Origin of the sequence: Achromobacter sp. UMC46 (assembly GCF_014170335.1) — a bacterium.
Lineage (GTDB): Bacteria > Pseudomonadota > Gammaproteobacteria > Burkholderiales > Burkholderiaceae_B > Achromobacter.
The window spans coordinates 1-55685 of record NZ_LZZS01000005.1 but is presented as its reverse complement, the minus strand read 5'-3'; the positions used below and the strand labels follow the sequence as shown (position 1 = coordinate 55685).

The window sequence follows — 55685 nt, the reverse complement described above, 5'->3', positions numbered from 1 at the left end:
GCCGGTTGGCTGCCCGGGCTGCTGGCCCGCTTCAGCCAGGCGCATCCGGGCATCGTGCTGGACTTGCGCGACGCGTTGCTGGATCCCTGCCTGGATATGGTGCAAAGCGGGCAGGTCGATTTCGCCGTGGCGTCCCGCCGCCCGGACATGACCGACCTGGATAGCGAGTTCCTGCATGCGGATCGCTACTTCCTGGTGTGCCGGGCGGATCATCCGCTTGCCGCGCAAAGCCGGGTCCGCCTGCGCGACGTCGTGCGGCATCCTGTCATTCAACTTGCGCGCGGCAGCAGTGTGCGTAAACATCTGGACGAGGCGCTGGGCGCCGACGCGCCGCTGCCGGTGTTCGAAGTCGAACACCTGGCCACCGTGACCGGACTGGTGCGGGCGGGCCTGGGCGTCTCGGTCGTGCCCGCCATGACGCTTTTTCATTTCCGCAGCGAAGACCTGCGCGTGGTGCCGCTTGCGGGGCGCGCGCTGACGCGCCCGCTTTATCTGGTGCAACGCAAAGGCCGCAGCCTGTCCGTCGCCGCCCAGGCGCTCTACGCGCTTCTGATCGCGCATCGGGGCGATATCGGCGGGGCAGGCCATCAGGCAGACTCGTAAAACCCGGAAAGGGACATCCCTGCGTCATCGGGTCACTTTCGCAAAAGTCTATTGCTGTTTAAACTCCGATAGTTGTAGCTTCTATCCGTCACCTGAAGGATTCCGCCCATGAGCAAGCAAATCATCCATACCGACGCTGCGCCCGCCGCCGTTGGCCCTTACTCGCAAGCGGTTGCCGTTAGCGGCACCAAGACTGTCTACCTCTCGGGCCAGATCGGCCTGGAGCCGGGCACCGGCGATCTGGTCTCCGAAAACTTCGACGCGCAGGTGCGCCAGGCTTTCGCCAACATGCAGGCCGTGATCACCGCCGCCGGCGGCACGCTGGACAACGTCGTCAAGCTGACGCTGTTCCTGACCGACCTGGGCAAATTCACCGCCGCCAACTCCATCATGGCCGAAATCATCCCGCAGCCGTTCCCGGCGCGTTCGACCATCGGCGTGGCGAGTCTGCCCAAGGGCGCACAGTTCGAAGTCGAAGCCATTCTGGTCCTGTAAGGCACACCCGGACTTTCGATCCCAGGGGTTCGTTCCTTCATGCCGGCCGCGGCCGTGGCTTCCAAGCGACCCGGCGCCGATACCAAAGGCGCCGGGAAACCGATGACGGATACAGAGCGCAAGCTCCGTAACCTGGGTCTGGTGCTGCCCGAGGACTTCGTGCTGCACTTGCCGTTGCGCTACGAGGACGAAACCCGAGTCATTCCGATCAGTTCCCTGCGCCCTGGCTTCTCGGGCCAGGTCGAAGGCGAGATCACCAAATCCGAGGTGCTGTACCGGCCCCGGCGCCAACTCACCGCCACGCTGGCGGATGAAACCGGCGAACTCCAATTGCGCTGGCTGAACTTCTATCCCAGCCAGCAAAAGCAGATCACGGTAGGCAAGCGCCTGCGCGCCCGTGGCGAAGTCCGGGGCGGGCTGTTCGGCCGTCAGATGGTGCATCCCCGCATGACCAGCGCGGACGCGCCGCTGCCTACCGCGTTGACCCCGGTCTACCCCACCACGGAAGGGCTGCCGCAGTTGCCCCTGCGCCGCGCCATCGCGCAGGCGCTGGACCGCGCCGACCTGTCCGACACCTTGCCGGACGAGGCCCGCCAGCGCTACGACCTGCCGCCCTTCGAACCCGCCATCCGCGCCTTGCATACCCCGGCCCAAGGGGAATCCGAGCAGGCCTTGCTGGATCGCGTGCATCCTGCCTGGCGCCGCATCAAGTTCGACGAGCTATTGGCGCAGCAGTTGTCGCTTGCCGCCGCCCGCGCCGCGCGCCGCGTCAAGGAATCCGAGGCGCTGCCGGTGCGCACCGAGCCCGGCGGGCTGGTCGCCAAGCTATATGCCAATCTGCCGTTCACATTGACGGGCGCGCAAGAACGGGTGGTACAGGAGATTTCGGCTGACCTGGCCAAGCCGTATCCGATGCATCGCCTGCTTCAGGGCGACGTCGGCAGCGGCAAGACCGTCGTCGCCGCGATTGCCGCGGCGCAGGCGATCGCCGGCGGCACGCAGGTCGCGTTGATGGCGCCCACCGAAATCCTGGCTGAACAGCATTTCCGCAAACTGGTGTCGTGGCTGCAACCGCTGGGCATCAACGTGGCCTGGCTTAGCGGCAGTCTGACCGCCAAGGCGCGCCGCGAGGCTGCTGCGGCGGCGGCGGACGGCAGCGTGCAACTGGTGGTCGGCACGCAGGCGCTGATCCAGGACCATGTCGAATTCCATCGGCTGGGCTTGTCCATCGTCGACGAGCAGCACCGCTTTGGCGTCGGCCAGCGCCTGGCCCTGACGAAGAAGGGCGAGACCGTGCGGGGCCGCTTCGTGCCGCATCAGCTGAACATGAGCGCCACGCCCATCCCCCGCACGCTGGCCATGACGTTCTTCGCCGACCTGGACGTGTCCGTCATCGACGAATTGCCGCCCGGGCGCACGCCCGTGCTGACCAAGCTGGTCTCCGACGCGCGGCGCGAAGAGGTCATTGCGCACGTTGCGCAAGCCGTGCGCGGCGGCCAGCAGGCCTATTGGGTCTGTCCGTTGGTGGAAGAAAGCGAAGCGCTGGAATTGCAGACGGCGGTCGATACCTTTGAGGGCATGCGGGTCGATCTGCCCGACCTGCGCATCGGCCTGGTGCATGGCCGTTTGCCCCAGGCCGATAAGGCCGCCGTCATGCAGGCCTTCCGCGAAGGCGAGGTGGACCTGCTGGTGGCCACCACCGTCATTGAAGTCGGCGTCGACGTGCCCAACGCATCGCTGATGGTCATCGAACATGCCGAACGCTTCGGCCTGGCCCAGTTGCACCAGTTGCGCGGCCGGGTAGGGCGGGGCACCGCCGAATCCGTCTGCGTGCTGCTGTATCAAACGCCGATATCCCAAATCGCGCGTGAACGGCTGCGTGCCATGTTCGAGACGTCCGACGGGTTTGAAATCGCCCGCCGCGACCTCGAACAGCGCGGGCCGGGCGAATTCCTGGGCACGCGCCAGTCCGGCATGGCGCTGCTGCGCTTCGCCGACCTGGAGACCGATGCGGCAATCGCGGAAGATGCGCGCGATGCCGCGGTATGGCTGCGCGCCGAGCATCCCGCCGCCGTCGAGGCGCATCTGGCGCGCTGGATGCGCGGCCGCGAAGACTTCCTGCGGACGTGACCCCATGCCGACCATTCTTAACCTGAATCTCTCAAGCGCCGGCCGCAAGGCTTGCGCGCAACCCCTGGGGGCGTAGTCCACCATGACTCTCACCGAACTCAAGTACATCGTCGCCGTCGCGCGCGAACGGCATTTTGGCCGGGCGGCCGAGGCCTGTTTCGTCAGCCAGCCGACGCTGTCCGTCGCGATACGCAAGCTGGAAGACGAGCTGGGCGTGACGCTGTTCGAACGCGGCGGCACCGAGGTGGGCGTCACGCCGATCGGCCAGCGCATCGTCGCGCAGGCGCAGAAAGTGCTGGAAGAAAGCGCCAGCATCAAGGAAATCGCGCGACAAGGACACGACCCGTTGGCCGGCCCCTTGCGTGTCGGCGTCATCCACACGATCGGCCCGTACCTGCTGCCCAAGCTGGTGCCCGTGCAGATCGGCCGCACGCCGCAGATGCCGCTATTGCTGCAGGAAAACTTCACCGTAAGGCTGGTGGAACTGCTGCGCCAGGGCGAAATCGACTGCGCCATCATGGCCTTGCCGCTGCCCGAAGCCGGCCTGGTCATGCAGCCCCTCTACGACGAACCGTTCATCGTGGCGGTGCCCAACGACCATGAACTTGCCCAGCGCAAGTCCATCGACGCCCAGGACCTGAAGCAGCAGACCATGTTGCTCTTGGGCAGCGGCCACTGTTTCCGCGACCAGGTACTGGAAGTGTGCCCCGAGCTGTCCCGCTTCTCGGCGGCCAGCGACGGCATCCAGCGCACCTTCGAAGGTTCGTCGCTGGAAACCATCCGCCACATGGTGGCGGCGGGCATCGGCGTCACCGTGCTGCCAGTCACGGCCGTGCCCGAGCACCCGCCCAGCAACAGCCTGCTGACCTACCTGCCGTTCGACGGCCACGTGCCCGAGCGCCGCGTGGTCCTGGCCTGGCGTCGCAGCTTTCCCCGCCTGGCCGCGATCGAAGCCTTGGCGCAGGCCGTCTACGACTGTGGTTTGCCCGGCGTGAAGATGCTGGCCGACGAAGCCGCTGCCATCCAGGACTGAATTTTCCGTGCCTGGCGCGGCGCTTGCGCGAACGAGTCTTGAGCCGCGTCAAATCCACGCGGCGCAGGCAGGGAAATCGCGGTTGCGCCGCGTCAATTCATCGTGTTTGCAGTGGTATCCTTAAATCGTACTTATCCAACAGGAGCTAGCAATGGCCAAGTCCACCAAGAAGACCCCGAGCGTTCCGCGCATCAACATCGGCATTTCGGACAAGGACCGCGCCGCCGTCGCCGGTGAGTTGTCCAAGCTGCTGGCCGACTCGTACACGCTGTACCTGATGACGCACAACTTCCATTGGAACGTCACGGGGCCCATGTTCAACACGCTGCACCTGATGTTCATGACCCAGTACACGGAAGAGTGGAACGCGCTGGACAGCATCGCCGAGCGCATGCGCGCCCTGGGCCACTACGCGCCGGGCACCTACCGCGAGTATTCCAAGCTGTCGTCCATCGCAGAACCCGAGTCCGTGCCGGAAGCGCTGGAAATGGTCCGCCTGCTGGTCAGCGCCAACGAATCGGTCGCCAAGACCGCCCGCGCGGCCTTCGAAAAGGCCGATGCCGCCAACGACCAGCCCACGGCTGACCTGTTGACGCAGCGCCTGGATGTGCACGAAAAGAACGCGTGGATGCTGCGCAGCTTGCTGCAGTAGAGCTCCATCGCTGCGGCGCGGACATGGCGCTGAAAGCGCCGCCCGCCGCATCCTGCGATTACCGCCACCGCATTCATTGGGATTGCCGTCGAGACGGCATCCCTGGCGGTCACGGCAAACCGCAGACCGGCACGGGTGGAATCCGCTTGGCAGGAGTCGGAATGCGCCAGGAGGCGCGACGGCGCAGCGCGCCGAATATCTTCAGGCCTTGGGGCCAGTCGTCCAGGCCGCTGTCTGCATTGATGTGTCCGGCGCCGGAAAGCACGACGACCCGGCTGCCCCAATCCTGCGCGAAGGCACGGGCGCGTTCCAGGCGGCAATACGGGTCGTTGTCGCTGGCGATCACCACGCTTTGAAACGGCAGGGGTTGACGCGGGATGGGGGCGAAACCGCGCAGGCAGGCCGGCGCGTCGGCGCGTTCCACATCGGCCGGCGCCACCAGCAGGGCGCCCGCGACCTTCGCACGCAAGGGAACCGGCAGCGCGGCGCTGACCAGACAGCCCAGGCTATGGGCAATCAGCAGCACCGGACTGCGTGCCTGATCGATTTCGGCCACAAGCGTGGATATCCATTCAGGGGCAACGGGGTTTTCCCAGTCGCGCTGCTGGATGCGCACCGCGTGGGGCAGCAGGGTTGCCCAGCGGGATTGCCAGTGGTCCGGTCCGGAGTTTTTCCATCCGGGGACGATGATCGGTTGGAGTCTCATGGCGGCCATCATGCCGCGATGCCCTAGTAACTCAAACGAATAAATCGTCTTTTGCATATACGGCGGCGGGTATAAGGCGCGGCCCCTGAGCGATGCGGCACCCGGATGCCTGGAAGACGCCGGAAGTCGGGCCGGATGGGCTCCGGATACAGGGTTTTTTCAGTGTATGCTTGCCGTGCAAATGCAAAGTAACGGGGCGTGACCACATCGGTTTCCGGCGTCCGCCCGGTTCAAAAACCAACGATTACAAGCGATTAGAGGAGTCCACTCATGAAGCCAGTATTTCGTCTGACCCCGGTCATCGCGGCGCTGGGAGTCGCCGCTGGCCTGACGTTTGCGGCGGGTGCGCAAGCGCAAACCATCAAGATCGGCGTTGTCGGCCCCACCACCGGTGCCGTCACGCAGTATGGCGATATGGTCCGTGAAGGCGTCGACACGGCTGTCGAGCGCATCAACGCCGCTGGCGGCGTGAATGGCAAGAAGCTCGAAACCGTCGTGATCGACGACGGATGCGAACCCAAGCAGGGTCCGGTAGCCGCCAACCGCGTCGTCAACAGCAAGATTGGATTCGTGGTGGGCCACGTGTGCTCGGGCGCGACCATCGCGGCCGCGGACATCTACAACAACGAAGGCGTGGTCATGGTGACGCCGTCGGCCACGGCGCCCGCGTTGACGGACGGCAAGAACTACGAGTTCATCTTCCGCACGATCGGCCGCGACGACCAGCAAGGTCCCGCCGCCGCCAAGTTCGTCCTTGAGAAGATCAAGCCGAAGAAGGCCGCCGTGCTGCACGACAAGCAGTCGTATGGCCAGGGCATCGCCACGGCAGTCAAGAACGACCTGGAGAAGGGCGGCGTGCCGGTCGCGGTGTTCGAAGGCATCAACGCCGGCGACAGCGACTATTCGGCGGTGATCACCAAGTTGAAGGCCCAAGGCGTCGATTTCGTCTACTACGGCGGCTATCACCCGGAAATGGGCCTGCTGCTGCGCCAGGCGGCCGAGCAAGGCGTGAAGGCCAAGTGGATGGGCCCGGAAGGCGCGGGCAACCCGGACATCAACGCCATCGCCGGCGACGCCGTCGAAGGCATGTTGCTGACCCTGCCGGCCGACTTCACCCAGAACGCGGCCAACGCGGACATCGTCAAAGCGTTCGAAGCCAAGAAGCGCAATGCCGGCGGCGCCTTCCAGATGACGGCCTACACGGCCACCCAGGTCATCGCGGACGGCATCAAGGGCGCGGGCTCGGACGACCCGACCAAGGTCGCCAAATACCTGCATGCCAATTCCTTCGATACGCCAATCGGCAAGGTGTCCTGGAACAAGCAGGGCGACCTGACGAACTTCTCGTTCGACGTGTTCACGTGGCACAAGGATGGTTCCAAGACCGTTTATAAGTGATGCCACGGCGGGCCCAGGGTCGATCACCCTGTCGCCCGCGGCATCGGATGCGGACTTGTCCGCATGACCACCGGGCCGGAAGCCACAGACTTCCGGCCCGGTTTTTGCATTTGAGCGCCGCCCGCCGGGAACCGGACCGCCACCGCGGTGTCGAACGGCCGGCTCCCCGCACGCGAAGGCGTTGCGGCCCCTAGACCTACTCTTGTCCGCACATTATGACCAAGGCCTTGCTAGTCGAAGACGATCCGAAGCTGTCGCGCCTGATCGCGCAGTTCCTGGAACAACACGGGTTCAACGTCGCCCAGGCCTACCGTGGCGACCACGCCGTGGAGGCGTTCCGCCGCCATGATCCAGCGATCACCATCCTGGACCTGATGCTGCCGGGCCGGGATGGCCTGCAAGTCTGCCGCGACCTGCGCGCGTTCTCTTCCGCGCCCATCCTGATGCTGACCGCGCGCGAGGACGACCTGGACCAGATCCTGGGGTTGGAATCCGGCGCCGACGACTACGTCATCAAACCGGTCGAGCCCCGCGTGCTGCTGGCGCGGATCCGGGCGTTGATGCGGCGCCACAACCAATTGGACGAACCGCCGGAGCACCTGGAGTTCGGGCCGCTCATGATCGACCGGCGCACGCGCGCCGTGGTCCACGCGGGCGTCGAGGTCGACCTGACGACGATGGAATTCGAAATGCTGTGGGCGTTGGCCAGCCAGGCCGGCCAGGTGCTCACCCGCGACGACCTGCTCAACGCCGTGCGCGGCATCGAGTTCAACGGGCTGGACCGCAGCGTGGACGTCTGCGTCAGCAAACTGCGCCGCAAGCTGGATGACGATCCTCGCGATCCGGCGCGCATCAAGACCGTGTGGGGCAAGGGCTATCTGTTCTCGCCCAAGGCACACGAGGGTGGTGATGCTTAAGTTCGTCCTGCGGCTTTTCGTGGTGCTGGCGATTGGTTTCATCATTTCCAACGAAGTGGTCGACCGGACCGCCAATTACTTCTTCGAGCCGGTCAATGTGGCCTATACGCGCGAGGCGGTGCGCGGGCAGTTGCACAGCCTGACGCAGGAGCTGTCCCGGGTGCCGCCCGAGGCGCGGCAGGAGTATGTGCGCGACAAGCTGGCGCCGCACTACGGATTGACGCTGCGGTTGATGGACCCGGCGGAGTACAACGGCGCCGACTTCGCGCTGACCGATGAAGAGCGGCGGATGATCGACACCGGCGGCTTCTTCATGCGCGACAAGCTGAACACCTTCGTCATCGGCATTCCAGGCGAAGGCGCGCAGTGGCTGCATGTCAGGCTGCCTGCCGAGCCGCCGATCGGCCCCTGGGTGATCGCCGCGATCTATTCCGCCCTGGGCTTGCTGCTGTGCGCGTTCATGCTGGTGTGGGCGTTGCCCATCTGGCGCGACCTGGAGGCGCTGAAGACCGCGGCGCAGCGCATGGGGCAGGGCGACCTGCAGGCGCGGACGCGGCTGTCGCGGCACTCCAGCATCCGAAATCTGGGCGACACCTTCAACCAGATGTCCGACCGCATCGGTGCACTGATCAGCAATCAGCGCGACCTGACCAACGCCGTGTCGCACGAACTGCGTACGCCGATCGCCCGCCTGTCTTTCGAGTTGGACATGATTGACCGCGAGGGCGACGCAGAGGCCCGCAAGCGCCTGGTCGAAGAGATGAAGAGCGACGTGGCGGAATTGGACAGCATGGCGTCCGAGCTGTTGATGTACGCCCGCCTGGAGCATAAGAGCGACGACGTCGCGCTGGGCGCGCAAGATGCGCGCGGGTGGCTGGATTCCGTGGTGCAGCACGCCGCCTACGAGGCCGGGGTGTCCGGCGTGCGTTGCGTCGTGTCGGAATGCGGCGTGGAGCAGGTGCGGCTGCATCAACGCTACATGACGCGGGCGCTGTTGAACCTGCTGCAGAACGCCATCCGCCATGCGGGCAGGCGCGTGCAGGTCGGACTGACCAGCCCGGCACCGCAGGAGTACGTGCTGACGGTGGACGACGACGGCCCGGGCGTTCCGCCCGCCGACCGTGAACGCATCTTCGAACCCTTCATCCGCCTGGATGAAAGTCGCGACCGCGGCACAGGGGGCACCGGCCTGGGGCTGGCCATCGTCAGCCGGGTCGCGCGATGGCACAACGGCACGGCGTTGGCCACCGACAGCCCCTTGGGCGGCGCGCGTTTCGTGGTCAGCTGGAAGGCCGGCTGAGGCCTGGCGCGCGCAGGCGTAAAGAAACTTCACAAAGCGCGCGCCGAATCTTCACAAACTCCATACAAAGCGGGAAAGATCCGGCTCCAGGCCATGGATAGCATGACGGCATTGTCCTTGAAGAAGGTTTGCCGCAAGCCATGTTCTCCCTTAGCCGCCTGGTTGCCATCGGGTCGTTGCTGGTCGCCGCAGGCGGCTGCCAGCATCTGCCGCCTGCCGCGCCGCCGGCCATCGCCAAGGGCGACTACGACGCGGTCCTGGACTACCTGGAGCAACGCATCCCTTACGACATGGGCAAGCACAAGGTGCCTGGCCTGTCGATCGCCATCGTGGACGACCAGCGCGTCGTCTGGAGCACGGGCTTTGGCTACGCGGACCCCGTCCGGCATCGGAACGCGACCAGCGACACGCTGTACCGGGTAGGGGCGATCAGCAAGATCGTCACGGCGGCGGGCGTATACCGCGCGGCGGACGACGGCAGCCTGACGCTCGATGCCCCCGCAGGCCAGACCTTGCCTGACTGGCAGGTCCAGCCTCGGCACAACGCCATGCAGTGGCTGGGAGCGGACCCCTACACCGCCCGCAACCTGCTGACGTTGCATCCGGCCACGCTGGAAGACACGATGGGCCGCGCCCGTGCCGACATGGCCTACGCCCTGCTGGGCGACATGGTGGCGCACGCCGCCCGCGAGCCGCTGGACGCCTATGTGCGCCGCACGATCCTGCAACCCTTGAACATGCCGCGCGCGGGCTATCAGGCGCATGCCCGCATGCTGGAATTGCGCGCCGCCGGCTACCGCCGTGGCGTGCCGTGGGCCGAAGCGCCGCAGCCCAACGAGGCCGCCGACGGCCTGTGGATGAGCACCTCGGAAATGGCGCGCTTTTCCAGCATGTTGTTCGCGGGCGGAGTATTCGGCGGCACACGGGTGCTGACCGACGACTCGGCCCAGGCCCTTCTGAACCTGGAAACGGTTTCGGGCGCCAGCCTGGACCTGAGCTGCCGGCTGGCGTTGTCATGGCTGGCTGCGCCCTGCGGCGACGACCTTGTCGGGGGCGCCTCGATGCACGAGCACAGCGGCGCCACCGAAGCTTTCCACTCCCGCTATCTGCTGGCGCCGCAAGACAAGCTGGCGGTGCTGGTGATGAGCAATTCCGACACGGGCGAGCCACTGGTGGCCTCCGTCTCGACGCTGGCCATGCGCTTGATGCGGCAGGCCAAGCAAGGCCCCGACGCCGACTAGTTTCCGTCCGGCAGGCGCATCCCGCACCTGCCATCTGTTCGTCAACCTCGTTTCCTGGATGCTGTTTATGAAGCGATTCTTCCCTTTGTCTTTCGTTGCGCGCCGCGTTGTCGTCGCCAGTCTGCTGGCCGCCGCGCCGGGACTGCCGGCGGTCGCCGCCGATATCTCGGTCGCGGACGGCGGTTCGGTCTACGGGCAGCGGGGGGCAAGCTCCCGGGGCTTGACGGTGGTGACCGGCGAGGATCGCCCGGAAGGCCAATGGACGTTCTACGGCACGGCAGGCGTGGGCTATGCGCCGCGGTACAGCGGCAGCGACGAGAGCTCGGCCCTGCCCATCGTGGGCTTGGGCGTGCGCAGTCCCAACGGCTTTTTCCTGGGCACCGATCACGGATTAGGCTGGGAGACTCGGGCGCTGGACAGCACGTTCCGCTTCTACGTGGCGCCCAGCGCGTCGCGCAAGGACCACAAGAAGGGCTTTCAGGGGTCGGACAAGCTGCGTGGCATGGGCGACATCAAGAGCCGGGCGCAGATCGGCATGGACGCCGAGACGATGCTGGGACCCGTGGTGTTGTCGGCGACCGTGGCGCATGCATTCAAGAAGGGCGACGACCGCGATGTGGGCAGCGCTTACACGATGTTCAATCTGGGCGCGAGCACGACGGTGTATGAAGGGTCGGCGGGCTCGGTGTCGCTGGCCTTGAGCGGCACGCTGGGCGACGGCAACTACATGCGCACATGGTATGGCGTCAGCGACCGCCAATCTGCGAAATCCGGCTATCGCCGCTACAACCCGAAGGGCGGCCTGGAAAGCGTTGGTCTGGGCGCCACCTGGACGTTGCCGGTCAGCGAATCCTGGTCCTGGTCTGTCGCGGCAGAGGCGCGGCGGCTTTTCGGCGATGCGGCCGACAGCCCCATCGTCAAAGAGCGCAACCAATACACCATCGGGACGATGGTGACGTACACGTACTAGCGCGGAAAAAAAACCGCCCCGGGTAACAGGGCGGTTTCTGGAAGGGGCGCAGCGCCACAGGCAACGCGCCCCCTCCCGGGGCCGCGCGGCGGTTTACAGGTCTTGGACGCGGCGGCCGGAGTCGGCTTCGAACCAGTGCAACGGGTGGCGGCCGTCCGGGCCCACGTTGACGCGGTCGCCCACCTTGGCGGACGACTCGGACAATTGGCGGGTGGTGCAGCGCACGACCAGCATGGTCTTGCCGCAGCGGCAGTGGACCAGTTGCTCGGAGCCCAGCGTTTCGACCATCTCGACTTCCGCCGGCACGCCTTGCGTGTTCAGCAGCATGTGTTCGGGGCGCATGCCCATGATGATCTTGCGGCCGCGCACCTGCGTGGGCACTTGCAGCGGCGAAATCTCAAGCGCCGTGCCGTCGGTCGTCTGCACGGTGCCGTCGCCGGAGACCTGCACTTCCATCAGGTTCATCGGGGGAGATCCGATGAAGCCGGCGACAAACGTCGAGGCGGGCTTCTCGAACACTTCCATCGGCGTGCCGATCTGCTCGGGCACGCCCTGGTACATGACGATCATGCGGTGGGCCAGCGTCATGGCTTCGACCTGATCGTGCGTCACGTACAGGCTGGTCGTGCCCAGGCGCCGGTGAAGCTTCATGATTTCCAGGCGCATCGCCACGCGCAGCTTGGCGTCCAGGTTCGACAAGGGTTCGTCGAACAGGAACACCTTGGGTTCGCGCACGATGGCGCGGCCCATGGCGACGCGCTGGCGCTGGCCGCCGGAAAGCGCGCGGGGGCGGCGATCCAGCAGATGGCCCAGTTCCAGGATCTGCGCGGCGATGTCCACGCGCTTCTTGATCTCTTCCTTGGAGAACTTGCGGATCTTCAAGCCGTAGGCCATGTTTTCAAACACGGTCATGTGCGGGTAGAGCGCGTAGTTCTGAAAGACCATCGCGATGTCGCGTTCGGCAGGTTCCAGGGAGTTGACGACCTTGTCGTCAATCACGATGTCGCCGCTGGTGACGGATTCCAGGCCGGCAACCATGCGCATCAGCGTGGATTTGCCGCAGCCCGAGGGGCCGACGATGACGATGAATTCACCGTCTTTGACATCCATGTCGATGCCATGGATGACCGGCACGTTGCCGGCATAGGTTTTCTTGACGTTGCGGAAGCTGAGAGTAGCCATGTTTATTCGTGTTCGGAGTCGTGTTCGGGTGGGTGCGGATGGGCAAGCGTCACTTTTCAGTGTCGACCAGACCCTTGACGAACCATTTCTGCATCAGGATGACGACGAGCGCGGGCGGAATCATGGCAAGCATGGCGGTGGCCATGGTGATGTTCCATTCGGTGACGCTGTCGCCGCCGCTGATCATCCGCTTGATGCCGATGACGACGGGGTACATGTCTTCCTGGGTGGTGACGAGCAGCGGCCACAGGTATTGGTTCCAGCCATAGATGAACTGGATCACGAACAGGGCGGCAATGCTGGTCTTGGACAGCGGCAGCAGCACGTCGAAGAAGAACCGCACCGGGCCGGCGCCGTCGATGCGTGCGGCTTCGATCAGCTCGTCGGGCACCGTCAGGAAGAACTGGCGGAACAGGAACGTGGCCGTCGCCGAGGCGATCAGCGGCAGCGTCAGGCCGGCATAGCTGTTGAGCAGGCCCAGGTCCGCCACCACCTTGTAGGTGGGCGCGATCCGGACTTCGACGGGCAGCATGAGCGTGACGAAGATCATCCAGAAGAAGAACATGCGGCCGGGAAAGCGGAAGTACACGACCGCGAACGCCGACAACAGCGAGATCGCGATCTTGCCGATGGAAATCGACAGCGCCATGATCAAGCTGACGTACATCATGCGGCCGACGGGCGCGCCCGACGAACCGCCGGACGAGCCGCCGAACAGGGCCTGCATGTAGTTATCGACAAAGTGCGGACCGGGGATCAGCGACATCGGCGCTTGCGCCACTTCCTGCGCGGTCTGGGTAGACGCAACGAAAGTGATGTAGAGCGGAAATGCCACCATCGCCACGCCGCAGAGCAGAATGACGTGGGCCAGAATATCCAGCCAGGGACGGCGTTCAACCATTGTTATTAGCCTCGAACAAAATCAGTACTGCACTTTGCGGTCGACGTAGCGGAACTGTACGACCGTCAAGGCAACCACAATGAACATCAGGATCACGGACTGGGCGGCGGACGAACCGAGGTCCAGGCCGCGGAAGCCGTCGCTGTACACCTTGTAGACCAGGATCGAGGTCGACGTGCCGGGACCGCCTTGCGTGGTGGTGTCCACGACCGCAAAGGTGTCGAAGAAGGCATAGATGATGTTGACCACCAGCAGGAAGAACGTGGTGGGCGACAGCAGCGGGAACACGATGCTCCAGAACCGGCGGGCCGGGCTGGCGCCGTCGATCGCGGCGGCTTCGATGAGCGAGCGCGGAATCGATTGCAGGCCGGCCAGGAAGAACAGGAAGTTGTACGAGATCTGCTTCCAGACGGCGGCGACCAGCACCAGCATCATGGCCTGATTGCCGTCCAGCCGGGGGTTCCAGTCCACGCCGGATTTGCGCAACGCGACCGCCAGGATGCCGACGGAAGGGGAGAACATGAACAGCCACAGCACGCCGACGACGGCAGGCGCCACGGCGTAGGGCCAGATCAGGAGCGTCTTGTAGAGTCCTGCGCCGCGGATCACACGGTCGGCCATGACGGCCAGCAGCAAGGACACGCCAAGACCCACCACCGCCACCAGCACCGAGAACACGGCGGTGACGCGGAACGAATCAAGGTAGGCCTGTTGCGAGAACAGTTCCATGAAGTTGTCGAATCCGACGAACTCGGACGACAGGCCGAAAGCATCTTCCAGCCGCATGGACTGCCACATGGCTTGTCCGGCAGGCAGGAAGAAGAAGACCACGGTAATGATCAGCTGCGGCAGAAGCAGCAGGTAGGGCAAGGTCTTATGCCCGAATACAACGCGTTTTTCCATAGGGGGAACCCAAGGTACAGAAAAGCGGCGGTTGGATTAACCGCCGCTTGAAACCGCTTTCATAAAAATACGATAGGCTTAAAGCCCTAAAAAAACCAGGGCTTTAAGCCTTGCGCTTGCAACCGGTCTGGCCGCTAAGTACTTGTCACTGCATGGGAAATGCTAGTCGACATGCACCGGGCGGCGTCCCGGAAAGGGCGCTACTTTACACTCTTCTCGAACTTCTCCAGCAACTCGTTGCCGCGCTTGACGATGTTCTCGGCGCCGTCCTTGGCTGCGACCTTGCCGGACACGATGCGTTCGATTTCAGCGTCTTCGATTTCACGGATCTGCGGCAGGAAGCCCAGGCGCAGGCCACGCGATTGCGCGGTGGTTTCCACGTTCAGCTGCTTCACGCCGACTTCGGTGCCCGGGTTCTTGTCATAGAAGCCGTCTTTCTTGGTCAGTTCGTAGGCTGCCTTGGTGACCGGCACATAACCGGTCTGCTGGTGCCAGCGGGCGGCGATTTCCGGGCTGGCCAGGAACTTGAAGAACGCGGTCACGCCCTTGTAGGTTTCCGGCTTCTTGTTGGCGAAGACCCACAGCGAAGCGCCGCCGATGATGGTGTTCTGCGGGGCGCCTTGCACGTCGGCGTAGTAGGGCACGGTCGAGGTGCCGAATTCGAACTTGGCGTTCTTGGCGATGTTGGCGCGCAGGCCGGAAGAACCGGTGATCATGGCGCACTTGCCGCTGATGAACAGCGAGTTCGGCTCGTCGCCGCGGCCGCCGTACATGAAGATGCCTTCCTTGCCCAGCTTGGCCAGGTTTTCCAGGTGGCGCACGTGCAGCGGGGTGTTGATCGCGATGCGGGCGTCCAGGCCGCCGAAACCGTTGTCCTTGGTGGCGTACGGCACGTTGTGCCAGGCCGAGAACGTTTCCAGCTGGACCCACGACGGCCACGAGGTCGTGTAGCCGCATTCCTGGCCGGCGGCCTTCAGCTTCTGGCCGGCGGCAGCCAGCTCTTCCCAGGTCTTGGGCGGATTGTCGGCATCAAGGCCGGCCTTCTTGAAGGCGTCCTTGTTGTAGTAGAAGACCACGGTCGAGCTGTTGAAGGGCATCGACACCAGCTTGCCGTCGGCCGACGAGTAGTAGCCCGCGACCGCGCCGATGAATTCCTTCGGATCGATCGGGTTGCCGACTTCTTCGGACATCTGCTGCACCGGCTTGATGGCGCCCTTGGCGTACATCATGGTGGCGGTGCCGACTTCGAACACCTGGAGGATGTCCGGGGCATTGCCGGCGCGGAACGCGGCGATGCCGGCGTTCATGGACTCACCGTAGTTGCCCTTGTAGATCGCCTTGACCTGGTAGTCAGGGTTCTTCTTGTTGAATTCGTCCACCAGACCGTTGACGCGGTCGCCCAGGGCGCCTTCCATCGAGTGCCAGAATTGGATCTCGGTGGCGGCATGCGCGGAGGCGCCTGCGAATGCCGTCATGATGGCGGCGAAGGTTAAAGCAATACGATGGGATCGCATGGTGAGGTTTCCTCCAGTTGGGCGTGTTGCGACCGGGTTGTCCGAGCGCAGAAAACACGACACCTTATGAATTGTTTGTGACAAAACCGTGACTTTCACATCACTCTAAACGCCTGTCAAATTGCGCGTTTTGGGCGCGAACGAACATTTTCTTTTTTTTCCCCAACGAAGCCGACCGTTTACAATGCTCGGCTATGAAAAACGAACTTTCGATTGCGTTCATTGGCGGCGGCAATATGGCGGCTGCGTTGGCTTCCGGGCTGGCTGGCAAAGTATGCCCCGCCGGGAACATCCATGTCATTGACATAAACCAGGACGGCCACGCCGCCTGGCAGGCCCGCGGCATGACTACCGCGAGCGCCCCTGGCGAGGCCCTGGCGCGGTGTCGCGTATGGGTGTTCGCAGTCAAGCCACAGAACATGAAAGACGTTGTGGCTTCTACGCGTCAGTGGTTGCAGGACGACACCTTGGTGGTAAGCGTTGCGGCGGGAATCCGGGCCGACACGCTGGCGGACTGGCTGGGCACGCCCGGTGCGCCGTTCAACCGCCTGGTGCGCTGCATGCCGAATACGCCGGCGCTCGTGGGCGCGGGCATCACCGGCCTGGCCGCGCTGGATGGCGTAGGTGAAGCCGACCGTGAACTGGCCGCCACGTTGCTGGCGAGCGTGGGGCAGGTGGTCTGGGTGGCCGACGACGCGGCGCTGGACGGCGTGACCGCGCTGTCGGGCAGCGGCCCGGCTTATGTGTTCCTGTTCCTGGAAGCGCTGGTGGCGGGCGGCTTGAAAGTCGGGCTGACCGAAGCGCAGGCCAAGCAATTGGCGCTGGGCACCTTGGCGGGCGCGACGAAGCTGGCGGCCGAGTCCTCTGAACCCTTGTCGGTGCTGCGCGAGCGCGTCACGTCCAAGGGCGGCACCACGGCCGCGGCCCTGGCCGCGTTCGGCGACGCCGGATTCGCGGGCATCGTGGAAGACGCCATGGCCGCCGCCGCGCGCCGTTCTCGCGAGCTGGCCGAGGAGTTCGGCAAATGAACGTGGCAAGCCGGCGCTTTCCTCCCATGAGCCGCCTGCAGTTCGGCATCGCCGTGCTGTGCATGCTGCTGGTGGTGGTGGGCTCCAACATCCTGGTCCAGGTGCCGCTGAACGACTGGCTGACCTGGGGCGGGCTGTCGTATCCGGTGGCTTTCCTGGTGACCGATGTGCTGAACCGCCGCTTTGGCCCGGGCGCCGCGCGCCGCGTGGTCTGGTTCGGTTTCGCCGCGGCGCTGGTGGTGTCGTTCTGGGTGGCGTCGCCACGCATCGCGCTGGCCTCGGGCTTGGCCTACATCTGCGCGCAACTGGTCGACATCCAGGTGTTCGACCGTCTGCGGGACCAGCGCTGGTGGCGCGCGCCGCTGGTGTCGGGCGTGCTGGGTGCGGTTCTGGACACCGCGGTGTTCTTCAGCGTGGCGTTCGCGGCCACCGGTGCGCCGTGGACGACGTGGATGATGGGCGACCTGGCGATCAAGCTGGTGGTCAATATCAGCATGCTGGCGCCTTTCCGGGCGCTGATGTGGAACCTGGCCAAGCCGGCCAACGCCTGACCGCGGCACGGGAAAGGCGCAAAAAGAGGGGCGCAGAAAAAGCGCGCATCACGGCGGATCGACCCGCCGGATGCGCGCTTTTTTATTAACCGGATAATCATTATCCGTAAGGCCTGCGTAAGTACTGTATTTAAATTCGAATTCGAACAGCGTATTAATGATTTTTCATATAACGCGCCAGGCACAAATCCTTGTTTGGTGCCAGTGGATAACTAAGGCGGATTTGCGATTTACCCAGTGAATTCATGGGCTTGTCACGCTGATCCGTCACGATTAAAGGTTGGCGGGAAAATATTGGGGATTACACGCAGTGACAGTATGGCGGCTTGCTTCCAGAATACCGCCCACACCGTGTTTTTGCCCAAGAAGCCGGCGACGCGCGATACGGATTGCGGGGAACCCACCCGATAAACCGTTTCGATCAGAGCCGCTCAAAACCTCGCTGGAGAACTCCGCATGAAGTTTCTGAATCGCCTTACCCCGGTAGCCATGGCGCTTGGGGCACTTGCCTTGGCTGGCGCCGCGCACGCCGCCGACACGATCAAGATCGGCATTCCCCAGCCCATGACCGGTCCCAACACGCAATATGGCGACCAGATCCAGGCCGGCGCCTTGACCGCCATCGAGACCATCAACGCCAAGGGCGGCGTAAAGGGCAAGAAGCTTGAACCGATCCTGATCGACGACGGCTGCGAACCCAAGCAGGCCGTGCCCGCCGCCAACCGGGTGGTCAATTCCGGCGCCAAGTTCGCCGTGGCCCATGCGTGCTCGGGCGTGACGGTCGCCGCCGTGAAGGTCTACGAGGAAGAGGGCATTGTCGGCATCACCCCGGGCGCCACGTCGCCGCTGGTGACCGACACCATCAAGCCGCATTATTTCTTCCGCACGATCGGTCGCGACGACCAGCAAGGCCCGTACGCCGCTGCCTACATCGCCAAGACGCTGAAGCCGCAGAAGGTCGCCGTGCTGCATGACAAGCAGACCTACGGTTCGGGCGTGGCCACCCAGGTCAAGGATTCCCTGGGCAAGGAAGGCGTGAACGTCGCCATGTTCGAAGGCATCAACGTCGGCGACAGCGACTACTCGGCCATCATCACCAAACTGAAGTCCGCGGGCGTGGACCTGGTCTATTTCGGCGGCTACCACCCCGAACTCGGCCTGCTGCTGCGCCAGGCGCGCGAGCAGGGCCTGAAGGTCCAGTTCATGGGCCCGGAAGGCACGGCCAACCAGGATCTGGTGGCCATTGCCGGCCCGGCCATCGACGGCTTGCTCGTCACGTTGCCGGCCGACTTCACCAAGCTGCCCGGCAACGAGAGCATCGTGAAGGCCTTCAAGGACGCCAAGCGCGATCCGGACGGCGCCTTCCAGATGCCGGCTTACGCCGCCGTGCAGATCCTGGCCGACAGCATCAACGCCGTGGGCGAAGATCCCGCCAAGGTCGCGGACTACATGCACAAGACCACGTTCAACACGGGCATCGGCAAGGTCGAATACGATGCCAAGGGCGATTTGAAGAACTTCGAATTCGCCGTTTACAAATGGGACAAGAACGGAAAGAAGACCCAGCTGTAAACTCGCGATCCCGCCGGCACGGTGCCGGCGTGTAGGGCCTGCCGTCCTCGTTGTGCCGTAATCCGCGTAGCGATGCGCCAAAAGCGCTGTGCGGCCGGCATGCGCTGACGGCAGGCCCTTATAAAATACGCCCAGGTTTCCGGCTCCGGGTCTCGCTACCGGGGCCGGAACCATTTGGAGCAAGAGAAATATGTCCGACCTCATACCCCAACTTACCCAGCAATTCTTCAATGGATTGTCCCTGGGCGCGATCTATGCGTTGATTGCCATCGGCTACACAATGGTCTACGGCATCATCGGTATGATCAACTTCGCCCACGGCGAAATCTATATGATCGGCGCCTATGTCGGCCTGGTCACCTTGACGTCCATCGGCACCAATAGCGGTTTGCCGGTACCGTTCATCATCGCCGCCATGCTGCTTGTCGCGATCACCGTGACCGGCATCTACGGCTTTTCCGTCGAACGCGTGGCCTACCGGCCCGTGCGCGGCAGCCCCCGTCTGGTGGCGCTGATCTCCGCGATCGGCATGTCGATCTTCCTGCAGAACTGGGTCGCGCTGGGCCAAGGCGCACGCGACATGGCCGTGCCTTCGCTGGTGTCGGGCGCCGTGCAGTTCCACATGGGAACCGATTTCGACGTGACGGTGCCTTACTCGCGCATCATGATCATCGTCGTGACGGTCCTGCTGATGATCGGCCTGACGCTGTTCATCAAGTATTCGCGCATGGGACGCGCCTCGCGCGCCTGCTCGCAGGACATGCACATGGCCAATCTGCTGGGCATCGACACCAACCGCGTGATTTCCTTCACGTTCGTGATGGGCGCGATCCTGGCGGCGGTGGGCGGCGTGCTGATCGCCATCACCATCGGCAAACTCAATCCCTTCATCGGCTTCCTGGCCGGCATCAAGGCCTTCACGGCAGCGGTGCTGGGCGGCATCGGCAGCATCCCCGGCGCCATGCTGGGCGGCGTGCTGCTGGGCCTGGCCGAAACCTTCGCGGCCGCGTATATCTCGTCACAGTACAAGGACATCGTGGCGTTCTCGCTGCTGGTCCTGATTCTGCTGTTCCGTCCCACCGGGCTGCTGGGCAAACCTGAGGTGGAAAAAGTCTGATGTCGAAAAACAATCTTAAAAACGCCACGATGGCGGCCGTGCTGACGGCGGTCATCGTCACGCCGGTGTTCGGTCTGCAACTGATCCGGCAGGGCGCGCGCACGTCGATGGAATCGCACTGGGGGCTGGTGGCGCTTGCCGCGGCCGTCGTGTTTGCCTTCCAGATGTTGCGCCCGTGGATCGCGTTGCCGTTCAAGAAGCTCAAGACGGCGCTGCCGACCCTGCCGTCGGCGCCCGCCAAAAGCCACAAGGGACTGGCGCTGCTGCTTCTGGCGATCGCGGTCGTCTGGCCGTTCTTCGCGGGGCGCAGCTCGGTCGACATCGCGACGCTGGTGCTGATCTACGTGATGCTGGGCCTGGGCCTGAACATCGTGGTGGGCTTCGCCGGGCTGCTGGACCTGGGCTTCGTTGGCTTCTACGCCGTGGGCGCCTACACCTACGCCTTGCTGTACCACTGGGGCGGCTGGAGCTTCTGGGAGGCGTTGCCGTTCTCGGGCGCGATGGCGGCCTTGTTTGGCTTCGTGCTGGGCTTCCCGGTGCTGCGGCTGCGGGGCGACTACCTGGCCATCGTGACGCTCGGGTTCGGTGAAATGATCCGCCTGCTGCTGATCAACCTGAACACGCTGACCGGCGGTCCGGACGGCATCTCGGGGATTCCGAAGCCCACGGTCTTCGGCCTGGAAATGACGCGCCGCGCCAGTACGGAAGGGGGCACGACATTCCATGATTTCTTCGGCCTGACGTTCCAGAACCAGCACATGGTGATCTATCTGTACATGATGGCGCTGCTGCTGGCGTTGATCACCCTGTTCGTCTCGACGCGCCTGATCCGCATGCCGGTCGGCCGTGCCTGGGAAGCGTTGCGCGAAGACGAGATCGCGTGCCGTTCGCTGGGGTTGAACCCCACGCGCATCAAGCTGTCCGCGTTCACGCTGGGCGCGACCTTCGCCGGTTTCGGCGGCGCGTTCTTCGCCGCGCGCCAAGGCATGGTGAACCCGGAATCCTTCACCTTCATCGAATCCGCGCTGATCCTGGCCATTGTGGTGCTCGGCGGGATGGGCTCACAGGTGGGCGTGATCCTGGCGGCCGTCCTGCTGACGGTGCTGCCTGAACTGGCGCGTGAATTCGCCGAGTACCGGATGTTGATGTTCGGTCTGGTGATGGTGTTGATGATGATGTGGCGTCCGCAGGGGTTGTTGCCCATGAAGCGTCCCCACGTGGAGCTGTCTAAATGAGCGAGGCATTGCTGAAAGTATCCGGACTCACCATGCGATTCGGCGGCCTGCTGGCCGTCGACAGCGTGGCGTTCGAAGTCAAATCCGACGAGGTCTTCGCGATCATCGGCCCCAACGGCGCCGGCAAGACCACCGTGTTCAATTGCGTCGGCGGTTTCTATGCGCCGACCGCGGGCGACATCATCATGGACGGCAAGCCGATCACCGGCCTGCCCAGCCACAAGGTGGCCCGTCACGGTCTGGTGCGCACGTTCCAGAACGTGCGCCTGTTCAAGCAGCTGACCGTGCTTGAAAACCTGCTGGTGGCGCAACACACCCAGGTGGAATCGCGGCTGCTGCCGGGCCTGTTGAAGCTCAAGGGCTATCGCCAGTCCGAAACCGATGCGCTGTCGCGCGCGGCGCAGTGGCTGGATTTCATGGGCCTGCGCGAATTCGCCAACCGCGAAGCGGGCAACCTGGCATACGGCCACCAGCGCCGGCTGGAAATCGCGCGTTGCATGATCACCAAGCCGCGCCTCTTGATGCTGGATGAGCCGGCCGCGGGCCTGAACCCCCAGGAAAAACGCGATCTGCAATCGCTCATCGACCAGTTGCGGCGCGAGTTCGGCGTCGCGGTGCTGCTGATCGAGCACGACATGAGCCTGATCATGGGCATTTCCGACCGTATCCTCGTCATGGAGCACGGTAAGCCCATCACGACCGGCACCCCCGAGCAGGTGCGCAACGACGAGCGCGTCATCAAAGCGTATCTGGGGGAGGAATGATGCTTAAGCTGGAAAACATACACACCTATTACGGCGCCATCCAGGCGCTGAACGGCGTGTCGGTAGACGTCAATAAAGGCGAAATCGTGACCTTGATCGGGGCCAACGGCGCCGGCAAGACGACGCTGCTGATGACGGTCTGCGGCAACCCCCGGGCGCGCGAAGGCAAGATCTCGTTCGAAGGCGAGGACATCACCCACAAGGACACGCACCATATCATGCGCAATGGCATCGCCATTTCGCCGGAAGGGCGCCGTGTCTTCAAGGACCTGACGGTTGCCGAAAACCTGATGATGGGCGGCTTCTTTTTGAAGCGGGCGGAGATCGAGGCGGGCATCGAGCACGTCTATGGTTTGTTCCCGCGCTTGAAAGAGCGTTCTGCGCAACGCGCCGGCCTGATGTCGGGCGGTGAACAGCAGATGCTGGCCATCGGCCGCGCGTTGATGACGCGTCCGCGCCTGCTGCTGCTGGACGAGCCCACGCTGGGCCTGGCCCCGCTGGTGATCGCGCAGATCTTCGACATCATCCGCGAGATCCGCGAACAGGGCGTGACGGTGTTCCTGGTGGAGCAGAACGCGAACAAGGCGCTGGGCGTGGCCGATCGCGGCTACGTGCTGGAGAACGGCCGTGTCGTGCTGCAGGACACGGGCGCCAATTTGCTGGTCAACGATCAAGTCCGCAAGGCTTACCTGGGCGGCTGACGATCGGTTCGACATTCCCCGCGAAGGGAAATTGGGCGCATCGGAAGATGCGCCTTTTTTTTGCGGGTGGTGATGGGTTGCGTGCGCTCGTTGTCGGGGTTCTTGTTCTCGGCGTCTCGCGCTCCACCCATCACGCCGCGATCAGCTGCCTCGCCAGATCGGCTTCGTAATGCGCGATGGCGGCGCGCGCGAGCGCGTCGATCGAATCCGTGAGCGTCACGCCCAGGCTCGGGCGCAGCGCATGCGGCACGGCCAGCGGCAGTTCGGTGCAGCCCAGCACCACGGCGTCGGCGCCACGCGCCTTCAGGCGGGCGATGCACTCGGCGGCCGGCGCGAAGGCGGCTTCCAGCCGGTTGCCTTTGACGGCGCGGATGGACTCCATGCAGTAGCGTTCGACGTCGTCGTCATCCGGCACGATGCACTCGTAGCCCTGGGCTTCAAGCTGCTTCTGGTAAAGCCCCAGCTTCAGCGTCGCCGCCGTGCCCATCAGGCCGATGCGGCCGCGGGGCTGGCCCAGCCGGCGCAGGTCGTCGATGACCGCCTGGATGATGTGCAGCACGGGCAGGCCGGTGGACGCGGCGATCTCGTCGTACCAGAGGTGGGCCGTGTTGCAGGGGATGGCGATCAACTGCGCGCCCGAGGCTTCCAGGAAGCGCACGCCATCGACCATGTGGGGCAGCGGGCTTTCACCACCCGCCATGTAGGCGCTGGAGCGGTCGGGGATGCGGGGATCGTTGCGCAGCAGCGTGGGGATGTGCTGCTGGTCAATCGCGGCAGGCGTCAGCGCCGCCAGGCGGAGGGCGAAGGCCGCGCCGGCCATCGGGCCCATCCCGCCCAATACACCCAGGTAGCAGCCCTGGGAAAACGTCTTCACTTTATAAACTCCGAGGTAGTGCGTCGCCGGGCGTCAGGACCTGGCCCGGGCGGTCAGTGCCGGTTCGTTCCCCGTCCCAGACGCGCTTGCCGTTCACCCACACCGCGTGGATGCCCTGGCTTGCCTGAATGGGAGCTGAAAAAGTGGCCACATCTGTCACGGTGGCGGGATCGAACAGCACCAGGTCAGCATGATACCCCTCGCGCAGCAGGCCACGCTCGGCGACGCCGTACTGGCTGGCGGCCAGCCCGGTCATCTTGTGGATGGCGGCCTCCAGTGACAGCAGGCGCTGTTCGCGCACCATGGTGCGCAGCACATTGGTGAACGTGCCCCATTGGCGGGGATGCGGATGCGGGTCGAAGGGCAGGCCGTCCGACCCGACCATCGTCAGCGGATGCGTGAAGATCCGGTTGACGTCGGCGGGGTCCATCAGGAAGTAGATCGCACCGGCCGGGGCCAGCCGCGAAACCGCGGCTTCGTCGTCCAGCCCAAGTTCCTGCATGACGTCGGTGAAATCGCGGCCGGTGGCCTCGGGGTAGCCCTTGGACCACGTGATCATGGTACGGCTGGCCAGGCGCGCACGGTCCAGGCGCAGCATGGTGGAGGTGGCCGGGTAGGGGTGGCAGTCCAGGCAGACGCGTTGGCTGGCGGCCGCGCGGCTGATCAGGTCCAGGGTCTCGCGGGTGCGGCCGTGATTACGTTCGCCTGCCAGCTTGTGGTGCGAGAACACCACGCGGCAATCCAGTTCGCGGCCGATCAGCAGCGCTTCTTCCATGGCCGGCACGATGTGGTCGGCTTCGTCGCGCAGGTGGGTGGCGTACAGGCCAAGGCGGCCCGATGCGCGCAAGTCCTTGAGCGGCCGGCACACGTCGATGATCTCGTCGGTGGGTGCGGCGCTGGCCGGCGGGTAGAACGTGCCGGTGGAGACGCCGAAGGCGCCGGCGTCCAGCGCCTCTTGCATCAGGCCGCGCATCGCGGCGCGTTCGCCGTTGTCGGCGGCGCGCGACGTGTCGTCCATGACGGCCACGCGCAGGGTGGTGTGGCCCACCAGCGGGATGACGTTCACGGCGGCCGGCGTGGCGCGCAAGGCGTCCATCCAGGCGCGGAACGTGCCGAAGCGGAACAGCTCGGGCGGGCCAAGCAGGTCCAGCGGTTGCGGGATGGCGTCGCGCTCAAGCGGCGCCAGGCTGATGCCGCAATTGCCCGTGACGACCGTGGTGATGCCTTGCGACACCTTGGGCAGCATGTCCGGATGCGCCAGCAGGTAGCCGTCGTCGTGCGTGTGCGAATCGATGAAGCCGGGGGCCAGGACCTGGCCGCGCCCGTCGATCACCGGCACGCCCTCGGGATGGGGAAAATCGCCCATCGCGACGATGCGTCCGTCCCGCACCGCCAGGTCGCCCTGGCGGGCCGGCCCGCCCGAGCCGTCGATAAGCGTGGCGCCCGCCACGATGAAGTCTGCCTGCATGGTGCGATCCGTCATGGAGTGGGCTAGTCCAGCTTCTCGATGCCGGCGGTGTCGATGATCTTCTGCCATTTGGCGGTTTCACGATCGATCAGCTGCTTGAAGTCTTCGGGCGAACCGGTGGCCGGCACGGCGCCAAGCGTGGCCAGGCCGGTGCGGACGTCAGGCGCCTGCAGGGCCTTCTGGATGGCGGCGTTCAGCGTGGCCACCACATCGGCGGGCGTGCCCTTGGGCGCCACGACACCGCCCCAGGCGACCGTTTCATAGCCCTTCAGGCCAGATTCGTCCAGCGTCGGCACCTCCGGCATCAAGGACAGGCGCTTCAGGCTGCTGACGCCGATGGCGCGGACCTTGCCGCTCTTGACCAGCGGCGTGGCTTCCGAAGTGTTGACGAACAGGTAGTCCAGGCGGCCGCCCAGCAGGTCCTGGATGGCGGCGGGGCCGCCGTTGTACGGGATGAACATCACGTCCAGCTTGGCCATGCTCTTGAAGAGTTCACCACCCATGTGGCCGGTGGTGCCCACGCCGGAGGCGCCGTAGGACAGGCGGCCGGGCTGCTTGCGGGCCAGGTCGATCAGGTCCTGCACGCTCTTGACCGGGGAATCCGCCGGCACGATCAGCGCGTTGTACAGGTCGAACATGTGAGCGACGGGCGTCAGGTCCTGGTCCACGTCGTAGGGCAGGCGCTTGAACAGCGAACGGTTCACGGCTAGCGTGTTGATGTTGCCGTAGCCCACGGTGTAGCCGTCGGCGGCGGCGCGCTTGACCAGCGCGATGCCGATGTTGCCGGCGGCGCCCGGACGGTTTTCGACGACCATCGTGGCGCCGGTGTCGCGGGCCAGCTGGGTGGTGATCAGGCGCGACAGCACGTCGGGCGATCCGCCCGCGGCCGACGGCACGATGAACGTGATGGGCTTGTCGGGATAGGGGCCGGCAGCCGCGGGGCTGATCAGGGCGGCACTCAGGCCGGCGCTGAGAGCCAGCGCGGACAGGCTGCGGAAAACGTTGCGGTGCATGGTGGAATTCCCCTTGTTTTGTTGTGTTGAGGGGCGCAGATTACACCTGCATTGCGGCGCTGCATCATCGAAAAATGTGGCAATCCTATAATCCGCCGTTATCGATCAAGGGGAAGAAAATTGGATGTGGATGCCTATGCCGACGAGGTCGGCCCCAGTGCCGGACGGCCGTTGAACCTGCGCCAGATAGAGGTGTTCCGGGCCATCATGATGTCCGGGTCGATCAGCGGGGCGGGGCGCATGCTGCACGTGTCCCAGCCCGCCGTGAGCCGGGTGCTGGCGTTGACGGAAAGCCGGCTGGGCTATCGCCTGTTCGAACGCGTGAAGAGCCGGCTGTCGCCGACTGCCGAGGCGCGCCGCCTGTACGCGGAGGTGGAACAGGTCTACGGCGGCATCCAGCGCGTGAACGACCTGGCCGCCAGCTTGGGGCAGTCGGGCGCGGGCATGTTGAAGATCGTGGCCAGCGCCAGCTTCGGCCAACGCCTGATCCCGATGGCGTTGGAGCGATTTCGCGGACGCAACGCGGACGCGCGGGTGGACTACCGCAGCGTCACGTTCGACGAGCTGGCGGCGTATTTCCTGTCCGGGCAGGCGGACATCGGCATCTCGATGCAGCCGCCCGACCATCCCAACCTGACGTCGGTCCGGCTGGCCCAGGTGCCGGTCGTCTGCGTGATGCCGTCGTCCCACCCGTGGGCCAGCCAGGATGTGGTGCGCGCGGAGGATTTCGTGTCGGCGGCGTGGATCGGCTACCCGCGCGATACGCCGCTGGGCCGGGCGTTGCAGCCGTTCTTCGGCGACGGGCCGCGGTGCGCCGCGGCGGTCGAAGTGCATTCGCCCGTGACGGCCTGTTCGTTCGTGCAGCAGGGGCTTGGGCCGGCGCTTGTCGACGCGTGGTGCGTGGCGCCTGACCAGGCGGCGCAGCTGGCGCTGCGGCCCATCGAGCCCGCGGCTTGCGTCGAGATCTGGGCCACGCATTCCAATCTGAGCGCGCCGCCGCTGCTGGCGCGGCGCTTCCTGGCGGCAGTGAAGAAAACCCTGGAAGGGGTGCCGCAGCCCGGGTTGGCCGGGCTGCCGGACGCGGTTTGAATCGGGCGGCGGGGAATCCGGCAGCCGCCCGGATGCGCGTTACAGCCCTTCGGCCTTCAGCGCGGCCTGGACGCCCTTGTCGGCTTCCATGCGCTTGAAGAACGCCGCCAGATTGTCCTGGCCGGACAGGTCGACTTCCTTGGCATGGGCCCAGCGCAGCACGACGTACAGGTAGGCGTCGGCGATGGACGGCGCGTCGCCGGTCAGATACGGCTTGCTGGCCAATTGCGCGTCCAATTGCGAGAACAGTTTGGTCAGCAACTTGGAGGCCGAGCCCGCCAGTTCTTTCTGCGCGCCTTCGTCGCCAAGGAAGCGGGACGGGCCGAAGATCATCGAGAACGTCTTGTGGATGTCGGAATTGATGAAGCCCAACCAGCGGCGCACGTCCGCGCGCGCACGCGCGGTGCCGTCACCCAGCAGATTGCTTTGGGGGGCTTGTTCGGCGATGTATTCCAGGATCGAGGCGTTCTGCGTCACGGCCCAATCGCCGTCGACCAGCGCGGGCACCGCACCCAGCGGATTCACTTTCAGAAAGTCGGGCCCCTTGAGCTCTTCACGGCTGAGCTTGTGCGTCTCGTAAGGCTTGCCGACCCACTCCAGGACGATGTGGGAAGCGAGCGAGCATGCGCCGGGCATGTAGTACAGTTTCATGTGATGGGTCTCCTGAGAGGCAGGACGGGAGGCACCCGTCCCTGGGCGCTATGGTACGCCACCCGCGGTCAAGGCTGCGCCATCTTGCCATGCCATCCGTGCCCGCATTCAACGCAGTTGCCGCCGGAGATGTCCATGCAGTCACGCACCGCCGCAAGCACGCGCGCGATCCCCTTGTTCGTTTCGTCGTTGCTGGTTGCCGCGGGCGCCTTGCACGCTGCGGCGCCTGCGCGCGCCGCCCAGGAACCGCCATCGGTGGCCGCCCGCGTCACGCCCGTCGTGGGTGGCCTGGACCATCCTTGGGCCATGGCCTTTCTGCCCGACGGCGGCGTCCTGATCACCGAACGGCCCGGTAACTTGCGCTTGCTGCGCACGCCGGGCGGCCTGTCCAAGCCGCTCTCGGGCGTCCCCAAGGTGGCGGCGTCGGGGCAGGGCGGCCTGCTGGACGTGGCGCTGTCGCCGGACTTCGCGACCGACCGCTACGTGTACTTGTCCTATGCCGAGTCCGATGGGGATAAAAGCGGCACGGTGGTCGGCCGCGGGCGCCTGGCCGATGACGCGACCGGGCTGCAGGATTTCAAGGTGCTGTTCCGTCAGACGCCCAAGTTGTCTTCCGGCCTGCATTTCGGGTCGCGCCTGGTATTCGACGGCAAGGGATATCTGTTCATCTCGCTGGGCGAGAACAACCAGCGCCCGACTGCGCAGGACCTGGACAAGCTGCAGGGCAAAGTGGTGCGCCTGAAGGCGGACGGCTCGGTGCCGACGGACAATCCCTTCGCGGGCAAGGCCGGCGCCCGGCCCGAGATCTGGTCGTACGGGCACCGCAACCCGCAAGGCATGGCGCTGAATCCGTGGTCCGGCGAGCTTTGGGAGAACGAGCACGGGCCGCGCGGGGGCGACGAAATCAATCTGATCCAGCCGGGCAAGAACTACGGCTGGCCGCTGGCGACCTACGGCATCAACTATTCGGGCCAGCCGATTCCCGAGGCCAAGGGCGAAACCGTGCCGGGCACCGAGCCGCCGTTGTTCTGGTGGGCGAAATCGCCCGCGATCAGCGGCATGGCCTTCTATGACGCCGACCGCTTTCCGGCGTGGCGGAAATCCGTGTTCATCGGCGCGCTGGCCAATCAGAACCTGATCCGACTGACGCTGGATGGCAATCGGGTGGTCGGGCAGGAATGGTTGCTGGTGGACCGCAAGAGCCGGATACGCGACGTGCGGCAGGGACCGGACGGCTACGTGTATGTGCTGACCGACGCGTCTCCGGGCCAATTGCTGCGGATCGCGCCGGCCGAATCGGGAGGGTGAGCGATGAAGACCTATGAACTGATTGGATCCGCGGGCTGCGGCTCGGCCATCGTCGAGATGGCGCTGGTGCTGGCCAATGTGCCGCATGTGCTGACGGACGTGCCATACCTGAAATCCGGCCCCGAGCGCGACAGGCTGCTGCATCTGAACCCGATGGGCCAGGTGCCGACGCTGATCACGCCGGACGGCGAGGTGATGACTGAAAGCGCGGCGATGATCCTGCACCTGCACGATGTGGCGCCGCAGGCGGGCCTGGCGCCCGGGCCGGACAAGCCGGAACGCGCGCGCTTTTTGAACCTGCTGCTGCGGCTGGTCGCGGCTATCTATCCGACCTTCACGTATGGCGACGATCCCCCCCAATGGACCACCGAAGGCGCGGCGGCGGACCTGCTGCGCGAACGCGTGCATACGCGGCGGGCGGAGCTGTGGCAAGAGCTTGAACGTCAGGCGGGCGCGCCCCATATGCTGGGCCGCCGCTTTTCGGCGCTGGACTTGTATGTGACCGTCATGACGCATTGGCGGCCTGGGCAAGCGTGGTTCGGCGCGGTCTGCCCGGGGTTGACCGCCGTGGCGCGCGAGGCCGCGCAGGAGCCGAACGTGGCGCGGGTGCTGCGGCGGAATTTCCCGCCGCCCACGGAATAGTCGCGGCGTTATGCCTTGACGCGCCGTTTACCCTTGGCCCGTGCCTCGCGCACGGCGATGTAGACACCGCTGCCCGCGATGAACAACGCGCCCAGATAGGCATAGGCGTCCGGCGCTTCGCGCCAGAAGATCCAGCCCAGGATCGTGGCCCAGATCAAGCCGGTGTAGTCGAAGGGCGCCACGACGGACGCCGGACCGATGCGGAAGCCCTGCGTGATCAGTGCCAGCCCCAGCGTGCTGAACAGCGCCACGCCGCCGAAGTAAGGCAGGTCTTCCATCGCTGGCGTCTGCCATACCCAAGGCAGGCCGACCGCGCTGCAGACCAGTTGGCCCAGTACGATGTAGAACGTCGTCGTCAGCATGCCCTCTCCGCGGTTGATGCCGCGCGCCGTGATCATCATGACGGCGTACAGCAGGGCCGTCGTCAACGGCAACAGGGTGGCGGGCTGGAAGGCGGCCGACCCCGGGCGCACCACGATCAGCACGCCGGCGAAACCGGCCAGCACGGCCAGCCAGCGCTTGCCGTCCACGCGTTCTTTCAGGATCAGCACCGACAGCGCCGTCACGAACAAGGGCGCCGCGAACGCGATGGCGGTGGCCTCAGCCAGTGGCAGCGCGCGCAGGCCCAGGTAGAAGCAACAGGCGGACACCACGTTGATCGCGCCGCGAGTCAGGTGCAGGCCCGGGTGCGTGGTGCGCAGCACGCGGCGGCCGCCGAGCCACAACGCCAGCGCCGTCACGAAGGGCAGCGCGATCAGCGCGCGCAGGAACAGGATCTGCAGCGGGTTGTAGTGGGCGCCCAGCCACTTGGCGTTGGCGTCGCTGAGTGTCAGGAAGAAGATGCCGCCCACCACGCAGGCAATGCCTGCGGCGGCGGAGTGGTCCCGGGCGGCGGGTAATACGGTCGAGGAAGACATCTGAAACCTGCAAGGGCGGCGGTTCCTGCCGCCATGGGGAAAGGAGGGGCGTGCGGGGGGAAGGGGGCGGTCAGCCCTGCGCGCGGTAGGCGGCCAGCGCCACCATCGCCCAGGCGGCCAGGAAGGCTGCGCCGCCCAGGGGGGTGACGACGCCGAGCCAATGCGTGCCGGTCAGTGACAACAGGTACAGGCTGCCTGAAAACAGCACGATGCCCGCGAACATGACCAGGCCGGCCGCGGACAGCAGCGGCGAACCGAAACGGGCGCCCAGCAGCGCGATGATGAACAGGCCCAGGGCGTGGACCAGGTGGTACATCACGCCGGTCTGCCAGACGGACAACAATTCCGGGGTCAGCATGCGCTTGAGCCCATGCGCGCCGAAGGCGCCCGCGCCCACTGCCACCATGAGATTCAATGCCGCGAGTATCGTGAGCTGCCGGTCCGTCATTGCCTGTCCTTGTCTGTGATCGTGTGTAACGCCGCCTATGATATGCCCAAATCCGGTGCATGCCGGGGCGAAGGCGCGCCAGGCGGAAACCGCCTTGAAAGTGGGGTTCCAAATGGGATATCATAAATTCTGTTTGGAATTTTCTGAGGCGTTCATGACTATCGCCATTGCTGGAAAATCCGCCGACAAGCGCGGCGCTTCCGCCAAGCGTCCGCCGCGCCATGCGGCAGGGCGGGCCAAGCAACTGTTCCTGGAACTGGTGGACAGCCCGCTAAGCGACATCGCGCGCGATGTGCGCCGGGGCCTGCCCGCGCAGATGGTGGACGACGCCGCCGACTTCCTGCAGGTGCCCAAATCGGAAATCATGGCCATTACCGAGGTCAAGGCGGCGTCGTTGTCGCGGTGGACCCGTGAAGGGCAGATGCTGCCGCTGGGCGAATCGGATCGCCTGGCGCGGGTGGCGCGGGTGGCGCGGGTGGCGCGGCAGGTGCTGGGCAGCGACGAAGAAGCCGTGCTGTGGCTGAACACGCCCGTGCCCGCCTTGGGCAACGTCAAACCCTTGTCGCTGCTGACCTCGGACGCCAGCAGCCGCATCGTGGAAGACACCCTGGCGCGCGCGGCGGCCGGCGTCTACGCATGACGGAGTTCGTGTCGCTGTGGCGCATCGGGACGACGGCCGGTAAGTATCGGGCCGACGACCTGAGCGGCGCCGGGGCTGCCGCGGTAGGCGGCCGCTACAACAGCCCGGGCACGGCGGTGGTGTATACGTCGTCCAGCGTGGCGCTTGCCGTGCTGGAGACCGTGGTGCATTTCGCGGCCCGCGCGTCCGAGCAGGCCAACCGGTATCTGATCGAGCTGGCGGTGCCGCGCGCCGTCCACGAAGCCCGCCAGGCGTTGACGCTGGGCCAGCTGCAGGAAGACTATCCGTTCTGGGAAGCGGTGCCGTTCGCCGAGGCCTCGCAGGCCGTGGGCGACAACTGGGTGGCCTCGGGCGTGTCGGCGTTGCTGGAACTGCCCAGCGCCATCGTGCCGTATCGGGGCGTGCCCGACTGCAATCTGCTGATCAATCCCGCGCATCCGGACGCCGAGCATATCGTCGTGGTCCGGCGCGAACGGTTCATCTACGATCCGCGCTTGCGGCCGAGCTGATGGCCGCGCCCGGCGCCGGGCGCGGCGTCCTGCAGGGGTTCCGCAGCGTCAATCGACCGTCAGGACGGCGCGGCCGACGACCTTGCCGGCGCGCAGCGCGGACAGCACGCTGTCGGCTTCGGCCAGGGCGTGGCGGTGCACCGGCATCGGCGGCACCTTGCCCGCCCGCACCAGTTCCATCAGCTCTTTCAGTTCCGTCAAATTGCCCACGTAGCTGCCGATGATGGACATGGCCTTCATGGGGATCAGCGCGATGGGCCACGACGAGGCGCCGCCGAACAGGCCGACGATGATCAGTTTGCCGCCCTTGGTCAGGAAGTCGAACGCCAGCGACGTGGTGGCGGGCGCGCCCACCAGGTCGATCGCCGCCTGCACGGGCTTGCCGCCCGCGGCCTTGATGATCTGCTGCGCGGCATCGGGCGCGGCGCCGTCGATCGCGGCCAATGCGCCGGCCTCGAGCGCGGCCTGGCGCTTGGCGGGGTCGATGTCGACCACGATGGCGCCCGCGCCGCCCAGTGCCTTGATCAAGGTCAGGCTCATCAGCCCCAGGCCGCCGGCGCCGAAGATCACGACCGGATGTTCACGGTAGATGTCGGCGCCGATCTTCTTGAGCGCTGAATAGGTGGTCAGGCCCGAGCAAGCGTAGGGGGCGATCTGCGCCGGGTCCAGGTCGCCGATGTCGATGAGGTACTTCGGATGTGGCACCACGATATGGTCGGCATAGCCGCCGGCGCGGTGCACGCCCAGGCAGGCCGGCGCGCTGCAATGGTTTTCCATGCCCGATACGCACGAGGGGCACGTGCCGCAGCCGATCCACGGGTAGACAAGGTAATTGCGGTCATCCGAAAGCCCCGAGGCTTCCGGGCCGGCCGCGACGACGGCGCCCACGGTTTCATGGCCCATCGTCAGCGGCAACGAGACGCCGCGGTCTTTCAATGACAGCGTGCGGCCCTGGCCCAGGTCGTAGCCGCCTTCCCACAAGTGGATATCGCTATGGCAGACCCCCGCCGCACGGACCTTCAGCAGCACCTGCGTCCCTTGCGGGGTGGGCGTAGGCTGATTCATTTCCTGCAAGGGTTCGCGGAAGTTGACGACGCAATAGCACTTCATGGGATGTCTCCTTTAGTGATTCTTATGGCCGGGGCACTACGTTGGGGCGCTGGTTGGAGCGCTACTTCTTGACCAGCGGGCATTCGCTGTCGGCAAGCGACACGAACACTTTTTCGCCAGGCACGGTAGACAGGATACGGTAGAAGTCGCCGGGGTATTTGGACTCGGCGGGCTTCTTCACTTCCACCAGGTACAGGTCCATGATGACGCGGCCGTCCTCGGGGCGGATCCGGGCATTCTTGATCAGTTTGGTCGTGATGGGCAACTCGCGCATTTTCTGGTTGACCGCGGCGCCTTCGAACGTGCCCGCCGCCTGGGCCGCCTGCAGGTAGTGCGTGGTGGCGACATAGCTGAGCGCCTGCACGATGGAAGGCGGACGCGTGACGCCCATCTTCTTCTGCCAGCGTTGGGTCCAGGCGCGGGTGTCCTCGTCGGCGTCCCAATAGAAACCGGTGGGGAAGGTCAGCCCCTGGGCCACCGGCAAGCCCATCGCCTGCACGTCGTTGATGAAGGTCAGGAAGGTCAGCAAGCGCTGCTTGCCGCCCGTCAGGCCGAATTCCTGCGCCTGCTTGATCAGGTTGACGAGGTCGCCGCCGGCGCTGGCCAGGCCCACGACGTCGGCCTTGGACGATTGCGCCTGCACCAGGAATGACGCGAAGTCCATGGCGCCCAGCGGATGGCGCGTGCTGCCCACGACCTTGCCGCCCGCGTTCTGCACGAAGCGGCTGGCATTGCTTTCCAGCGATTTTCCGAAAACGTAGTCGGTGGTAATGAAGTACCAGGACTTGCCGCCGCTTTCCACCACGCTCTTGACGACCGCATTGGCCAGCGCGTAGGTGTCGGGCGCCCACTGCGTGCTGAGATTGCTGCATTGCTTGCCGCTGAAGTCGCCGGCGAAGCCGCCGCTGATCAGCGCCGTGCCGCCTTTCTCCTTGGCGACGCCCTGGGCGGCCAAGCCGGCCGAACTGGCGCCGCCATCCACCACGGCGACGAGCCCCTGCGTATCGAACCAGCGGCGGACCAGCGCCGAGGCCACATCGGCCTTGTTCTGGTTGTCGGCCCCGATCACTTCCACGGTCTTGCCGGCCGCCTTGCCGCCGAAATCTTCGACCGCCATCCGCACGGCCATCTCCGAGCCCTGGCCACCCAGGTCCGAGTAGATGCCAGAACGGTCATTGGACACGCCCAGGCGCACGACATCCGATTGGGCGTGAGCCGCGGACGCGGCCATTAGGGCGGCGAGCGCCGCCAGCAGGGGTTTGATACGCATCTGTCTGTCTCCCAGCCCGGATCCGGGCCGAATATTGGAATTGTGTTGATGACGCGATACCGCACAGTCCGACGCGCCAGTTCTCCAGCCGGCTGAAGTTGAATTCTTATTGGTGAATAGAAATTCCTGTGCAAGAATTTAGGTTCACCCATATGAAAAGTCAACACAGTGGATTACCTAGCAGATTTACGTTTCTTCTGAAGGCAAATCCGAACCGGGGTCGACACAATGGAAGTGAAACTGGTCGTGCGGACGCTGGAGCTGATCGAACTGTTCGCGCAGACTCGGCGGCCGATGCCGTTGACCGAATTGGCGCAGGGCCTGGGCGCCCCGATGTCCAGTTGTCTGGCGCTCGTGCGCACGCTGGTCGCGCGCGGCTATCTGTACGAAGTGCGCCGGCGCGGGGGGTATTACCCGACCGCCAAGCTGCATGCGTTGAGCGCCCAGATCCAGACGGGCGATCCGTGGCTGGAGCAGGTGCGGCCGCATCTGGCCGCCCTGCGCGACGCGTCCAACGAGACGGTGATGCTGGGCAAGATCCAGGACGGCGCCGTGGTGTTCCTGGACGTGGTGGAGTCGACCCATCCGGTGCACTATGCGGCGCGTCCCGGCGCGCGCCGGCCCCTGCACACCAGCGCGGTCGCCCGCGCGATCCTGGCGCGGCTCGCGCCGGCGGACTGCGAAAGCATGCTGGCCGTCGCGGACTACACGCGCTACACCGAACGTACGCTGCTCACGCGCGATGCCCTGCGCGCCGACGTGGAGCGGGTCGCGGCGCAGGGATGGGCGGCCAACGTGGGGGAAAGCGTGGCAGAGCTGACCGGGCTGGCGGTCGCGCTGGATCTGGGCGGCGAGTGGTACGCGTTATGCATGGCGGGCCCTACGTCCCGCGTCTGGGAACAGCGCGACCGGAATCTGCGCCATCTGCAGGCGGCGGCAGAGGCGATCCGCCGCGCACGGGCGGGTTAGGCCCGATTGGGCCCAGGATCAACTGCCGCGGCGCATCAGCGTGGACTTGCCGAACAGGCTTTCGATCAGGTCCACCGCCAGTTCCGCCGTCTTGTTGCGCACGTCGAAGGCCGGATTCAGTTCGACCACGTCCAGCGAGCGCATCAGGCCGGTGTCGGCGATCATCTCCATGCACAACTGCGCCTCGCGGTAAGTCGGGCCGCCCGGCACGGTCGTGCCCACGCCGGGCGCGATCTCGGGGTCCAGGAAATCCACGTCGAAGCTCACGTGCAGGTGGGTGTCGGCGTCCAGGCCGGCCAGCGCCGCTTCCATCGTGGCGCGCATGCCCATTTCATCCAGGTAGCGCATGTCGAACACTTCCAGGCCGGCCTCGTGGACCAGCCGCTTTTCGCCCTGGTCCACGCTGCGGATGCCGATCTGGCGCACCCAGCCCGGCTCGATGTCCGGGGTCTGGCCGGACATGCCCGTGATCTGTTCGGGACCATAGCCGCACAGGCAGGCAACGGGCATGCCGTGGACGTTGCCGGTGGGCGTCAGCGCATTCGTATTGAAATCGGCGTGCGCGTCCAGCCATAGCACCCGCAGCTTCTTGCCCGCTTCGCGGCAATGGCGCGCCACGGCGCTGATCGATCCGATGCCCAGGCAATGGTCGCCGCCCAGCAGGATGGGCAGCCGGCCCTGGGCCAGTTCAGCGTACACGGCATCGTGCACTGCGTGGTTCCATGCCGTGACCTCATCCAGATGACGGTAGCCGTCCACCGGTGGCAGCCACGGATTGGCCGGGCCGTACAGGTTGCCGCGGTCGGTCACCTGGAAGCCTTGCGCTTCGATGACGGGACCCAGGTCGGCCACGCGCAAGGCCTCCGGGCCCATGGACGCGCCGCGCGCGCCCGCGCCGATATCCGTGGGCGCGCCGATCAGGGTGATGTGGGTGGGCAAGGTGGCGGTGTTCTGCACGGGGGGGGCTCCGGTCGGGTCTTCAAGGGGCGGATAGTACCGCGGCAAGTTGATCGCATGCCCAATCGACTTGCTCGCGGGTGACGATCAGCGGCGGCGACAGGCGCAGCGTGTGGCCGTGGGTATCTTTGACCAGCATGCCGCGTGCCAGCAGGCGTTCGCTGAAGCGGCGCGCGCCGCCGGCGTCGGGTTCCAGCTCTACCGCCAGCATCAGGCCGCGTCCGCGCGCCTCGCGCACGGGGCCGGGCAGGGCGCGCAGGCGCTCAAGGAAATAAGCGCCGACGGCCGCCGCGTTGTCGATCATGCCTTCGTCGGTCAGCACCTGCAGCGCGGCACGGGCCACGGCGCAGGCCAGCGGATTGCCGCCGAAGGTGCTGCCGTGCTGGCCGGGCTGGAACACGCCCAGCACGTCGGCGTTGGACAGGACGGCGGACACCGGATAGAAGCCGCCCGACAACGCCTTGCCGATCAGCGTGACATCGGCTTCGATGCCTTCGTGCGCTTCGGCCAGCAGCTTGCCGGTGCGGCCCAGCCCGGTCTGGATCTCGTCAAGGATCAGCGTGATGCCGCGTTCGGTGCAGCGCTGGCGCACGCGGGTGAAGTAGCCGGCCGGCGGGATCACCACGCCGGCCTCGCCCTGGATGGGTTCCGCCAGGAAAGCGACGGTGTTGGGGGTGATGGCCGCATCGAAGGCGTCGAAGTCGCCGAACGGCACCACTTTGAAGCCGGGGGCGAAGGGGCCGTAGCTGCCGTAGGCGTCCGGGTCGGTGGAGAAGCCCACGATGCCCAGCGTGCGGCCATGGAAATTGTCGGCGCAGACGATGATCTCGGCCTGGTCCTGGGGGACGCCGCGGACTTCGTAGCCCCACTTGCGCACGGCCTTGATGGCGGTCTCCACGGCCTCTGCGCCGCTGTTCATCGGCAGGACCTTGTGCGCCCCGGTCAGCCGCGCCAGGTCTTCATAGAACGGCGCCATCTGGTCGTGGCGGAACGCGCGTGAGGTCAGCGTGAGTTTCCGGGCCTGCTCGATCATGGCGGCCAGGATGCGGGGGTGGCAGTGGCCTTGGTTGACCGCGGAATAGGCCGACAGGCAATCCAGATACTTGCGGCCATCAACGTCATAGACCCAGACCCCGCTGCCGCGGGCGATCACCACGTCCAGGGGGTGATAGTTGTGGGCGCCCAACTGGTCTTCGATCTGGTCGCGGCGGCGGGCGGCGGACCGCGCGCCGGGCAAGGTGGTCAGCACGGCGTTCATGAGGACCTCCGGAAAGGGACGGATTGCGACCATCTTAGCGCCTGTCCCGGTGTCCAGGCATTGCCATTGCGTGACAAAGGCCTTTCGGGAGGCGGCGCGTAAGGTGCTGCACAATATCGCCTGCGCCGGCGCGGGGCCGGTTTATTCAAGACCTCTGGATATTTTTCATGCTTCTCAAGCACCTGCTTTTCAAATTGACGCGCGGCGCGGCCGTCGCGGCCCTGGGCGTGGCGGCGTCGGCCTCCGCCATCGCGCAGGACAAGCCCTTGCGCATCGGCGTGATCCCCAGCGTGGCGAACGAAGCGACCGAGATTGCGATCGCGCAGGCGAAGAAAGAAGGTCTGGACGTCAAGCTGGTGGAATTCAACGACTGGGTGCTGCCCAACATCGCGGTGGCCGACGGTTCGGTCGACGCCAACTTCTTCCAGCACGAGCCTTTCCTGCAACTGTTCAATCAGCGGCGCGGCGCGAACCTCACGCCCATCGCCTTCGGTTACTCGACCACGATCGGCCTGTTTTCCAAGAAGCTGAAGAAGGGCGAGACGGTGCCGGACGGCGCCACGATCGCGGTGCCCAACGATCCGGTGAACACCGGCCGGGCCTTGTTGTTGCTGGAGTCGATCGGGCTGGTCAAGCTGAAGCCGGGCGTGGCGCATGAGGCCACGCTGGAAGACGTGGTGTCCAATCCCAAGAAGCTGAAATTCGTGCAGATCGAAGGGTCGCAGTCGGCGCGCACGTTCGACGATGTGACGGCGTCGGTGACCTACACCACCTTCGCCAAGCAGGCCGGGTTGAACGAGAAGGACGGTTTGGCGTTCGACAACACCGACCCCGCCAGCATCCGCCGCTACGCAATCCGCTGGGTGACGACGCCGGACAAGGCGCAGGATCCGCGCCTGCTGAAGTTCATCTCGATCTATCAGAACTCCCCGGAAGTCAAAAGTACGCTGAAGCGCCTGTACGGCGACCTGATCAGCTTTCCCTGGTAATCCCGCGCGGCTTGTCAGGCGGTGGCTTCGCCGCGAGCGGCGCGGCGGCCGTTCAAGCGCCAGTGCAGGCCGATGGCGGCCATGCCCACCGCCGCCGACGCGCATAGCCCCAGGGCGTCGAAGCCGGCATGGGTGTAGACCGTGCCGGCGATGGCCGTGCCCACACTGGCGCCCAGGTACGTGGTGCAGGTGTTAAGGCCCAGCACCGCGCCGCGTTCTTCGGGACGCGCGCGCGACAACAGCAGCACCAGCAGGTTCAAGCTCAATTGCGACGCGGCGCCCCAGAATACCGCGATGGCCAGCACGGCGGCCAAGGCATGCGCGGCGGGCAGCAATGCCAGATAGACCAGCGCGATCGCGCCCAGCGCCAACGGCAAGGCGCGGCGGGGGCCCAGCCGTTCTATCAGCGGCGCACCCAGGATGCCGGCCAGCAGGAAGCCGGCGCCATAAGCGAATGCGATGAAGCCGACCTGGCCCGCGGACAAGGCCAGCAAGGTGCGCACGTGGTCCGCCAGGAAGGCGTACACGCCATAAAAGGCCGACGAGAACGCCAGGCAGGCCAGCAGCAGGATCGGCACATCGCGGTAGGACAACGGCGCCAGCAAGCGCGACAGGCGCAGCGGTGCGGGGTTTTCCGCGCGGCGTTCCGGCAGCTTGCGCAAGCCCAGCAAGGCGACGGCGGCGCACAGGGCCAGGACGCCATATGTGGCGCGCCAACCCACCGCGTCCGAAATCAATGCCGATAGCGGCACGCCGGCCACCAGCGACACCGACCAGCCCGCGATGACGCGGCCCAGCGTGCGCGCTTCCTGGCCGGGCGGCGCGACTAACGACGCCGAACCGTAGGCCGCAGGCAGGATGATGCCGGCGGCGGCGCCAGCCAGCGCCTGCGCCAGGGTCAGCACGATCCAGTGCGGCGCGCTGGCGGACAGGATCAGGGCGGCGATCAGCGCCAGCATCGCGCCCAGCAGGGCGCGGCGGATGCCGATGCGGTCGATCCGCGCGGCCAGGAAGAATGCGCTGGCGGCCGTGGCCGCGCCATACGCGGAAATGGCGGTGCTGATGGTCAGCGCCGACGTCGAAAACGTGCGCGCGACATCGCTCAGGATAGGGCTGAGCGCCAAGCCATTGGAGCCGACGACGCTGACGGCGAACATCAATGCGGGGACGGATGAGGGCGTGCGGGTGATGCGATTGCTACGATTCTGCATGCCGGCAATTTTATTGGAATAAAATAAGGGTTAACGCTGATATTTCCTTATTTCATAAAAGTTCGAATGCCGTAAGGCAGAACCTGATTCCGATGCCAGACCTGGACGACCGCGACCGAAAACTATTAACGCTGCTGGCGGACGACGCCACGCCCAGCTATGCCGAATTGGGCAAGATGCTGAACCTTTCCGCGCCCGCAGTGCATGAACGGGTCAAGCGCCTGAAGCGCGACGGCCTGATCAAGGGCATCGCCGCCAAGCTGGACGGCGCCCGGATCGGCCGGCCGCTGCTGGCCTTTATCCATGTGGACACCAACAACTGGAGCATCACCCAACAGGTGCTGGGGCTGGCGGAACTGACCGAAGTGGAAGAGATCCACACCATCACCGGCAAAAGCGCCATGCTTCTGAAGGTGCGGGTGCGCGACACCCAGGCGCTGGAGCTGCTGCTGGCGCGCATCCACAAGATCGACGGCATCACCAACACCACCAGCGACATCGCGCTGACGAGTTACCTGGAGCGCGGGCCGCTGCCGGACACCACGCCGGAGGCGGCGTCGTAAATCGCTAGCGGCTAGTCGCTCTTCGGCGCGGTGCGCAGGCGCAACCGCGTGATCTCCGACGGGGCGCCCAACCGCTTTGGCGGGCCCCAATATCCCGTCCCGCGGCTGGTGTACACCCACATCTTGCCCAGCCGGTGCAGGCCCGCGGTGAATGGCTGCTGGAATCGCACGAAGAAGCCCCACGGAAAGAACTGCCCGCCATGCGTGTGGCCAGACAGCTGCAAGTGGTAGCCCAGCGGTTCGGCGGCGGCGGCGCTGCGGGGCTGGTGCGCCAGCAGGATCCTGGCGCAGGCGTCGGCGGGCGCGCCCGCCAGCGCGGCCTTGGGGTTGCTGCGCTGCTGCGGGTCGAACGCGCCCGCGCTGTAGTCCGTCACGCCAGCCACGACCACGGGCAGTCCCGACGGGTGGATCACGGCGTGCTCGTTCATCAGCACGCGCAGCCCCAAGCGGCGAAATTCCGCCACCCAGGGCGCGGCGCCCGAATAATATTCATGGTTTCCCGTGACCAGATAGACGCCGTAAGGTGCGCGCAACGTGCCCAGCGGGCTGGCTTGCGCCGCCAGATGCTCGACGCTGCCGTCGACCACGTCGCCCGTGACGGCGATTACGTCGGGCAGCAAGTCGTTCACGGCATCGACGATGGCCTGCACGTAGTGCTTCTTGATGGTGGGCCCGACGTGGATGTCGCTGATCTGCACGATGGTGAAACCGTCCAGCTCTTGCGGCAGGCCGGGGATCGGCACGTCCACATCGACCACACGGGCCCGCCTGCGCGCGTTGTAGAACCCGATCAGCGTCCCGGCCGCCGCCAGGGCGGCCACGGCCCAGGCGCTGGTGCTGCGCAACCGGATCCAGGGCAAGTCGGCACCCGTCGCCAGATCGGCAAGCCAGGCCAGCAGCAGCACCGCGTCGCGGATCGCGGTCAGCACGAACAACGACGAAAACAGACCCATGGCGATCAGGCCGACCCACGCGATGCGGTCACCCCAGGGCGGATGCACGGACGAACGCCCCAGCATCCCCAGGGGGATCAGGATGCACGACAGGATCAGGGCGAGGGTGGCGGCGGCCGCGCCGGCGTTGCCGAGCTGCGCGTCTGGAATCAGCCTGGCGCCGACATAGACGTGGGCCAGGGCGCCGAGGGTCAGGAAACGCAGGAAAAACGAGGATTGGCGTAGGGACACGGCGGGTACGGGCGCGCGCCGCTTTCTGGCCGGCGCGCAGGTGGCGAAGGAATCGCCATTCTATGCCGGGCGACGCCCCGGTTCGCCCCAGTTTTCGTTACGCCCCGCGCGCGCCGTCCCGCCATAGCAGACTGGCGTCCATCTCCTGAACGCTACTGATGCCCAGCATCGCCATGTTGCGGTCGACCTCGGCCCGCAGCAGGCTGATGGCGTGCGCGACGCCGGCCTGTCCGCCGACGGCGGCGGCATAGTTGAACGGCCGCCCCACAAAGACGAAGCGGGCGCCCAAGGCCAGTGCCTTGAGCACGTCGCCGCCGCGGCGCACGCCGCTGTCCATCATCACCGTCATGTCGCCGGCGGCAGCTACCACGCCGGGCAAGGCGCGCAGCGGCGAGATCGCGCCGTCCAGCTGGCGCCCGCCATGGTTGGACACGATGACGCCGTCAGCCCCATGTTGCCGGGCCAGCGCCGCGTCCTGCGGATGCAGGATGCCTTTGATGATCAGAGGGCCGGGCCATTGCTTGCGGATGCGCGCCACGTGCTCCCAGCTAAGGTGGTCGCGGGCCGTGAAGTCCCGCAGCACCGAGGCGGACACGATGGGCGCGCCGCGCGTCGCGAAGGAGTTCTCGAAGTGCGGCATGCCGTGCGCCAGCAGCGTGCGCAGGAAGGTGCCTGCCAGCCAGCGAGGCCGCGTCAGGCCGTCCCAGGCCAGGCGCAGGCCGGGTTTGAGCGGGGTCGAAAAGCCGGTGCGCACGTTGTTCTCGCGGTTGGCCGAGACGGGGATGTCCACGGTCAGCACCAGGGTTTCATAGCCCGCCCGGCGGGCTCGCTTGACCAGTGCGTCGATCTTCGCGGGGTCGCCAGGCAGATAGGCCTGGAACCAGGTGCCGGGCGCTTCTTGGATGACGTCTTCCAGCGGGATGAGCGAGGTGCCGCTCAGGATGGCCGGAATGTTCTGTTCGCGCGCGGCTCGCGCCAGCACGACGTCGCCGCGGTATGCCGACAATGCGCTGATGCCCATCGGGGCGATACCGAACGGCGATGCGTAGCGGCGCCCGAACAGTTCTGTCTGCTGCGTGCGGCGGGACACGTCGACCAGCACGCGCGGCGTGAACGCATACTGGCTGAATGCCTGCCGGTTGTCGCGCAGGGAGTGGTTGTCTTCGGCGGCGCCGGCGACATAGCCGAAGATCGGCCGCGGCAGGCGACGCCGCGCCGCGGCTTCGAAGTCGTCCAGGGACAGCAGGCGCGCAAGCGCGCGGGGCAGGGGCTGGTTAGTGGCGGCGCCATCGGGCGCGGCGGCGGGCAGGGCGGTGGTTGTCATGGCGGGCCGGTAAAAGCCCGTAATCTAGCAACGCCGCTTTATCGCATAAAGCGAATAAATCATGAAAAGCAGTTTCGCTTAAAGCGAAATTGAACGCGCGGCGGCCACCACTGGCGCACCGCGGCCGGGTTGCGTCAGGCGCGGGACGGCAAGGCCAGCAGTTCGCCCATGCGAACGGGGCCCAATACCGAGGGGGTGTCGGCCCAGCGGACCTTGTCCGGTCCGAACAGCACGATGGCGGTGGAGCCGAGCTTGAAGCGGCCCATCTCGGCGCCTTTCTCAAGATGGATCGGCGCCCGCGCCACGTCGTCGTAGCGCACGGATTTGACGCGGCGCTTGTACGGCGTGACCAGTCCGGCCCAGACCGTTTCGATGGATGCGACGATCATCGCGCCCACCAGGATGAGGGCCATCGGGCCGTGCTCGGTATCGAACAGACAGACGACGCGTTCGTTGCGCGCGAACAGGCGCGGCACGTTGCGGGCGGTCAGCGGGTTCACCGAGAACAGGCGGCCGGGCACGTGGACCATTTCGCGCAGCGTGCCGGCAACCGGCATGTGCACGCGGTGATAGTCCTTCGGCGACAGATAGATGGTGGCGAATTCGCCGCCCTGGAAGGGCGCGGCGCGTTCGGTGTCGCCGCCCAGCAGGTCGACCAGGCCGTAGTTGTGACCCTTGGCCTGGAAGATGCGGCCCTGTTCGATGGCGCCCATCTGACTGATGGCGCCGTCCGCCGGGCACAGTACCGAGCCGGGTTCGTCGTCCAGCGGACGCGCATCGTCTTTAAGGGCGCGCGTGAAGAAGTCATTGAAGCACTCGAAGGCCAGCGGGTCTTCTTGCACGGCCTCGCTCATGTCCACGCCATATTTGCGGACGAAGCGCGAGATCATCCAATTCTTGACCGCGGGTTCCCGGCAGTCTGAGGCGTATCCGAAAAAGCGCGACACCAGGTGGTGGGGCGCAAGATACTGGCTGGCGAGGAATACTTGGTCTTTGATCGTCATCTACGAGCGCTGAAAAAACGCGTCCCGCAGACAGCGGGACGTGGTTGAAGGTTGCCCGCACAAGTCCGGAAAATGACGGGTGCGGGCAATTCGCGGGATTGTAACGCGATCAGGCCGCTTTGGCGGCCAATTTGGTCTTGTAGAGCCAGTCTTTGTAGTCGTCCAGGTCGCCGTCGAAGGGGCTGACGGCTCCGTCGGCCACGATGATGAATTCGTCGGTGGTCGCGCGCAGCAGGTGGCGGTCGTGCGATACCAGCATCAGCGTGCCTTCGAACTGCGCCAGCGCCGTGGTCAGCGCTTCACGCGTTTCCAGGTCCAGGTGGTTCGTGGGCTCGTCCAGCAGCAGCAGGTTGGGGCGCTGCCAGACGATCAGCGCCAACGCCAGCCGGGCCTTTTCGCCGCCAGAGAACGGGGCGATGGAGCTGGTGGCCATGTTGCCGTTGAAGTTGAAGCTGCCCAGGAAGTTGCGCAGTTCCTGCTCGCGCACGGTGGGCGCGATCTTCAGCATGTGCCACAGCGGCGATTCGTCGTGGCGCAGCATCTCGACCTGGTGCTGGGCGAAGTAGCCGATCGACAGGCCCTTATTGAATTGCGTGTCGCCCGCCAACGATTCGAGGTCGCCCGCGATGGTCTTGATGAAGGTGGACTTGCCGGCGCCGTTGATGCCCAGCAGGCCGATGCGCTGGCCGGCTTGCAACGAGAAATTGATGCCCGACACGATGATCTTGTCGGACACGGCTTGGGTGTCGTCGTCTTCGACGCGATAGCCGGCGCTGACCTTGTCCATCGTCAGCAGCGGGTTTGGCGCGCGCAGCGGTTCGCGGAATTCGAACGAGAACTCCGCGGCCGCGCGCAGCGGCGCCATTTCTTCCATGCGGGCCAGCGCCTTGATGCGGCTTTGCGCCTGGCGCGCCTTGCTGGCCTGGGCCTTGAAGCGGTCGATGAAGGACTGCAGGTGCGAGCGTTGGCGCATCTGTTTTTCCATCATGCCCTGGGCCAGCTCCAGCTGCGCGGCACGCTGGCGCTCGAAGGACGAATAGTTGCCCGAATAGCGCTTGAGCTTGCGTTCGTCGATGTGGACGATGACGTTGACCACGCCGTCCAGGAAGTCGCGGTCGTGCGAGATCACGATGAGCGTGCCCGGGTAGCGCTTGAGCCAATCCTCCAGCCAGATGATCGCGTCCAGGTCCAAGTGGTTGGTGGGCTCGTCCAGCAGCAGCAGGTCGGACGGGCACATCAGCGCTTGCGCCAGATTCAGGCGCATGCGCCAGCCGCCGGAGAAGCTCGTCAGCGGCAGGTGCATCTGAGCTTGCGTGAAGCCCAGGCCGGTCAGCAACTGTTCGGCGCGCGAGTGCACCGTGTAGGCGTCGGCGTCGGCAAGCGCGGCGTAGATGTCGCCCATGCGCAGACCGTTTTCGGCGCTTTCCGGTTCGGCTTCCAGCGCGGCGAGTTCCGCTTCCAGCTTGCGCAGGGTGACGTCGCCGTCGATCGCGTATTCGATGGCCGGGCGGTCCAGCGCGGGGGTCTCCTGCGCGACATAGGCCATGCGCCAGCTGGAGGGGTAGTCCAGGTCGCCCTGGTCGGCGTGCAGTGTGCCGCGCAGCAGGCCGAACAGGCTCGACTTGCCGGCGCCGTTGGCGCCGATCAGGCCGATCTTGTCGCCCGGGTTCAGCAGCAGGTCGACCTTGTCGAGCAAGGGCTTGACGCCGCGCATGAGTGAAACTTGTTGGAAGCGGATCATGAATCGTGTGGCTGGGGGTGGCGCGGCAGGCGCGCGGCAAGGCTCCCGCCACAAGGCGCGGCGCAAAAAAGGGAACCGGGGCGGGATCGCGCGCGAAGCTGGCGAACTGATGGATGCAGTCGGGCGCGAAGGGCGAATCAGGCGGGCGGCCGATGAAGGCCGCCGTCCCGTCGTGGGCGTTATTGTACCGGGCCGCGCGCATTGGCGCAGGGAACCACGCAAAACGGCCCGGACGAACCGGTCATTTCTACCGGAAACCATCCGGAAAGCAGGGGGGACGCCGGGCTATCCGCCCGCGATCGCCGCAGCCAGCGCCAGCAGGCGCTCGGCTTCCTGCGCGTGCAGGTTTTCCACCAGCGCGCCGTCGACCACTGCCACGCCCTGGCCTGCCGCTTGCGCGGCGCGCCAGGCGTCCAGGCGCTTGCGGGCGCTGGCCAATTCCGCTGCATCGGGGGCGAACGCGTCGTTCGCGGCGGCGATCTGCCTGGGGTGGATCAGTGTCTTGCCATCGAAACCCTGGTCGCGCCCCTGGCGGCAGGCCGCGGCCAGGCCCGCATCGTCCTGCAGGTCCAGATGGACGCCATCCAATACGGCCAGGCCGTGCGCCCGCGCGGCCATCACGGCAAGCGAGCGCGCCAGCAGCGTCTCTTCGCGCGCGGGCGTGTGGCGGGCGTGCAGGTCCTTGACCAGGTCGGAGGTGCCCACCACGATGGCGGCCAGCCGCGGATGGCCGCCCGCGATCGCATCCAGGCGCAGGAATCCCAGCGGGGTTTCCGCCATCGCCCACAACGGCAGGTCGGGCGGCGCGCCAGCGGCGTCCAGCGCCTGCGCCAGCGCAGCCAATTGGTCGACCGCCTGCACTTTGGGCAACAGCACGGCATCGGCGCCGGCTTTCGCGATGGCGCTGATGTCGTCGTGGCCCCAAGGCGTATCCAGCGCATTGATGCGCACGATGCATTCGCGCCGGCCATAGCCGCCCTCGCGCAGGGCGCGGGCGACTTGCTCGCGGGCTTGCGCCTTGGCGTCGGGCGCGACGGCGTCCTCAAGGTCCAGGATCAGCGCGTCGGCGTCCAGGCTGCGTGCTTTGTCCAGCGCGCGCGCATTGGCGCCGGGCATGTAGAGGACCGAGCGGCGAGGGCGGATAGGGTGCGTCATAAGAGGCCTGTCAGGGCTTGAGGTTGCCGACGATCTGCACCGGCGTGGTGCAGACGTAGCCTACGCCATACACGGTGCGGATGCCCATGTCGCCGCCGGCCTGGGCCCGCAGCTTGCGGCGCAGCCGGTGCATGTGGGCGTCCAGCCGATGGGTGTCGTAGGCATCGGTGCTGGCGCCCAGCGCTTCGACCAGCCGGCCGCGCGACAAGGGCAGCGGCGCGGCCTGAATCAATGCGCCGATCAGCCGGCTCTCGGTATCGGTGATGTCGACGCAGACCCGGGCGGGCGACAGCAGCGTCCGGCGCGCGGGGTCGAAACGCCAGGCGTCGGACTGCGGGTCGTCGCCCGCCGGGGGCGGCACGACGCGCAACCGCCGCGACAGCGACACGAGCGTCGCGCCCAGCTCGGCCAGGTTGACGGGTTTGGTCAGGTAGTGGTCGGCGCCCAGGCTCAGGCCGGACACCTTGTCTTCGCTGAGCAGCCGCCCCGTCAGCATGATGATGCCCATCGACGGATAGGTCGTGCGCAGGTGCGACACGCGGGTCAGCGCGTCGCCGTCGGGCAGCATGGCGTCCAGCACCAGGATGCCGGGCGTCACCGTCAGCAGCAGTTGATCCAGCTCGGCCAGCGAACCTGCCGTGAGGATGGCTTTGTCCAGGGCAAGATCCTGGATGTACTCGGCGATGGTGTCGCGCCAGTCTCCGTGGTCGTCGACGATGATGATCGTCACGGCGCGGTACACCCCCGCGCTTGCATGCGAGGCGCTCCAAGGGCAAGCACGTTTTTCGCTCTTGTCATGTGCTACGGCTTCTTATCTGGGGGAGTCCGATGCTCGCGGGCGCACGGTCGGACGGGGCGTGATACGTTTTGTATCGTTGGCGCTTGCGAGAATATCATCATCCCCGATTGCGGCGGCGCGGCAACATCGGGGGATGGCATCCGCCAGCGAAAGAAATCGGGGTTGATCAAAAAATGACCAGCCCGTGCGCCATCGCCCGAACGGCCGCATGCCGTGCCTCGGGGCGCGTCTTATCCACAGAAATTGTGGATAAGACCCGTCCGGCTGGCGCTATCCGATTGATGTAGGCAGGTACTCCACAGGCACGCCTTGCGGCACCTTGCGCATGCGGTCGCGTTCGATGCGCGCCGACGAGAACCGGGTCTTGCGGGCCGCGGCGTTTTGCAACAGCACCGACAGCACCGCGCCCTTGTCCTGGATCCATTGCGTTTTGCCGCGCAGCAGTTTCATGGCGTTCTCGACGGTGCCCAGCCGGTACGACATGGCGTTGATCTGCACCGATGTCTTGCCGTTGAAGGCCGCCGGTTCCTGCTCGGTGATGGCGGCGGCGTCCAGGTTGCTGCTTTCGTGGTCGACCCGGTAGATGAACTTCAGGCCGCTGTGCGGATCTTGCACCACGACAAGCTTGTCCGAGCCCGACACATCGGACAGCATGCCGATGACAAGCGATTCGACCAGCTGGTTGCCCCGCTGTTCTTCCGTGTAGATGAAAATGCTGGGGCGCGCCTGGGAGATCGCGATCGGGACGAGAGGAGAGGGGTCCATACCTGATTTGAAAAGGGCGGCGAAGGCAAAAGCGCCGTCGGCCCGCCAGTCGTGCGGTAACGGGCCCGGTTCTTGCGAACGCGGGGCCGGCTGCGAAAAGAGCGTAACGCGCGATGCTATTGCGGGCGGCGCATGCGCGCCAGCAGGCGCGCTTTAACCGACGGCCAGTCCTCGTCGAGGATGGCGTAATAGACCATGTCGCGGGTGCGTCCCGACTGCGCGATCAGGTGCTTGCGGAACACACCTTCTTCGACGCCGCCGATACGAAGAATGGCTTGCCGCGATTGCGTATTGCCCAGCTCCGTTTTGAAGACGACGCGTATGATACCAATTGTTTCAAAGGCGTGCTGCAACAACAGAAATTTCGCTTCGGTATTCGCGCCGGAGCGCTGGACCGCGGGCGTCAGCCACGTCGCGCCGATTTCCAGCCGATGGTGGGCCAGCGCGAGATCCATATAGCGCGTGGCGCCGATGATCTGCCCGGAGCGTTGCTGCACGATGACAAACGGCAGACAGGCGCCTTCGCGTTGGCCGGCCAGTGCGCGGTCGACGTAGCGGCGCATGTCTTGCGCCGTCGCCACGGGTTCGGGCTGCAGGCGCCACAGTTCGGGATGCAGGCCGATGCGGGCCAGGGCGTCGGCGTGGCCGATGGCAAGGGGTTCCAGGCGCACGACGTCGCCTTGGAGTGTGACGGGCTGCAGCAAGGGAAGAGGCATGTCGAAGTTCCGGGGTCGGCGATGGACAGCGTTGGATTCTACGCGTGCGCATGCTTGCCGAACACGGGCGCCTGGCGCAGAATCCGGCGCATGAAAACAGACGTTGTGGTTCTTGGGGCGGGCATCGTCGGGGTCTGCACGGCGCTGCATCTGGTGGCGCGCGGCCGTTCCGTCACGTTGCTGGACCGGCGCGGTCCGGGCGAGGAGACCAGCTACGGCAATGCCGGCCTGATCGAACGCGCCAGCGTCATCCCCTATGCCTTTCCGCGCGATTGGCGCAGCCTGTGGCGTTATGCGCGGAACAATACGCCGGACGTCAGCTACCATCCGCGCTTCCTGCCGCGCGTGGCGCCCTGGCTGCTGCGCTACTGGTGGCATTCCTCGCCCGCGCGGCTGGCCCGTGCGGCGGATGCGATGCTGCCGCTGATCGAGCGCAGCGTGGCGGAGCACGATGCTTTGAAGGACGATGCGCAGCTTTCGCACCTGTTCCGGCGCAACGGCTGGATCGACGGCGTGCGCACCGAGGCGGGCCTGGCGCGCGCCATCGCCGAGGCCGATGCGTTGGCGTCCTATGGGCTGAACTACCGTGTGCTGGACCGGCAGGCGCTGTCGGCGCTGGAACCGTCGCTGTCGGCGCGGATGGTGGGGGCGGTGCACTGGCTGGATCCGGTCAACGTGTCGGATCCCGGCGCCGTGACGCGGGGCTATGCCGCCTTGTTCCAGCAGCGCGGCGGGCACCTGGCGCGCGGCGACGCGCGCAGCCTGAAAGCGGCGCCGGGCAAGGGCTGGCAGGTCCAAGGCGACGATGGGGTGATCGAGGCCCGCGACGTAGTCGTGGCGTTGGGGCCCTGGTCGCCCGACGTTTTGCGTCCGCTGGGCTATCGCATCCCGATGGCGGTCAAGCGGGGCTACCACCAGCACTTCGCGCTGGAAGACGGGGCGGCCTTGTCGCACCCGGTAGCGGATATCGAAAGCGGATTCGTCGTAACGCCGATGACGCTGGGCGTGCGGCTGACGACCGGCGCGGAGTTCGCCGCGCGCGATGCGCCGCCGTCGCCGATTCAGATCCAGCGCACGCGGGTGTTGGCGGGGCAGTTGCTGCCGCTGGGCGCCGCGGTCGAGCACGAACCGTGGATGGGTTGCCGGCCGTGCATGCCTGACATGCGCCCGGTGATCGGGCCAGCGCCCCGGCATGCCGGGTTATGGATGGCGTTCGGCCATGCGCACCACGGCTTCACGCTGGGCCCGGTGACGGGCAAGCTGCTGGCCAGCCTGATCACGGGGCAGGCGCCGGAGTTCGATCCGGCGCCTTATGGCTTGCGCCGTTGACGCGCAGGCTCAGGCCGACGCCTTTTCTCGGCGCTTGCGCACGGCGAGCGCCAGGGTGTCCAGCACCGGTTCCGTCTGGGACCAGCCCAGGCAGGCGTCGGTGATGGACACGCCGTGGCGCAGCGGTTGGCCGGGCTTCAAGTCCTGGCGGCCTTCTTCAAGATGGCTTTCGATCATGACGCCAGTGATGCGCGCATCGCCTTGGGCGAGTTGCGCGGCGATGTCGTTGGCCACGTCGATCTGGCGCAGGTGGGATTTGTTGGAGTTGGCGTGCGAGCAGTCGATCATGACCTGCTCACGCTGGCCCGCGGCGCGCAGGGCGGCGCAACAGGCGTCCACGCTGGCGGCGTCGTAATTGGGGCCTTGCTTGCCGCCGCGCAGGATCACATGGGTGTCCTGGTTGCCGCGGGTCTCGAAAATGGCGGCCATGCCCATCTTGGTCATGCCCATGAAGGCGTGCTTGGCGCTGGCGGCCACCATGGCGTCCGCCGCGATCTGCACGCCGCCGTCGGTGCCGTTCTTGAAGCCCAGCGGGCAGCTCAGACCCGAGCTCAGTTGGCGGTGGCTGGGGCTTTCGGTGGTGCGCGCGCCGATGGCGCCCCAGGCGATCAGGTCGGCGATGTATTGCGGGCTGAGCAAGTCCAGGAACTCGGTGGCGATCGGCAGGCCCAGGCCGCTGATGTCCAGCAGCAGTTCGCGGGCGCGGCGCAAGCCTTCGTTGATGCGGAAGCTGCCGTCCAGGCGCGGGTCGTTGATGTAGCCCTTCCAGCCGACAGTGGTGCGGGGCTTTTCAAAGTAGACGCGCATGACGATCAGCAGGTCGTTCTTGTGCTGGTCCACGGCGGCGCGCAACTGGCGGGCGTATTCCATCGCCTGGCCATGATCGTGGATGGAGCAGGGGCCGACCACGATCAGCAGGCGGTCGTCGCGGCCATGCAGGACGTCGGCGATCTGGGCGCGGCTGTCTTCGACCAGCGTCTGGATGGCGGGGGAAACGGGCAGTTCGTCCTGGAGCAGCGCGGGCGAAATCAGCGGACGCACGGCGCTGATGCGCGTGTCGTCGGTGCGTGTGTTGTCCTGGGTCGAGTCGGCCGTGCCGACCTCGCGGTCGTGCTGGGGGTCGTCAATGCGGGTCAAGGGATGCTCCGTGCCGTAGATGCGTAAAGACAGCCATTATCGCACCGGTGGCGGGCAGGTGCGCCGGGCGATGGCGTCCGTCTGGGCGAGGCCGGGCGTTGCGGCCGGGTAACGGGCCGAGCCTATCGGCGGAAGACTTTCTCAAACCTACGCCTATCGGCAAGGAAATGGCACTAACCCGTTGCCGATGACGACAGATCCCCTTCAGATGCCGTAGGATTGAGTCCAGGGATTTCAAGCGGCCGCCTGCAAAGGCCCGCCCTATAAGCTAGGACGGAACGTAATGCCTAAAACCGACGCCGGAGCCGCTCGACGAATTCTTCTGGTCGAAGACCATCCAGTCGAGCGCGCCTACTTGCAGAACATGCTGCTGGCGTTGGGATATCGCCGAGTCGCGGGCGTGGGAAGCAGCACCGAGGCCGTCAGCGCGCTGGGGCGCCAATTCTATGACCTGGTGATCAGCGACATCGTCATGGGCGACGGCGACGGCACCCATTTGCCCAACGAGCTGCGGCGCCTGGTCGATGTCGGCCGGGTGAAAGCCATGCCGCCCATCATCTGGATCAGCAGCCTGAGCGACGAGCTGCTGCAATCGCACGTGCGGCTGGCGCTGCAGGCGGGCTGCCCGTCGGCGCAGGCCTTGTCCAAGCCCGTATCCCGCACGTCGATGCAGCAGGCGATCAAGACCGCGCTTTTGTCCGCCGAAGACGTGTCCTCGCCCCGCCAGCAGTCCGTCCGGCGCGATGTGATCGAGGCTGAACTGGGGCGTGCGCTGATCACCGGCGTGGGCATGAGCGTCGTGCTGCAACCGCAGATGAGCCTGGTGACGGGCGAAGTGTTGGCGGCCGAAGCGCTGTCGCGTTGGGACCATCCCGAACTGGGGCCGATTTCCGCCGCCGACTTCGTGCCGGCCGCGCATCGATTGGGCATGGACCGGATGCTGTTCCTGCGGGTGCTGGATCGCGTCATCGAAGTCTTGCAGCGCATGCATGCCGAGGACATCGCGGTGCCGGTCGCCATCAATGCGTCATCGTCCACGCTATGTTCGCGGGATCTGCCCTCGCTGCTGGAAAAGCGGGTGGCGCAGGCGGGGTTGCCGGCCCGGCTGGTGAAGATCGAATTGACCGAAGACGAGCCCGTCAACGACTGGCTGGCGCTGTCGTCGGTGCTGAACCTGTTGCGGGTGCGGGGCTTTGAACTGGCGATGGACGATTTCGGCGCGGGCATCGCGTCGATGCGGCTGTTTTCAGCCATGCCGTTCACCGAACTGAAGATCGACCGCGACTTCATCGTGCATATGCACCGGGAAGCGGCGTCGCGCGCGGTGGTGGCCGCGGCCATCGAGATGGGCCGCGTGCTGGGGCGGCGCGTGGTGGCCGAGGGCGTCGAGCAAGACCGCGACGTGCAGTTGCTGCGCGAGCTGGGCTGCGACGTCGCGCAGGGCTACGGGCTATCCCTGCCGCTGGATGCCGACGCGTTCGTCGATTTCTGCCGCCTGCACTGAAGCGGAAGGCGGGTCGACGGTTCACGCGCAAGCCTGGCGACATTGATGGGGATCAATGTAGGGGTGCGACGCACCGGATTCACTGCCCGCACGGGGCTACCATGGTGGCCTTGTTCGGACGTTCCCTGGAGGGATGAATCGATGCGACGCACGCTTGGCGCCGTCCTGGTGCTGTCCTTGTTGGCCTGGGCCGGTACGGTCTGGACCTATCCGCCGACCGGGCTCACCATCTGGACCGTACGCGAGCAGCTCATTCTGTTGACGGGCCTGGGCGCTTACACGTTGATGGCGCTGATCATGCTGCTGGCCGTACGCCCGCAATGGATCGAGTCCCGGATGGGGGGCCTGGACAAGATGTACCGCTTGCACAAATGGAGCGGCATCCTGGCGACAGCGCTTGCCGCAGCGCATTATCTGATCAAAATAGGCAAGCCGCTGCTGCTTGCGGTGTTCGACCCCGTAGCCAAGGCGCCGCGCTCGGCCGCTTGGCTTGACGTGTTCCGCGGTTCCGCCAAGGACATCGGGGAATGGGCGGTCTGGATCCTGGTGGTCGTGGTGGCGCTTACGCTATGGCGACGGTTTCCCTATCATCTGTGGCGCCAGGTCCACCGCATCGCCGCCGTCGTGTTTCTGGTGGCCGCGTTTCATGGCGTAGTGTTGACGCCCGCCGCGTGGTGGCTGCAACCCGCGGGATGGCTCGTGGCGGCGGCGACGGCCGTGGGGAGTGCCTGTGCGGTTCTGGCGTTGACGGGAAATATCGGCCGCGCCCGGCGGCACAGGGGCACGGTGCTGTCCATCGATCCTTTGTCCGGCGATGTCCTGTCGCTCGTCTGCAGTGTCCAGGGCGATTGGCGCCATCGCGCCGGCCAGTTCGCCTTTCTGACGGCCGACCGCCGCGAAGGCGCGCACCCCTTTACGGTATCGGGCGCAGACGACGGCACGGGGCGCGTCAGGTTTTCGATCAAAGCCCTGGGCGATTACACACGGCGCCTGCAAACCAGCCTGAAGGTGGGGCAGGCGGTGACGGTAGAGGGGCCTTATGGCTGCTTCGACTTCCAACAGGACGATGGCTGCCCGCAAATCTGGGTGGCCGCGGGCATCGGCGTGACGCCATTCATCGCCTGGCTGGAATCGTTGCGCAGCAAGCCCGACTGCGCGCCCCGGGCGACGCTGTACTACTGCGCGCGCAATAAGGCCGATGCGCCTTTCGCTCAAATGCTGGAAACGCTATGCGCACAGATTCCGCGGGTGACGCTGCATACGAGGTTCAGCGATACGCAGCGGCCGTTGACTGCGGCGGACTTGCTGGCTGAACATGTGCGCGGGGCTCCCTGGCCCCAAGTCTGGTTTTGCGGACCGACCCGGTTTGCCGACGCATTGAAGCAGGGGCTGCACCGGCGCGGCATGCCGGTGCGCCAGCACTTCCACCAGGAAATATTCCAAATGCGCTAGGCGCGGTTCAGATGCCGGACACGTCGACGTCGCCCGGATAGTCGACCGAGAACTTCAGCACCGTTTCGCGCGATTTGCCGGGCTCAAGCTCCCATTCCCAGGCCAGCTTGCCGTCTTCTTCGCGCTTGACGTCGCGGTCGGCGGGCGACAGCAGCTTGACCACGATCTTCTCGTTGCGCGAGACCGGCAGGCGATCCTTGAACACGATCTGCTCCTTGGTGGCCTTGTTGTTCTTGACCGTGATCTTGTATTCATAGGTCACGCGCTTTCCGCTGCCCGAAAAGCCCGTGCCTTCGGTAAAGCGGTTTACCAGTTGGCGTTTGACGGAAATGCCGTCGTCCGCGCCCATCGCCAATTCGACCTTTTCGCCGGGCATGACGGCCTTGATGCGGCTGGACGCCACGAAAGCGTCGTCCAGGAAGGTGTTCAGCGGGCCGGCCAGGAACGGGAAGTCCGTGTTGTTGCTGGCCAGCGCGGTCAGGAAGGCGGCTTCGCGCAGCGCAGGCGTGGACTGGTATTGCAGCGTGGCCGGCAGCTTGGCGGTGGCGATGGCCACGCGCTGCGATGAATTGTCCGATGCCACGGTGGCCGGATTCTTGATCTGGAACGACGCGCTGGTGGCGTCGGTCTGCATCTGTGCGGTCGACACTTCCATGGCTTCGGCCACCGGCTCGGCCATGGCGGCGTCGGCATAGGCCTGGTTCGCCTGCGAGGGGCGCGAGCGCTTCATCGACATCTCGCCGGCGATCGGCGCCGGGGCGGCCACGGGGCGGGGC

The 55685-nt window shown here is 65.9% G+C and carries 54 protein-coding genes (1 of these 54 running past the window's edge); 28 read left to right on the top strand and 26 right to left on the bottom strand.

Going from position 1 to position 55685, the window contains the following annotated elements; genetic code table 11:
• The 5 genes from A9973_RS07960 to A9973_RS07940 form a co-directional block, all read left to right on the top strand.
• On the top strand, positions 1-603 hold the 3' portion of the coding sequence (locus A9973_RS07960) for a LysR family transcriptional regulator (protein ID WP_183013245.1). Its footprint begins 312 nt before the window's first position; the window shows 603 of its 915 coding nt (coding positions 313-915); the start codon falls outside the window, past its left edge; its stop codon occupies positions 601-603.
• Positions 604-711: 108 nt separating this feature from the next.
• Positions 712-1098 carry a Rid family detoxifying hydrolase gene (locus A9973_RS07955; RefSeq protein ID WP_105558228.1) on the top strand — a complete coding sequence of 129 codons (387 nt, stop codon included), beginning with the start codon at positions 712-714 and terminating at the stop codon, positions 1096-1098.
• A 39-nt stretch (positions 1099-1137) separates the two neighbouring features.
• A complete protein-coding gene (recG, locus tag A9973_RS07950; protein WP_183013244.1) occupies positions 1138-3228 on the top strand; it encodes an ATP-dependent DNA helicase RecG in 2091 nt (696 codons plus the stop codon).
• An 82-nt stretch (positions 3229-3310) separates the two neighbouring features.
• Positions 3311-4261 (top strand): LysR substrate-binding domain-containing protein, encoded by a 951-nt coding sequence (locus A9973_RS07945; protein ID WP_183013243.1) that lies wholly within the window; start codon positions 3311-3313, stop codon positions 4259-4261.
• A 151-nt stretch (positions 4262-4412) separates the two neighbouring features.
• Positions 4413-4913 carry a Dps family protein gene (locus A9973_RS07940; protein ID WP_183013242.1) on the top strand — a complete coding sequence of 167 codons (501 nt, stop codon included), beginning with the start codon at positions 4413-4415 and terminating at the stop codon, positions 4911-4913.
• Between the two features lie 109 nt (positions 4914-5022).
• On the opposite strand, the gene A9973_RS07935 is transcribed toward A9973_RS07940, so the two are convergent.
• Positions 5023-5676, bottom strand: coding sequence for an alpha/beta hydrolase (locus A9973_RS07935; protein ID WP_183013241.1), 654 nt, complete (start codon positions 5674-5676; stop codon positions 5023-5025).
• 213 nt (positions 5677-5889) lie between these two features.
• On the opposite strand from A9973_RS07935, the gene A9973_RS07930 reads away from it, so the two are divergent.
• The 5 genes from A9973_RS07930 (at position 5890) to A9973_RS07910 (ending at position 11445) form a co-directional block, all read left to right on the top strand.
• On the top strand, positions 5890-7017 hold the full coding sequence (locus A9973_RS07930) for a branched-chain amino acid ABC transporter substrate-binding protein (protein ID WP_183013240.1): 1128 nt from the start codon (positions 5890-5892) through the stop codon (positions 7015-7017).
• 215 nt (positions 7018-7232) lie between these two features.
• Complete coding sequence (locus A9973_RS07925; RefSeq protein ID WP_183013239.1) at positions 7233-7934, top strand: response regulator; 702 nt, start codon at positions 7233-7235, stop codon at positions 7932-7934.
• A complete protein-coding gene (locus tag A9973_RS07920; RefSeq protein WP_183013238.1) occupies positions 7927-9234 on the top strand; it encodes an ATP-binding protein in 1308 nt (435 codons plus the stop codon). Before A9973_RS07925 ends, A9973_RS07920 begins: the two co-directional genes overlap by 8 nt.
• A gap of 140 nt (positions 9235-9374) precedes the next feature.
• Positions 9375-10475 carry a serine hydrolase gene (locus A9973_RS07915; RefSeq protein WP_183013237.1) on the top strand — a complete coding sequence of 367 codons (1101 nt, stop codon included), beginning with the start codon at positions 9375-9377 and terminating at the stop codon, positions 10473-10475.
• A 67-nt stretch (positions 10476-10542) separates the two neighbouring features.
• Entirely contained in the window at positions 10543-11445 is a 903-nt protein-coding gene (locus A9973_RS07910) for a MipA/OmpV family protein (RefSeq protein WP_255469086.1), read from the top strand.
• Between the two features lie 93 nt (positions 11446-11538).
• Here the strand turns inward: A9973_RS07910 and A9973_RS07905 are convergent, their stop codons facing one another.
• The 4 genes from A9973_RS07905 to ugpB form a co-directional block, all read right to left on the bottom strand.
• Positions 11539-12627 (bottom strand): sn-glycerol-3-phosphate import ATP-binding protein UgpC, encoded by a 1089-nt coding sequence (locus A9973_RS07905; RefSeq protein ID WP_183013236.1) that lies wholly within the window; start codon positions 12625-12627, stop codon positions 11539-11541.
• 49 nt (positions 12628-12676) lie between these two features.
• Positions 12677-13528 (bottom strand): sn-glycerol-3-phosphate ABC transporter permease UgpE, encoded by an 852-nt coding sequence (gene ugpE / locus A9973_RS07900; RefSeq protein WP_006222173.1) that lies wholly within the window; start codon positions 13526-13528, stop codon positions 12677-12679.
• Between the two features lie 21 nt (positions 13529-13549).
• Positions 13550-14431 (bottom strand): sn-glycerol-3-phosphate ABC transporter permease UgpA, encoded by an 882-nt coding sequence (gene ugpA / locus A9973_RS07895; RefSeq protein ID WP_183013235.1) that lies wholly within the window; start codon positions 14429-14431, stop codon positions 13550-13552.
• A 200-nt stretch (positions 14432-14631) separates the two neighbouring features.
• Entirely contained in the window at positions 14632-15945 is a 1314-nt protein-coding gene (gene ugpB / locus A9973_RS07890; RefSeq protein WP_006222172.1) for a sn-glycerol-3-phosphate ABC transporter substrate-binding protein UgpB, read from the bottom strand.
• 194 nt (positions 15946-16139) lie between these two features.
• Here ugpB and proC point away from each other — a divergent pair, with 194 nt between their 5' ends.
• From proC to A9973_RS07855, 7 genes are all read left to right on the top strand, one after another.
• Positions 16140-16973, top strand: a complete 834-nt coding sequence (gene proC / locus A9973_RS07885; protein ID WP_183013234.1) for a pyrroline-5-carboxylate reductase — start codon at positions 16140-16142, stop codon at positions 16971-16973.
• Positions 16970-17524 carry a queuosine precursor transporter gene (locus tag A9973_RS07880; RefSeq protein WP_183013233.1) on the top strand — a complete coding sequence of 185 codons (555 nt, stop codon included), beginning with the start codon at positions 16970-16972 and terminating at the stop codon, positions 17522-17524. The genes proC and A9973_RS07880 overlap by 4 nt, the downstream gene beginning before the upstream one ends.
• A gap of 456 nt (positions 17525-17980) precedes the next feature.
• Positions 17981-19096 carry a high-affinity branched-chain amino acid ABC transporter substrate-binding protein gene (locus A9973_RS07875; protein WP_183013232.1) on the top strand — a complete coding sequence of 372 codons (1116 nt, stop codon included), beginning with the start codon at positions 17981-17983 and terminating at the stop codon, positions 19094-19096.
• A gap of 190 nt (positions 19097-19286) precedes the next feature.
• Complete coding sequence (livH, locus tag A9973_RS07870; RefSeq protein WP_183013231.1) at positions 19287-20213, top strand: high-affinity branched-chain amino acid ABC transporter permease LivH; 927 nt, start codon at positions 19287-19289, stop codon at positions 20211-20213.
• On the top strand, positions 20213-21448 hold the full coding sequence (locus tag A9973_RS07865; RefSeq protein WP_183013230.1) for a high-affinity branched-chain amino acid ABC transporter permease LivM: 1236 nt from the start codon (positions 20213-20215) through the stop codon (positions 21446-21448). The genes livH and A9973_RS07865 overlap by 1 nt, the downstream gene beginning before the upstream one ends.
• The gene (livG, locus tag A9973_RS07860; RefSeq protein WP_006222166.1) at positions 21445-22212 is read left to right on the top strand and encodes a high-affinity branched-chain amino acid ABC transporter ATP-binding protein LivG; all 768 of its coding nucleotides are present in this window, start codon (positions 21445-21447) and stop codon (positions 22210-22212) included. Before A9973_RS07865 ends, livG begins: the two co-directional genes overlap by 4 nt.
• Positions 22212-22913: an ABC transporter ATP-binding protein gene (locus A9973_RS07855; protein WP_183013229.1), complete on the top strand. Its 702-nt coding sequence runs from the start codon at positions 22212-22214 to the stop codon at positions 22911-22913. Before livG ends, A9973_RS07855 begins: the two co-directional genes overlap by 1 nt.
• A 130-nt stretch (positions 22914-23043) precedes the next feature.
• On the opposite strand, the gene A9973_RS07850 is transcribed toward A9973_RS07855, so the two are convergent.
• The 3 genes from A9973_RS07850 to A9973_RS07840 are packed head-to-tail and all read right to left on the bottom strand — an operon-like array spanning position 23044 to position 26268.
• Positions 23044-23787, bottom strand: coding sequence for an amino acid racemase (locus A9973_RS07850; protein WP_183013228.1), 744 nt, complete (start codon positions 23785-23787; stop codon positions 23044-23046).
• A gap of 1 nt (position 23788) precedes the next feature.
• The gene (locus tag A9973_RS07845) at positions 23789-25270 is read right to left on the bottom strand and encodes an amidohydrolase family protein (protein WP_183013227.1); all 1482 of its coding nucleotides are present in this window, start codon (positions 25268-25270) and stop codon (positions 23789-23791) included.
• A gap of 8 nt (positions 25271-25278) precedes the next feature.
• Complete coding sequence (locus A9973_RS07840; protein WP_183013226.1) at positions 25279-26268, bottom strand: tripartite tricarboxylate transporter substrate binding protein; 990 nt, start codon at positions 26266-26268, stop codon at positions 25279-25281.
• 120 nt (positions 26269-26388) lie between these two features.
• On the opposite strand from A9973_RS07840, the gene A9973_RS07835 reads away from it, so the two are divergent.
• Entirely contained in the window at positions 26389-27357 is a 969-nt protein-coding gene (locus A9973_RS07835) for a LysR family transcriptional regulator (RefSeq protein ID WP_183013225.1), read from the top strand.
• Between the two features lie 39 nt (positions 27358-27396).
• On the opposite strand, the gene A9973_RS07830 is transcribed toward A9973_RS07835, so the two are convergent.
• The gene (locus tag A9973_RS07830; protein ID WP_183013224.1) at positions 27397-28008 is read right to left on the bottom strand and encodes a glutathione S-transferase family protein; all 612 of its coding nucleotides are present in this window, start codon (positions 28006-28008) and stop codon (positions 27397-27399) included.
• A gap of 135 nt (positions 28009-28143) precedes the next feature.
• Here A9973_RS07830 and A9973_RS07825 point away from each other — a divergent pair, with 135 nt between their 5' ends.
• Both A9973_RS07825 and A9973_RS07820 read left to right on the top strand, forming a co-directional pair.
• Positions 28144-29316, top strand: coding sequence for a PQQ-dependent sugar dehydrogenase (locus tag A9973_RS07825; RefSeq protein ID WP_183013223.1), 1173 nt, complete (start codon positions 28144-28146; stop codon positions 29314-29316).
• A 3-nt stretch (positions 29317-29319) separates the two neighbouring features.
• Positions 29320-29958, top strand: coding sequence for a glutathione S-transferase family protein (locus A9973_RS07820; protein WP_183013222.1), 639 nt, complete (start codon positions 29320-29322; stop codon positions 29956-29958).
• Positions 29959-29966: 8 nt separating this feature from the next.
• Here the strand turns inward: A9973_RS07820 and A9973_RS07815 are convergent, their stop codons facing one another.
• Entirely contained in the window at positions 29967-30875 is a 909-nt protein-coding gene (locus tag A9973_RS07815) for a DMT family transporter (RefSeq protein ID WP_183013221.1), read from the bottom strand.
• 70 nt (positions 30876-30945) lie between these two features.
• A complete protein-coding gene (locus A9973_RS07810; RefSeq protein WP_183013220.1) occupies positions 30946-31323 on the bottom strand; it encodes a DUF423 domain-containing protein in 378 nt (125 codons plus the stop codon).
• A gap of 154 nt (positions 31324-31477) precedes the next feature.
• Here A9973_RS07810 and A9973_RS07805 point away from each other — a divergent pair, with 154 nt between their 5' ends.
• Positions 31478-31963 (top strand): antitoxin Xre/MbcA/ParS toxin-binding domain-containing protein, encoded by a 486-nt coding sequence (locus A9973_RS07805; protein ID WP_183013219.1) that lies wholly within the window; start codon positions 31478-31480, stop codon positions 31961-31963.
• Positions 31960-32472, top strand: coding sequence for an RES family NAD+ phosphorylase (locus A9973_RS07800; RefSeq protein ID WP_183013218.1), 513 nt, complete (start codon positions 31960-31962; stop codon positions 32470-32472). The genes A9973_RS07805 and A9973_RS07800 overlap by 4 nt, the downstream gene beginning before the upstream one ends.
• Positions 32473-32520: 48 nt before the next feature.
• Here A9973_RS07800 and A9973_RS07795 read toward each other — a convergent pair whose 3' ends face one another.
• Together A9973_RS07795 and A9973_RS07790 are read right to left on the bottom strand one after the other, a co-directional pair.
• Positions 32521-33582 carry an alcohol dehydrogenase gene (locus tag A9973_RS07795; protein WP_183013217.1) on the bottom strand — a complete coding sequence of 354 codons (1062 nt, stop codon included), beginning with the start codon at positions 33580-33582 and terminating at the stop codon, positions 32521-32523.
• A 61-nt stretch (positions 33583-33643) separates the two neighbouring features.
• Positions 33644-34852 (bottom strand): ABC transporter substrate-binding protein, encoded by a 1209-nt coding sequence (locus A9973_RS07790; protein ID WP_183013216.1) that lies wholly within the window; start codon positions 34850-34852, stop codon positions 33644-33646.
• Between the two features lie 228 nt (positions 34853-35080).
• On the opposite strand from A9973_RS07790, the gene A9973_RS07785 reads away from it, so the two are divergent.
• Positions 35081-35821, top strand: a complete 741-nt coding sequence (locus tag A9973_RS07785) for an IclR family transcriptional regulator (RefSeq protein WP_183013215.1) — start codon at positions 35081-35083, stop codon at positions 35819-35821.
• A gap of 18 nt (positions 35822-35839) precedes the next feature.
• On the opposite strand, the gene rocF is transcribed toward A9973_RS07785, so the two are convergent.
• On the bottom strand, positions 35840-36778 hold the full coding sequence (rocF, locus tag A9973_RS07780) for an arginase (protein ID WP_183013214.1): 939 nt from the start codon (positions 36776-36778) through the stop codon (positions 35840-35842).
• Positions 36779-36800: 22 nt separating this feature from the next.
• Positions 36801-38036 (bottom strand): ornithine--oxo-acid transaminase, encoded by a 1236-nt coding sequence (rocD, locus tag A9973_RS07775; RefSeq protein WP_183013213.1) that lies wholly within the window; start codon positions 38034-38036, stop codon positions 36801-36803.
• A gap of 167 nt (positions 38037-38203) precedes the next feature.
• On the opposite strand from rocD, the gene A9973_RS07770 reads away from it, so the two are divergent.
• Positions 38204-39025 (top strand): MetQ/NlpA family ABC transporter substrate-binding protein, encoded by an 822-nt coding sequence (locus tag A9973_RS07770; RefSeq protein ID WP_183013212.1) that lies wholly within the window; start codon positions 38204-38206, stop codon positions 39023-39025.
• Between the two features lie 14 nt (positions 39026-39039).
• On the opposite strand, the gene A9973_RS07765 is transcribed toward A9973_RS07770, so the two are convergent.
• Complete coding sequence (locus A9973_RS07765) at positions 39040-40236, bottom strand: MFS transporter (RefSeq protein ID WP_183013211.1); 1197 nt, start codon at positions 40234-40236, stop codon at positions 39040-39042.
• A gap of 92 nt (positions 40237-40328) precedes the next feature.
• Here A9973_RS07765 and A9973_RS07760 point away from each other — a divergent pair, with 92 nt between their 5' ends.
• Positions 40329-40799: an Lrp/AsnC family transcriptional regulator gene (locus A9973_RS07760; protein ID WP_183013210.1), complete on the top strand. Its 471-nt coding sequence runs from the start codon at positions 40329-40331 to the stop codon at positions 40797-40799.
• 11 nt (positions 40800-40810) lie between these two features.
• Here the strand turns inward: A9973_RS07760 and A9973_RS07755 are convergent, their stop codons facing one another.
• The 8 genes from A9973_RS07755 to A9973_RS07720 all read right to left on the bottom strand — a co-directional run bounded on the left by A9973_RS07755 (position 40811) and on the right by A9973_RS07720 (position 49487).
• Entirely contained in the window at positions 40811-41983 is a 1173-nt protein-coding gene (locus tag A9973_RS07755) for a metallophosphoesterase (RefSeq protein ID WP_183013209.1), read from the bottom strand.
• A 97-nt stretch (positions 41984-42080) separates the two neighbouring features.
• Complete coding sequence (locus A9973_RS07750) at positions 42081-43307, bottom strand: alpha-hydroxy acid oxidase (protein WP_183013208.1); 1227 nt, start codon at positions 43305-43307, stop codon at positions 42081-42083.
• 134 nt (positions 43308-43441) lie between these two features.
• A complete protein-coding gene (asd, locus tag A9973_RS07745; protein ID WP_183013207.1) occupies positions 43442-44311 on the bottom strand; it encodes an archaetidylserine decarboxylase in 870 nt (289 codons plus the stop codon).
• A 109-nt stretch (positions 44312-44420) separates the two neighbouring features.
• A complete protein-coding gene (locus A9973_RS07740; RefSeq protein WP_183013206.1) occupies positions 44421-46052 on the bottom strand; it encodes an ATP-binding cassette domain-containing protein in 1632 nt (543 codons plus the stop codon).
• Positions 46053-46337: 285 nt separating this feature from the next.
• Complete coding sequence (locus A9973_RS07735) at positions 46338-47207, bottom strand: CoA ester lyase (protein WP_183013205.1); 870 nt, start codon at positions 47205-47207, stop codon at positions 46338-46340.
• 10 nt (positions 47208-47217) lie between these two features.
• Positions 47218-47937, bottom strand: a complete 720-nt coding sequence (locus tag A9973_RS07730; RefSeq protein WP_183013204.1) for a response regulator transcription factor — start codon at positions 47935-47937, stop codon at positions 47218-47220.
• Positions 47938-48276: 339 nt separating this feature from the next.
• Positions 48277-48771: a hypothetical protein gene (locus tag A9973_RS07725; RefSeq protein ID WP_183013203.1), complete on the bottom strand. Its 495-nt coding sequence runs from the start codon at positions 48769-48771 to the stop codon at positions 48277-48279.
• A 116-nt stretch (positions 48772-48887) separates the two neighbouring features.
• The gene (locus A9973_RS07720) at positions 48888-49487 is read right to left on the bottom strand and encodes a GNAT family N-acetyltransferase (protein ID WP_183013202.1); all 600 of its coding nucleotides are present in this window, start codon (positions 49485-49487) and stop codon (positions 48888-48890) included.
• A 90-nt stretch (positions 49488-49577) separates the two neighbouring features.
• Between A9973_RS07720 and A9973_RS07715 the strand changes: the two genes are divergently transcribed.
• Positions 49578-50816 (top strand): FAD-binding oxidoreductase, encoded by a 1239-nt coding sequence (locus A9973_RS07715; RefSeq protein WP_183013201.1) that lies wholly within the window; start codon positions 49578-49580, stop codon positions 50814-50816.
• 9 nt (positions 50817-50825) lie between these two features.
• Here A9973_RS07715 and A9973_RS07710 read toward each other — a convergent pair whose 3' ends face one another.
• Positions 50826-51953, bottom strand: coding sequence for a 3-deoxy-7-phosphoheptulonate synthase (locus tag A9973_RS07710; protein ID WP_220805413.1), 1128 nt, complete (start codon positions 51951-51953; stop codon positions 50826-50828).
• 283 nt (positions 51954-52236) lie between these two features.
• On the opposite strand from A9973_RS07710, the gene A9973_RS07705 reads away from it, so the two are divergent.
• Positions 52237-53457 carry an EAL domain-containing protein gene (locus tag A9973_RS07705; protein WP_183013200.1) on the top strand — a complete coding sequence of 407 codons (1221 nt, stop codon included), beginning with the start codon at positions 52237-52239 and terminating at the stop codon, positions 53455-53457.
• Positions 53458-53598: 141 nt separating this feature from the next.
• Entirely contained in the window at positions 53599-54909 is a 1311-nt protein-coding gene (locus tag A9973_RS07700; RefSeq protein ID WP_183013199.1) for a ferric reductase-like transmembrane domain-containing protein, read from the top strand.
• A gap of 7 nt (positions 54910-54916) precedes the next feature.
• Here the strand turns inward: A9973_RS07700 and A9973_RS07695 are convergent.
• Positions 54917-55685 (bottom strand): DUF4139 domain-containing protein (locus A9973_RS07695; RefSeq protein WP_183013198.1); only part of this gene is annotated, 769 nt, incomplete at its 5' end.

Excerpts from the sequence above, each read along its gene's own strand:
- A9973_RS07955 (WP_105558228.1), top strand. The coding sequence starts at position 712 with ATGAGCAAGCAAATCATCCATACCGACGCTGCGCCCGCCGCCGTTGGC.
- recG (WP_183013244.1), top strand. The coding sequence starts at position 1,138 with ATGCCGGCCGCGGCCGTGGCTTCCAAGCGACCCGGCGCCGATACCAAA.
- A9973_RS07945 (WP_183013243.1), top strand. The coding sequence starts at position 3,311 with ATGACTCTCACCGAACTCAAGTACATCGTCGCCGTCGCGCGCGAACGG.
- A9973_RS07940 (WP_183013242.1), top strand. The coding sequence starts at position 4,413 with ATGGCCAAGTCCACCAAGAAGACCCCGAGCGTTCCGCGCATCAACATC.
- A9973_RS07935 (WP_183013241.1), bottom strand. The coding sequence starts at position 5,676 with ATGCAAAAGACGATTTATTCGTTTGAGTTACTAGGGCATCGCGGCATG.
- A9973_RS07930 (WP_183013240.1), top strand. The coding sequence starts at position 5,890 with ATGAAGCCAGTATTTCGTCTGACCCCGGTCATCGCGGCGCTGGGAGTC.
- A9973_RS07925 (WP_183013239.1), top strand. The coding sequence starts at position 7,233 with ATGACCAAGGCCTTGCTAGTCGAAGACGATCCGAAGCTGTCGCGCCTG.
- A9973_RS07920 (WP_183013238.1), top strand. The coding sequence starts at position 7,927 with ATGCTTAAGTTCGTCCTGCGGCTTTTCGTGGTGCTGGCGATTGGTTTC.
- A9973_RS07915 (WP_183013237.1), top strand. The coding sequence starts at position 9,375 with ATGTTCTCCCTTAGCCGCCTGGTTGCCATCGGGTCGTTGCTGGTCGCC.
- A9973_RS07910 (WP_255469086.1), top strand. The coding sequence starts at position 10,543 with ATGAAGCGATTCTTCCCTTTGTCTTTCGTTGCGCGCCGCGTTGTCGTC.
- A9973_RS07905 (WP_183013236.1), bottom strand. The coding sequence starts at position 12,627 with ATGGCTACTCTCAGCTTCCGCAACGTCAAGAAAACCTATGCCGGCAAC.
- ugpE (WP_006222173.1), bottom strand. The coding sequence starts at position 13,528 with ATGGTTGAACGCCGTCCCTGGCTGGATATTCTGGCCCACGTCATTCTG.
- ugpA (WP_183013235.1), bottom strand. The coding sequence starts at position 14,431 with ATGGAAAAACGCGTTGTATTCGGGCATAAGACCTTGCCCTACCTGCTG.
- ugpB (WP_006222172.1), bottom strand. The coding sequence starts at position 15,945 with ATGCGATCCCATCGTATTGCTTTAACCTTCGCCGCCATCATGACGGCA.
- proC (WP_183013234.1), top strand. The coding sequence starts at position 16,140 with ATGAAAAACGAACTTTCGATTGCGTTCATTGGCGGCGGCAATATGGCG.
- A9973_RS07880 (WP_183013233.1), top strand. The coding sequence starts at position 16,970 with ATGAACGTGGCAAGCCGGCGCTTTCCTCCCATGAGCCGCCTGCAGTTC.
- A9973_RS07875 (WP_183013232.1), top strand. The coding sequence starts at position 17,981 with ATGAAGTTTCTGAATCGCCTTACCCCGGTAGCCATGGCGCTTGGGGCA.
- livH (WP_183013231.1), top strand. The coding sequence starts at position 19,287 with ATGTCCGACCTCATACCCCAACTTACCCAGCAATTCTTCAATGGATTG.
- A9973_RS07865 (WP_183013230.1), top strand. The coding sequence starts at position 20,213 with ATGTCGAAAAACAATCTTAAAAACGCCACGATGGCGGCCGTGCTGACG.
- livG (WP_006222166.1), top strand. The coding sequence starts at position 21,445 with ATGAGCGAGGCATTGCTGAAAGTATCCGGACTCACCATGCGATTCGGC.
- A9973_RS07855 (WP_183013229.1), top strand. The coding sequence starts at position 22,212 with ATGCTTAAGCTGGAAAACATACACACCTATTACGGCGCCATCCAGGCG.
- A9973_RS07845 (WP_183013227.1), bottom strand. The coding sequence starts at position 25,270 with ATGACGGATCGCACCATGCAGGCAGACTTCATCGTGGCGGGCGCCACG.
- A9973_RS07840 (WP_183013226.1), bottom strand. The coding sequence starts at position 26,268 with ATGCACCGCAACGTTTTCCGCAGCCTGTCCGCGCTGGCTCTCAGCGCC.
- A9973_RS07830 (WP_183013224.1), bottom strand. The coding sequence starts at position 28,008 with ATGAAACTGTACTACATGCCCGGCGCATGCTCGCTCGCTTCCCACATC.
- A9973_RS07825 (WP_183013223.1), top strand. The coding sequence starts at position 28,144 with ATGCAGTCACGCACCGCCGCAAGCACGCGCGCGATCCCCTTGTTCGTT.
- A9973_RS07820 (WP_183013222.1), top strand. The coding sequence starts at position 29,320 with ATGAAGACCTATGAACTGATTGGATCCGCGGGCTGCGGCTCGGCCATC.
- A9973_RS07815 (WP_183013221.1), bottom strand. The coding sequence starts at position 30,875 with ATGTCTTCCTCGACCGTATTACCCGCCGCCCGGGACCACTCCGCCGCC.
- A9973_RS07810 (WP_183013220.1), bottom strand. The coding sequence starts at position 31,323 with ATGACGGACCGGCAGCTCACGATACTCGCGGCATTGAATCTCATGGTG.
- A9973_RS07805 (WP_183013219.1), top strand. The coding sequence starts at position 31,478 with ATGACTATCGCCATTGCTGGAAAATCCGCCGACAAGCGCGGCGCTTCC.
- A9973_RS07800 (WP_183013218.1), top strand. The coding sequence starts at position 31,960 with ATGACGGAGTTCGTGTCGCTGTGGCGCATCGGGACGACGGCCGGTAAG.
- A9973_RS07795 (WP_183013217.1), bottom strand. The coding sequence starts at position 33,582 with ATGAAGTGCTATTGCGTCGTCAACTTCCGCGAACCCTTGCAGGAAATG.
- A9973_RS07790 (WP_183013216.1), bottom strand. The coding sequence starts at position 34,852 with ATGCGTATCAAACCCCTGCTGGCGGCGCTCGCCGCCCTAATGGCCGCG.
- A9973_RS07785 (WP_183013215.1), top strand. The coding sequence starts at position 35,081 with ATGGAAGTGAAACTGGTCGTGCGGACGCTGGAGCTGATCGAACTGTTC.
- rocD (WP_183013213.1), bottom strand. The coding sequence starts at position 38,036 with ATGAACGCCGTGCTGACCACCTTGCCCGGCGCGCGGTCCGCCGCCCGC.
- A9973_RS07770 (WP_183013212.1), top strand. The coding sequence starts at position 38,204 with ATGCTTCTCAAGCACCTGCTTTTCAAATTGACGCGCGGCGCGGCCGTC.
- A9973_RS07765 (WP_183013211.1), bottom strand. The coding sequence starts at position 40,236 with ATGCAGAATCGTAGCAATCGCATCACCCGCACGCCCTCATCCGTCCCC.
- A9973_RS07760 (WP_183013210.1), top strand. The coding sequence starts at position 40,329 with ATGCCAGACCTGGACGACCGCGACCGAAAACTATTAACGCTGCTGGCG.
- A9973_RS07750 (WP_183013208.1), bottom strand. The coding sequence starts at position 43,307 with ATGACAACCACCGCCCTGCCCGCCGCCGCGCCCGATGGCGCCGCCACT.
- asd (WP_183013207.1), bottom strand. The coding sequence starts at position 44,311 with ATGACGATCAAAGACCAAGTATTCCTCGCCAGCCAGTATCTTGCGCCC.
- A9973_RS07740 (WP_183013206.1), bottom strand. The coding sequence starts at position 46,052 with ATGATCCGCTTCCAACAAGTTTCACTCATGCGCGGCGTCAAGCCCTTG.
- A9973_RS07735 (WP_183013205.1), bottom strand. The coding sequence starts at position 47,207 with ATGACGCACCCTATCCGCCCTCGCCGCTCGGTCCTCTACATGCCCGGC.
- A9973_RS07725 (WP_183013203.1), bottom strand. The coding sequence starts at position 48,771 with ATGGACCCCTCTCCTCTCGTCCCGATCGCGATCTCCCAGGCGCGCCCC.
- A9973_RS07720 (WP_183013202.1), bottom strand. The coding sequence starts at position 49,487 with ATGCCTCTTCCCTTGCTGCAGCCCGTCACACTCCAAGGCGACGTCGTG.
- A9973_RS07715 (WP_183013201.1), top strand. The coding sequence starts at position 49,578 with ATGAAAACAGACGTTGTGGTTCTTGGGGCGGGCATCGTCGGGGTCTGC.
- A9973_RS07705 (WP_183013200.1), top strand. The coding sequence starts at position 52,237 with ATGCCTAAAACCGACGCCGGAGCCGCTCGACGAATTCTTCTGGTCGAA.
- A9973_RS07700 (WP_183013199.1), top strand. The coding sequence starts at position 53,599 with ATGCGACGCACGCTTGGCGCCGTCCTGGTGCTGTCCTTGTTGGCCTGG.